48 protein-coding genes and 1 pseudogene (1 of these 49 cut by a window edge) are annotated in these 56,448 nt (G+C 59.8%); 26 read left to right on the top strand and 23 right to left on the bottom strand.

Annotated elements, in window-relative coordinates; translation table 11 throughout:
* The first annotated feature begins 322 nt into the window (after window positions 1-322).
* The 3 genes from MT962_RS07465 to MT962_RS07455 all read left to right on the top strand — a co-directional run bounded on the left by MT962_RS07465 (window position 323) and on the right by MT962_RS07455 (window position 2,546).
* On the top strand, window positions 323-661 hold the full coding sequence (locus MT962_RS07465; RefSeq protein ID WP_247365304.1) for an FxLYD domain-containing protein: 339 nt from the start codon (window positions 323-325) through the stop codon (window positions 659-661).
* Window positions 662-784: 123 nt separating this feature from the next.
* The gene (locus MT962_RS07460) at window positions 785-985 is read left to right on the top strand and encodes a hypothetical protein (RefSeq protein WP_029591660.1); all 201 of its coding nucleotides are present in this window, start codon (window positions 785-787) and stop codon (window positions 983-985) included.
* A 205-nt stretch (window positions 986-1,190) separates the two neighbouring features.
* The gene (locus MT962_RS07455) at window positions 1,191-2,546 is read left to right on the top strand and encodes an esterase-like activity of phytase family protein (RefSeq protein ID WP_024557549.1); all 1,356 of its coding nucleotides are present in this window, start codon (window positions 1,191-1,193) and stop codon (window positions 2,544-2,546) included.
* Window positions 2,547-2,632: 86 nt separating this feature from the next.
* Here MT962_RS07455 and MT962_RS07450 read toward each other — a convergent pair whose 3' ends face one another.
* Together MT962_RS07450 and MT962_RS07445 are read right to left on the bottom strand one after the other, a co-directional pair.
* The gene (locus MT962_RS07450) at window positions 2,633-3,454 is read right to left on the bottom strand and encodes a GNAT family N-acetyltransferase (RefSeq protein ID WP_029697717.1); all 822 of its coding nucleotides are present in this window, start codon (window positions 3,452-3,454) and stop codon (window positions 2,633-2,635) included.
* A gap of 121 nt (window positions 3,455-3,575) precedes the next feature.
* A complete protein-coding gene (locus MT962_RS07445; protein ID WP_024557551.1) occupies window positions 3,576-5,111 on the bottom strand; it encodes a methyl-accepting chemotaxis protein in 1,536 nt (511 codons plus the stop codon).
* Window positions 5,112-5,343: 232 nt separating this feature from the next.
* Here MT962_RS07445 and MT962_RS07440 point away from each other — a divergent pair, with 232 nt between their 5' ends.
* The gene (locus MT962_RS07440) at window positions 5,344-6,414 is read left to right on the top strand and encodes a sugar phosphate isomerase/epimerase (RefSeq protein WP_024560032.1); all 1,071 of its coding nucleotides are present in this window, start codon (window positions 5,344-5,346) and stop codon (window positions 6,412-6,414) included.
* Between the two features lie 48 nt (window positions 6,415-6,462).
* Here the strand turns inward: MT962_RS07440 and MT962_RS07435 are convergent, their stop codons facing one another.
* On the bottom strand, window positions 6,463-7,002 hold the full coding sequence (locus MT962_RS07435) for an anti-virulence regulator CigR family protein (RefSeq protein WP_247365302.1): 540 nt from the start codon (window positions 7,000-7,002) through the stop codon (window positions 6,463-6,465).
* Window positions 7,003-7,194: 192 nt separating this feature from the next.
* On the opposite strand from MT962_RS07435, the gene MT962_RS07430 reads away from it, so the two are divergent.
* Both MT962_RS07430 and MT962_RS07425 read left to right on the top strand, forming a co-directional pair.
* On the top strand, window positions 7,195-7,971 hold the full coding sequence (locus MT962_RS07430; RefSeq protein ID WP_024560030.1) for an alpha/beta hydrolase: 777 nt from the start codon (window positions 7,195-7,197) through the stop codon (window positions 7,969-7,971).
* A gap of 265 nt (window positions 7,972-8,236) precedes the next feature.
* Window positions 8,237-8,587 (top strand): DUF305 domain-containing protein, encoded by a 351-nt coding sequence (locus tag MT962_RS07425; protein WP_048887572.1) that lies wholly within the window; start codon window positions 8,237-8,239, stop codon window positions 8,585-8,587.
* A 159-nt stretch (window positions 8,588-8,746) separates the two neighbouring features.
* Here MT962_RS07425 and MT962_RS07420 read toward each other — a convergent pair whose 3' ends face one another.
* From MT962_RS07420 to MT962_RS07405, 4 genes are all read right to left on the bottom strand, one after another.
* Window positions 8,747-10,210 carry an aldehyde dehydrogenase gene (locus tag MT962_RS07420; protein WP_247365300.1) on the bottom strand — a complete coding sequence of 488 codons (1,464 nt, stop codon included), beginning with the start codon at window positions 10,208-10,210 and terminating at the stop codon, window positions 8,747-8,749.
* A gap of 144 nt (window positions 10,211-10,354) precedes the next feature.
* Window positions 10,355-12,502: a virulence factor SrfC family protein gene (locus MT962_RS07415; RefSeq protein WP_247365298.1), complete on the bottom strand. Its 2,148-nt coding sequence runs from the start codon at window positions 12,500-12,502 to the stop codon at window positions 10,355-10,357.
* Entirely contained in the window at window positions 12,499-15,486 is a 2,988-nt protein-coding gene (locus MT962_RS07410; protein ID WP_247365296.1) for a virulence factor SrfB, read from the bottom strand. Before MT962_RS07410 ends, MT962_RS07415 begins: the two co-directional genes overlap by 4 nt.
* Window positions 15,487-15,490: 4 nt before the next feature.
* Window positions 15,491-16,870: an SrfA family protein gene (locus MT962_RS07405; protein WP_247365295.1), complete on the bottom strand. Its 1,380-nt coding sequence runs from the start codon at window positions 16,868-16,870 to the stop codon at window positions 15,491-15,493.
* Window positions 16,871-17,196: 326 nt separating this feature from the next.
* Here MT962_RS07405 and MT962_RS07400 point away from each other — a divergent pair, with 326 nt between their 5' ends.
* The 5 genes from MT962_RS07400 (at window position 17,197) to MT962_RS07380 (ending at window position 20,880) form a co-directional block, all read left to right on the top strand.
* Complete coding sequence (locus MT962_RS07400) at window positions 17,197-18,795, top strand: ABC transporter substrate-binding protein (RefSeq protein ID WP_024557560.1); 1,599 nt, start codon at window positions 17,197-17,199, stop codon at window positions 18,793-18,795.
* 45 nt (window positions 18,796-18,840) lie between these two features.
* Window positions 18,841-19,086, top strand: coding sequence for a DUF2526 family protein (locus MT962_RS07395; RefSeq protein WP_024557561.1), 246 nt, complete (start codon window positions 18,841-18,843; stop codon window positions 19,084-19,086).
* A 10-nt stretch (window positions 19,087-19,096) separates the two neighbouring features.
* Window positions 19,097-19,972 carry an NAD(P)-dependent oxidoreductase gene (locus MT962_RS07390; protein WP_247365294.1) on the top strand — a complete coding sequence of 292 codons (876 nt, stop codon included), beginning with the start codon at window positions 19,097-19,099 and terminating at the stop codon, window positions 19,970-19,972.
* A 184-nt stretch (window positions 19,973-20,156) separates the two neighbouring features.
* Window positions 20,157-20,699, top strand: coding sequence for a hypothetical protein (locus MT962_RS07385; RefSeq protein ID WP_247365293.1), 543 nt, complete (start codon window positions 20,157-20,159; stop codon window positions 20,697-20,699).
* Window positions 20,665-20,880 carry a hypothetical protein gene (locus MT962_RS07380; RefSeq protein WP_024557563.1) on the top strand — a complete coding sequence of 72 codons (216 nt, stop codon included), beginning with the start codon at window positions 20,665-20,667 and terminating at the stop codon, window positions 20,878-20,880. Before MT962_RS07385 ends, MT962_RS07380 begins: the two co-directional genes overlap by 35 nt.
* A gap of 51 nt (window positions 20,881-20,931) precedes the next feature.
* Here MT962_RS07380 and MT962_RS07375 read toward each other — a convergent pair whose 3' ends face one another.
* Window positions 20,932-21,381 (bottom strand): DMT family transporter, encoded by a 450-nt coding sequence (locus MT962_RS07375; RefSeq protein ID WP_024557564.1) that lies wholly within the window; start codon window positions 21,379-21,381, stop codon window positions 20,932-20,934.
* The gene (locus MT962_RS07370) at window positions 21,378-21,896 is read right to left on the bottom strand and encodes a GNAT family N-acetyltransferase (RefSeq protein WP_247365292.1); all 519 of its coding nucleotides are present in this window, start codon (window positions 21,894-21,896) and stop codon (window positions 21,378-21,380) included. Before MT962_RS07370 ends, MT962_RS07375 begins: the two co-directional genes overlap by 4 nt.
* Window positions 21,897-21,934: 38 nt before the next feature.
* Between MT962_RS07370 and MT962_RS07365 the strand changes: the two genes are divergently transcribed.
* Window positions 21,935-22,510, top strand: coding sequence for a helix-turn-helix domain-containing protein (locus MT962_RS07365; protein ID WP_024557566.1), 576 nt, complete (start codon window positions 21,935-21,937; stop codon window positions 22,508-22,510).
* 44 nt (window positions 22,511-22,554) lie between these two features.
* Window positions 22,555-23,589: an NADP-dependent oxidoreductase gene (locus MT962_RS07360; RefSeq protein WP_024557567.1), complete on the top strand. Its 1,035-nt coding sequence runs from the start codon at window positions 22,555-22,557 to the stop codon at window positions 23,587-23,589.
* Window positions 23,590-23,636: 47 nt separating this feature from the next.
* On the opposite strand, the gene MT962_RS07355 is transcribed toward MT962_RS07360, so the two are convergent.
* Window positions 23,637-24,974, bottom strand: a complete 1,338-nt coding sequence (locus tag MT962_RS07355) for a M20/M25/M40 family metallo-hydrolase (RefSeq protein WP_247365291.1) — start codon at window positions 24,972-24,974, stop codon at window positions 23,637-23,639.
* 727 nt (window positions 24,975-25,701) lie between these two features.
* Between MT962_RS07355 and MT962_RS07350 the strand changes: the two genes are divergently transcribed.
* The 4 genes from MT962_RS07350 (at window position 25,702) to MT962_RS07335 (ending at window position 29,953) form a co-directional block, all read left to right on the top strand.
* Entirely contained in the window at window positions 25,702-26,361 is a 660-nt protein-coding gene (locus tag MT962_RS07350; protein ID WP_024557569.1) for a GntR family transcriptional regulator, read from the top strand.
* A gap of 109 nt (window positions 26,362-26,470) precedes the next feature.
* Window positions 26,471-26,656, top strand: coding sequence for a hypothetical protein (locus tag MT962_RS07345; protein WP_024557570.1), 186 nt, complete (start codon window positions 26,471-26,473; stop codon window positions 26,654-26,656).
* A gap of 208 nt (window positions 26,657-26,864) precedes the next feature.
* Window positions 26,865-28,826 (top strand): methyl-accepting chemotaxis protein, encoded by a 1,962-nt coding sequence (locus MT962_RS07340; protein WP_024557571.1) that lies wholly within the window; start codon window positions 26,865-26,867, stop codon window positions 28,824-28,826.
* Window positions 28,827-28,963: 137 nt separating this feature from the next.
* Window positions 28,964-29,953, top strand: a complete 990-nt coding sequence (locus MT962_RS07335; RefSeq protein ID WP_024557572.1) for an SDR family oxidoreductase — start codon at window positions 28,964-28,966, stop codon at window positions 29,951-29,953.
* Window position 29,954: 1 nt separating this feature from the next.
* Here MT962_RS07335 and MT962_RS07330 read toward each other — a convergent pair whose 3' ends face one another.
* Window positions 29,955-31,556, bottom strand: coding sequence for an alpha-amylase family protein (locus tag MT962_RS07330; protein WP_247365290.1), 1,602 nt, complete (start codon window positions 31,554-31,556; stop codon window positions 29,955-29,957).
* Between the two features lie 250 nt (window positions 31,557-31,806).
* On the opposite strand from MT962_RS07330, the gene MT962_RS07325 reads away from it, so the two are divergent.
* The 3 genes from MT962_RS07325 to MT962_RS07315 all read left to right on the top strand — a co-directional run bounded on the left by MT962_RS07325 (window position 31,807) and on the right by MT962_RS07315 (window position 35,942).
* Window positions 31,807-33,663 (top strand): sugar phosphate isomerase/epimerase and 4-hydroxyphenylpyruvate domain-containing protein, encoded by a 1,857-nt coding sequence (locus tag MT962_RS07325; protein WP_247365288.1) that lies wholly within the window; start codon window positions 31,807-31,809, stop codon window positions 33,661-33,663.
* Between the two features lie 93 nt (window positions 33,664-33,756).
* The gene (locus tag MT962_RS07320; protein ID WP_024557575.1) at window positions 33,757-35,067 is read left to right on the top strand and encodes an MFS transporter; all 1,311 of its coding nucleotides are present in this window, start codon (window positions 33,757-33,759) and stop codon (window positions 35,065-35,067) included.
* Window positions 35,068-35,102: 35 nt separating this feature from the next.
* A complete protein-coding gene (locus MT962_RS07315; protein ID WP_247365287.1) occupies window positions 35,103-35,942 on the top strand; it encodes a shikimate dehydrogenase in 840 nt (279 codons plus the stop codon).
* A gap of 26 nt (window positions 35,943-35,968) precedes the next feature.
* Here the strand turns inward: MT962_RS07315 and MT962_RS07310 are convergent, their stop codons facing one another.
* The gene (locus tag MT962_RS07310) at window positions 35,969-36,523 is read right to left on the bottom strand and encodes an SRPBCC domain-containing protein (RefSeq protein WP_247365286.1); all 555 of its coding nucleotides are present in this window, start codon (window positions 36,521-36,523) and stop codon (window positions 35,969-35,971) included.
* Between the two features lie 116 nt (window positions 36,524-36,639).
* Here MT962_RS07310 and MT962_RS07305 point away from each other — a divergent pair, with 116 nt between their 5' ends.
* A complete protein-coding gene (locus MT962_RS07305; RefSeq protein WP_247365285.1) occupies window positions 36,640-37,542 on the top strand; it encodes a LysR family transcriptional regulator in 903 nt (300 codons plus the stop codon).
* Between the two features lie 50 nt (window positions 37,543-37,592).
* On the opposite strand, the gene pqqU is transcribed toward MT962_RS07305, so the two are convergent.
* Entirely contained in the window at window positions 37,593-39,716 is a 2,124-nt protein-coding gene (gene pqqU, locus MT962_RS07300) for a TonB-dependent receptor PqqU (protein ID WP_247365284.1), read from the bottom strand.
* 321 nt (window positions 39,717-40,037) lie between these two features.
* On the opposite strand from pqqU, the gene MT962_RS07295 reads away from it, so the two are divergent.
* The gene (locus tag MT962_RS07295; protein ID WP_247365283.1) at window positions 40,038-41,093 is read left to right on the top strand and encodes a YncE family protein; all 1,056 of its coding nucleotides are present in this window, start codon (window positions 40,038-40,040) and stop codon (window positions 41,091-41,093) included.
* 94 nt (window positions 41,094-41,187) lie between these two features.
* On the opposite strand, the gene MT962_RS07290 is transcribed toward MT962_RS07295, so the two are convergent.
* The 4 genes from MT962_RS07290 to MT962_RS07275 all read right to left on the bottom strand — a co-directional run bounded on the left by MT962_RS07290 (window position 41,188) and on the right by MT962_RS07275 (window position 44,565).
* Window positions 41,188-42,306, bottom strand: a complete 1,119-nt coding sequence (locus MT962_RS07290) for an MFS transporter (protein ID WP_247365282.1) — start codon at window positions 42,304-42,306, stop codon at window positions 41,188-41,190.
* Between the two features lie 89 nt (window positions 42,307-42,395).
* Window positions 42,396-42,824, bottom strand: coding sequence for a glutaredoxin-dependent arsenate reductase (gene arsC / locus MT962_RS07285; RefSeq protein WP_029591696.1), 429 nt, complete (start codon window positions 42,822-42,824; stop codon window positions 42,396-42,398).
* Between the two features lie 35 nt (window positions 42,825-42,859).
* A complete protein-coding gene (locus MT962_RS07280) occupies window positions 42,860-44,140 on the bottom strand; it encodes an arsenic transporter (protein ID WP_024560567.1) in 1,281 nt (426 codons plus the stop codon).
* 71 nt (window positions 44,141-44,211) lie between these two features.
* A complete protein-coding gene (locus MT962_RS07275) occupies window positions 44,212-44,565 on the bottom strand; it encodes a metalloregulator ArsR/SmtB family transcription factor (protein WP_024557584.1) in 354 nt (117 codons plus the stop codon).
* A gap of 179 nt (window positions 44,566-44,744) precedes the next feature.
* Between MT962_RS07275 and MT962_RS07270 the strand changes: the two genes are divergently transcribed.
* Complete coding sequence (locus MT962_RS07270; protein ID WP_247365281.1) at window positions 44,745-46,079, top strand: DUF308 domain-containing protein; 1,335 nt, start codon at window positions 44,745-44,747, stop codon at window positions 46,077-46,079.
* Here MT962_RS07270 and MT962_RS07265 read toward each other — a convergent pair.
* The 6 genes from MT962_RS07265 to nfsB all read right to left on the bottom strand — a co-directional run bounded on the left by MT962_RS07265 (window position 46,076) and on the right by nfsB (window position 52,459).
* The gene (locus MT962_RS07265) at window positions 46,076-46,942 is read right to left on the bottom strand and encodes an ABC transporter permease (protein ID WP_247365280.1); all 867 of its coding nucleotides are present in this window, start codon (window positions 46,940-46,942) and stop codon (window positions 46,076-46,078) included. The two genes, MT962_RS07270 and MT962_RS07265, sit on opposite strands and share 4 nt — an antisense overlap.
* Window positions 46,902-47,756 carry an ABC transporter ATP-binding protein gene (locus tag MT962_RS07260; RefSeq protein WP_048887547.1) on the bottom strand — a complete coding sequence of 285 codons (855 nt, stop codon included), beginning with the start codon at window positions 47,754-47,756 and terminating at the stop codon, window positions 46,902-46,904. Before MT962_RS07260 ends, MT962_RS07265 begins: the two co-directional genes overlap by 41 nt.
* 11 nt (window positions 47,757-47,767) lie before the next feature.
* Window positions 47,768-48,649 carry a TauD/TfdA family dioxygenase gene (locus MT962_RS07255; RefSeq protein WP_024557588.1) on the bottom strand — a complete coding sequence of 294 codons (882 nt, stop codon included), beginning with the start codon at window positions 48,647-48,649 and terminating at the stop codon, window positions 47,768-47,770.
* Between the two features lie 21 nt (window positions 48,650-48,670).
* Complete coding sequence (locus tag MT962_RS07250) at window positions 48,671-49,642, bottom strand: ABC transporter substrate-binding protein (RefSeq protein WP_235146836.1); 972 nt, start codon at window positions 49,640-49,642, stop codon at window positions 48,671-48,673.
* A 410-nt stretch (window positions 49,643-50,052) separates the two neighbouring features.
* Entirely contained in the window at window positions 50,053-51,546 is a 1,494-nt protein-coding gene (gene ansP / locus MT962_RS07245; protein ID WP_024557590.1) for an L-asparagine permease, read from the bottom strand.
* Between the two features lie 268 nt (window positions 51,547-51,814).
* Window positions 51,815-52,459 carry an oxygen-insensitive NAD(P)H nitroreductase gene (nfsB, locus tag MT962_RS07240; RefSeq protein WP_024557591.1) on the bottom strand — a complete coding sequence of 215 codons (645 nt, stop codon included), beginning with the start codon at window positions 52,457-52,459 and terminating at the stop codon, window positions 51,815-51,817.
* A gap of 366 nt (window positions 52,460-52,825) precedes the next feature.
* On the opposite strand from nfsB, the gene MT962_RS07235 reads away from it, so the two are divergent.
* From MT962_RS07235 to MT962_RS07225, 3 genes and pseudogenes are all read left to right on the top strand, one after another.
* A complete protein-coding gene (locus MT962_RS07235) occupies window positions 52,826-53,824 on the top strand; it encodes an LLM class flavin-dependent oxidoreductase (protein WP_024557592.1) in 999 nt (332 codons plus the stop codon).
* On the top strand, window positions 53,821-54,954 hold the full coding sequence (locus MT962_RS07230) for an amidohydrolase (protein ID WP_247365279.1): 1,134 nt from the start codon (window positions 53,821-53,823) through the stop codon (window positions 54,952-54,954). The genes MT962_RS07235 and MT962_RS07230 overlap by 4 nt, the downstream gene beginning before the upstream one ends.
* Before the next feature lie 78 nt (window positions 54,955-55,032).
* Window positions 55,033-56,448 (top strand): annotated as a pseudogene (locus MT962_RS07225) (NtaA/DmoA family FMN-dependent monooxygenase); it runs 856 nt beyond the window's last position.

Here is a 56,448-nt window from a genome sequence, read left to right as displayed (position 1 = left end):
TATTCAAAAGCGTTGAAACAGCCAATTCTATAATGGCTCACTTTTCAGTATGTAATAACGAAACGAAAAAGAAAAAGAGGCGGAATATTATTTTCTCGCGCAGCTCATCGCTTCGATTGTTTTTTAAGCGGCGGTGCAAATTTTATGCTTAGCGCCGCAGACTGTCAGAAGGCGCAACGCGCATCATCTACACATCTGCTTACCTTTTAACGAAATAACAGGTTAAAAGCCATGCGGTTAATCGGTTAGGATGCTAACCCTGTCAGTTACTACGAGCCTGTCAGCCTCGCTGGCTATGGCGCATTATCTTCTTTGAGTTGCGATGAAACCTCTGTTAATCCTTATCCTGCTTGCGCTTACCTTCTCCTGGGGCGTTGCCCGTGCTGGTGATAAGCGGATTTCGATATCCGATCTCCATTTTGTAAAAACAGTCAAAGGGCATATGCGCATTGAGGGACTGGTCAAAAACCTGACCAACCATCCGCTGCGGCAGGTTTATGTCGCGTTCAACCTGCTGAAAAACGGCATGGTGGTGGGGTACAGCACCGATATAGTCTTTAACCTGCAACCGAAGCAGGAGTGGCTTATCAACGCGCGCTGCCATACGCGTATTGTCAAACCAGACCATTTCCGCCTGGCGGAGCTTTCCGCTATTCCTTAACGCCTTCAGGATGTTGAAGGCGATCGCACCGACGCGTTGTTTTATCCTTGAGCGCCGCATGCCGGCATCGTAATGCAAAAAAATACTCTACCCTTTGAGTAAACACGACTTAAAGGAGGATGTATGTCACTGTCGATCGATAAAAAGCAACAGCCGGAAGGGGAATATGTCTATACCGCCACCTGCCGCGAGGAAACTTACCACTTCACCGTCACCGGCAAAGGGGCAACCGCCACCGAGGCGGACCAGAATCTGCTGCGCGCGCTGGAGGAAATGAAACAGCGGCTGGATGAAGTCGCCCAGACCGGCAAACTCTCCGCCTGAATCTCTTCTGCCGCCTGCCGGGGCTCCGGCAGGCCACCTTTAATTAGTTACAACATACCTTTAAATACGCATTCATCCTTAACCTCACCCTTAGCGTATGCGAGGCCATGCAGGGCCGCACAGGCGGCATCGGCAGGCCCGTTGTCATTAATCTGTCACAGCGGCTCTTTATAACAGGGGCATCTTTAAAATGGACGCTATGCTGATGAAAAATAAACCTCTTGCTCTCCTGCTTGCTTCACTTTTTTCGATAACCGCCAGGGCCGCCGAGCCGGACGTGCATCGTTACGTTGTCACTTTCCCACAGGGCGATCGCGTGGCTTACCAGGGCGACTACGCCAGCGCTTTCCCGGATGGGCTGCCTGTTGGCGTCGGCTCTGGCCTGCAGTTTCTGCGTAAAGAGGGCGACACGCTGGTTTTCGCGACCGTCACCGACCGCGGCCCGAACGCCGATTCGCCGAAAGCCGGTAAGCGTGAATCAAAAATTTTCGCAAGCCCCGGTTACGCGCCGCAGTTGATGACTCTGCGCGTGAGCGGCGATAAAGCAGAGGCGGTAGCGGCAAAACCGCTGCACGACGCGCAAGGGAATATCACGGGTCTGCCGCTGCCGGAAGGGCTGATTGGCGCCACTAACGAGCTTGCGCTTAACGACGCGCTGCAACCGCTGCCAGGCGACCGCCGGGGTCTTGATACCGAGGGCATTACCCCGGATGGCAAGGGCGGCTACTGGCTGTGCGACGAATATGGGCCGTTTATCATTCACGTCGACGCTAACGGCAAGATCCTTGAAAAGCATGGGCCGCAGGCGGAACAGGGTGAACAGGCCGTTGCGGGCGGCCTGCCGAACATCGTCAAATGGCGCCAGCCCAACCGCGGTTTCGAGGGGCTGACGCGTATGCCCGATGGCCGCATCATCGCGGCGGTGCAGAGCACGCTGGATATCGACGATAAAACCAAAAACAGCGCGCGTTTTACCCGGCTGGTGAGCTTCGACCCGGCGAGCGGTAAAACGGCGATGTACGGTTATCCGATTGATATCGACCGCTACAAAAAAGCGAAAGATGCCAAAATCGGCGATATCGTGGCGCTGGATAACCACCGTTTGCTGTTGATTGAGCAGGGCGGCGATAAAAACAACGCCATGCGCAATCTGGTTTACGTCGTGGATTTACGCGACGCGACTGACCTCAGCCGCTTCGATAAAGAACAGCCGCCGGAGTTTAACGACGCCAGCAGGCTCAACGCGCGCGGCATTACGCTTGCGAGTAAATCGCTGCTGGTGGATTTGCGCAAGCTCGGCTGGCAGCAGGAAAAGGCGGAAGGGTTGACGATTGTCGATAAGCACACCATCGCGGTGATTAATGACAACGACTTCGGCCTGCAGGCTACGCTTGAAAAACCGCAAGGCGAAAAGCAGGACGCCGATGATTACCAGGTTGACGGTAAAGGCCACCTGACGCTCGACGGCAAAAGCGTGGCCACCCGCATCGGCATCAAACCGCTGGAAAAACCGCAATCAGAAAACGATCTGTGGGTGATTAAGCTCGATAAGCCGTTGTGATCGTATTTTCTCAACCGGCTTAAGCCCGGCGCTAGAGGGCGGGTAGCGCAGCGCCACCCGCCAGTTCCAGCCGATGACAACGCAGGCTACAAGTTCTGGCGCAGCTGATACTGCTGGATATTTTGCTCGCGCCAGCCGTTGCGCTCAAACAGGCCGCTGAGCTCGTCCGGCACCGCGCAGGGGGCGATAATGCCGGGAAAAGCGGCGGCAAGCTGCGCCAGCAGGCGCGAAGCATAGCCCTGACCCCGCGCCTCAGGCGTAACATACAATGCCCGCAGCTGCGGCTCTTTGAAAAGCGTATTCACAATGGCGAACGCGTTATCCTCCAGCGCCACGCCTACGCCGGGTAGCGCCAGCGCGGTCAGCGGATGAATAAGCCAGGGCAGGGCGTGCGGCTCCCCCATTATCATTCCGGCGACCCTTTCCGGGTCGAACGGCTGTAGCGTAAGGCTTGCCGTTTGTTCAGCCGCGCCAACGCTTGTGAAAGACCGCAGACGATATTCCCTGATAAAGCCCACGCTTTCATAAAGCCGCTGCGCCGGGTCGTTGCCCTTGATAACCTCGACAATCATCTCGCTATCGCCGCGCACGCGCGCCTCAGCAAGCAGGCTCTGCATCATCGCCTTGCCGTAGCCGTTGCCGCGCCATTGCGGACGAATAGCGAACACTGCCAGGCGGGAGCGCCAGCCGCGACGCGTAATCAGCGCCAGCGCAATGGGCGTTTCGCCCTCAAACCAGATGCGGCTATCGGCAAGCGAAAGCGATTCAGCGGCGAAGCGCGAGGCGAACATCTCGCCCTCCAGCGTAAACGGGACAAGATAGCCTTCAAAGCAGCGGTTGAGGATCGTCGCAAGCTCATGGCTGTTGAAATGGGTGGCGTCAGAAACGCGCAATTTCTGAAGGGTCATGGTGGCTCCTTTCGCGGCGGGAAAGGGCATCATAGCATGGCAACAACGTGAGGAAAGGCGAGGTAAGCCCCTGAAATCAGGTGGGGAGGTGCGGACAGGCCAAGCCTGTCCGCCTGGGTTGTTAAAGCTTAAACACCGCGACCGACGTGTTCAGCAGTTGCGACTGCTCCTTAAGGGAATGCGCGGCGGCGGAAGCTTCTTCCACCAGCGCGGCGTTTTGCTGCGTGACCGAATCCATCTGCGCTACCGCCAGGTTAATCTGCTCAATACCGCGGCTCTGCTCGCTGGTAGAAAGGGCAATTTCCGACATCAGCTCTGAAACATGCTTAATGGAATTAATGATGCCTTTCATGCTCTCGCCAGCGCGGCTTACCAGCGTGCTGCCCTGGTTTACCTGTTCGCCCGACAGCTCGATAAGCTCTTTAATCTCCTTCGCCGCGACCGACGAGCGCTGGGCAAGGTTGCGCACTTCGCTTGCCACAACGGCGAAACCGCGACCCTGCTCGCCCGCGCGCGCCGCTTCCACCGCGGCGTTAAGCGCCAGAATGTTGGTCTGGAAGGCGATGTCTTCGATAATGCCGATGATGTTTTCAATCTTACCGGCGCTGGATTCGATTTTGCCCATTGAGGAGATAACCTCTTCGACAATGGCGTTACCTTCCTGCGCTGCGTTGCGCATGGTGCCGGCGAGGCTGTTCGCTTCGTGGGCGTTGCTTGAGGTCTGCTTCACGGTTGCGGTTAACTGCTCCATGCTGGCCGCCGTTTCGCCAAGGGAAGCGGCCTGCTCCTCGGTGCGTGCGGAAAGATCGGTGTTGCCCGCCGCAATCTCTTCGGAGGCGAACGCCACGGTCTGGCTCGATTCGCGCACCTGGCCGATTATCTGCGTCAGCGACAGGCGCATGTTTTCCAGTGCGCGCAGCATTTCGCCGATTTCATCTTTGGTCTTCGAGAGCACCGGGGTATGCAGATCGCCTGCCGCCATTTCGAGGCAGTGGGCGCGGGCGGCATCCAGCGGCTTCAGCACGCGGCGCTTCAGCAAGGCAAAAATCACGGCGATCAGCCCGAGGAACAACAGCGAGAAGAAGCCTATCAGCATCAGGCCGGTAACGAAGCTCGCCTGCACGTCTTCATTCTGCTTATGGGCATAATCTTCACGGAACGCCAGAAGCTGGTCGAGGGAAACCTCAAACTGGCGGTCCAGCTGCGGCAACGTGTTGGTCACCAGCTGAACGTAGCTCGTGTTGTCGTTGCGCGCCACCGCGTCCAGCAGCGGACGCAGCCCCTGATCGCGGTAAGTCTGCCAGTTGCGGCGATAACTCTCTACGAGCGTCGCTTCGCCAGCTTGCTTAGGCGCAGAGAGATATTTGTTAAAAGCGCCGTCGGCTTTACCCAAAACCTCCCGTGCACTTTCTAAAGATTGCCGGGCCTGTTGCGACTCGCCCACCGCCTGGCTACGCATTGCTTCCATAGCGCGCACGCGCAGCGTGCGGCTGTGGTTGATTGGGTCGATGACGGAAAGCACTACCCGAATCTCTTTGTTCACGCTGTCGAGCGACTGGTTGCTGCGAATAAGTGAATGAAGGTTGGATAGGGTACTGGCAAGAAAAATAATGATTAACGCGCTAAACACAATAAACGAAAAACGTCTGACTGACATGTAAGGTCCTTACCGGGGAGAGTACACGGAAACGCCGCCAGCGCCGTGCTGGCGTTAAGAGCGTTATCGGCATAAACGGCAATGAATTTAATTTAAAACAACAAATACGTTGTAAAATGCCACAGCGTCAGCAAAACAACAGGTTAACGAAATTTATAGGTTGCCCTTCAGCCTGCCGCGTGACGCCAGGCTATTCTTAAGCCTCACGCATAGCGCAACAGGAGGCAGGAAGATGAAAACGCTGCAGGGACCCTCAATTTTTCTCTCCCAGTTCATTAGCGAACGGCCGCCCTTTAACGCGCTGGAGAGCATGGCCGCCTGGGCGGCGGGGTTGGGCTATAAAGCGGTGCAGTTGCCCACCCATCTGCCGCATATCTTCGATTTGAACAAGGCGGCGGAAAGCGTGGACTATTGCGCGCAGGTTCGCGAAACGTTACGCAATCTGGGCGTGCAGATAAGCGAGCTTTCCACGCATTTGCAGGGACAACTGGTGGCGGTCCACCCGGCCTATGAGCGCGCGTTTACCGGCTTTGCCCCTTCTTCGCTGCGGCTGGACAGCCATGCGCGCCAGCAATGGGCGGTCAGCGTGCTGAAGAAAGCGGCCAAAGCCTCGCAAAACCTTGGGTTAAAAGCGCACGCTACCTTTTCCGGATCGCTCGCCTGGCCCTTCTTTTATCCCTGGCCGCCGCACAATGAAGTAATGTTTGAAGAGGCGTTCGCCGAGCTGGCGGCGCGCTGGCGGCCCATCCTTGATAGCTTTGACGAGGCGGGCGTCGATCTCTGCTTTGAACTGCATCCGGGTGAAGACCTGCACGATGGGGTGACCTTTGGCCGCTTTCTTGAGCTGGTGAACCATCACCCACGCTGCAACATTCTTTACGACCCAAGCCACATGCTGTTGCAGCATATGGATTACCTTGGCTTTATCGATAGCTGGCACTCGCGTATTCGCGCTTTTCACGTTAAAGATGCGGAGTTTAATCCCTCTGCCCAGAGCGGCGTCTATGGCGGTTACCAGAACTGGCCGCAACGGCCGGGACGTTTTCGCTCATTGGGGGATGGACACGTCAATTTCAAAGGGATCTTCAGCAAGCTTGCGCAGTACGACTACCCGGGTTGGGCGACGCTTGAGTGGGAATGCTGCCTGAAAGAGGGCGAAACGGGCGCCCGCGAAGGCGCGAAATTTATCAGCGAACATATTATTCGCGTTTCAAAGCACAATTTTGACGACTTTGCCGTGCAGAAGCATGAGCGCGAAGCGGCGCGGGCATTACTGGGGCTGGACAATAAAAGTGACAAATAAAAAGGGCGGGCGCGGCAGGCGCTTCCCGCCCGGTCCATAAGCAAGAAATTAATCGAATACGCCGTTAATAATGGCCGTCACCACGGCGGTGCTGAGCGCAATCAGCACCAGGTCGTCGCCCACCATTCGCCACTCGTAACCCGGGTAATAAGGCAGATCGCGCAGCATGTCGGCTGGCACCGCTTTTTTCGCAATGCCTGGCGGTAACGGCTTGCCGCGCGCCAGGTTTTTAGCGATGCCCGGCGGTAATGACTCATAGCCCGTCAGCCCATAATTCACCGCCAGCTGGCGCGCGCGGGAAGGGCTGATATCTGCGTCAACGTGATCCGGCTTGCCATAGTTTTTGCCATGGGAAGCGGCTTCTTTTCCGCTTTTGCCGTTGTCGTTGTCGTTGTCATTACCGTGGTTACCGCTATTGCCGTGGTTTCCGCTGTTACCGTGGTTTCCGCTGTTGCCATGGTTGCCGCTGTTGCCGTGCCCACCGCCGTTGCCATTTCCATTACCCGGGTTTGCCAGCGCCGGAGCGGAAGCCATCGCCATGCAGCCTGCCAGCAGTGCTGCTACTGAAACCAGTTTTCTTGCTTTCATAAGGTGATCCTTACTTTTCTGGGGTATTCGAGCCTATTTCAGCACAACGGCAGCATGATGCCATTTCCTTTAATCTGGATTTCTTTACGCCGCTGCGTTTTCTGGAGATACCGCGCAAAAACAAGGCCCGCGCTGGCCTTATGCCAGTAAAAGCTGTATATATAATCAGTATTTAGAGCGAGGAGCGCACAGATGAAAACCTTTTATTCACGTCATGCTGGCTGTTTTGTTCGTTATCACGATTTCCCGGGCGACGGCGAGCCGTTGCTGATGGTGCACGGCCTGGGCTGCGCTTCATCTTATGACTATCCGCGCGTGGTCATTGACCCGGCTTTCGGCGGACGGCGCGCTGTGCTGATTGATTTGCCTGGCAGCGGCTACAGCGAAAAGCCGCGCCATTACGCGTACGGCACCAGCGACCAGGCACAGGTGGTGATGGAGCTGGCGCAGACGCTGAACCTGAGCGCCTTCTGGCTGTATGGTCACAGCATGGGCGGCAGCATCGCCATTGAGGCTGCGCAACAGGCGGGAGAGCGCCTGCTGGGGCTGGCGGTTTCCGAGCCGAATTTCCACACGGGCGGCGGGCAGTTCAGCCGCATTATCGCGGCTTACAGTGAAGAGCAGTTCATGCATGAAGAATACCCGCGCATGATTGAGCAATATCCGCGTCTGCCCGAAGAGGAAGAGGCCGCCTGGGCCGGAAGCCTGCTCAGCAACGCGCCGTGGGCGATGTGGCGAGGCGCAACCGCGTTAGTGAAGGGCAGCAGCGTTGACTGGTATCAGGCCTTTCTGTCGCTCAATAAGCCGAAACAGCTCATCTTTGGCGAACGGTCGCTGCCTGATGATGATTTTTCCTCGCTTGCCGCCGCGGGCGTGTCGACTGCGGTCATTCCAGCAGCCGGGCACTCGATGTCATGGGAAAACCCGTCGGCGCTGGCAAAAGCGCTACAGGGGTTTTGTCAGCCGTAGCGCAGGACGACTATCGCTTGCGAGCGGCACACTATGCGGGCAAGCGAAGTTATCAACTACATTATTAAAATGCCGCTCCCGCAGAGAAAGAGAGCATAACAGGAACGTTGTTTATGGCAGATTCAGGCTAAGCGAGACCTGACAGTAAACCTTTTTGACAGGGTCCCGGTAATGCGCCGACGCTGTTTTTCAGGCAACCGTAATCAGGTTGATAAATCGGCCCAGGAAACGTTAAAGAGCAGCCACTTATCCCGAGGTGATGCACATGAAAAAGCCGCAACTCATTCTGACCTTATTATTACTGGCCATGCCAGCCGCCGTAATGGCTCAGCATCCGAACTCACCCATGACGCATGACATGAATATGTCAGCTGCCGCAAAAGAAAATATGGCGGCAATGCAAAAGATGCATAGCGACATGATGAACGCGATGAAGGAATCCGATGCGGATAAAATGTTTGCCAGGTCGATGTTAGAGCACCATAAAGGCGCGATAGCCATGGCCGAGACGGAACTCAAATACGGTAAAGACCCGGAAATGAAAAAAATGGCGCAGGATATTATCAAAGCGCAGAAAGCGGAGATAGAACATCTCGAAACCTGGCTGACAAAATAACAGTCCCGGCTTTTTTACTTACAGACGGCTACCTGTGCTGGCGCGGCTTTTGTGAACCGCTTCGCTTCCCGGTGGCCGCCGCGCGTCCTTTCAGGAGACGTGTGGCGGCGCACCGGGAACGTGATGAGGTGGGATATAACCGCCAGCTTCGGGAATGCGTCAGAAGGGCAAAGGGCACGGCGCGGTTTGCATCGTTATCCAGCGCAATTCGGTGAACTCACGCACCCCCGCGAGGCCGCCAAAATGTCCATAGCCGGAATCTTTTACGCCGCCAAAAGGCATCTGCGCTTCGTCATGCACCGTTGGCCCGTTAATATGACAAATGCCGCTTTGCAGTCGCTGCGCCACCCGCCAGGCGCGCGCGGTATCCTGGCTAAAGACGGCGCTGGAAAGGCCAAACTCGCTGTCGTTAGCCACGCCTATCGCTTCTTCTTCATCGCGAACGCGAACGATGGCTTTTACCGGTCCGAACGACTCTTCATGGTAAATGCGCATAGCCGACGTGACGTTATCCAGCACCGTCGCGGGCATCAGCGTCGTTTCCGCTTTGCCGCCAGCCAGCAGCACCGCGCCTTTCGCCAGCGCATCGTCTATCAGCGCGTTGCAGCGCGATACCGTCTGCCTGTCCACCACTGAGCCAAGGACGGCTGGCCCGTTGCGCGGGTCGCCGCAGGGCAGTGAGGCCGCTTTTGCCGCAAACTGTGCTGCAAACGCGTCGGCTATGCGGGCATCCACCACAATACGCTCGGTGGACATGCAGATCTGCCCGGAGTTCGCGAACGCGCCAAAAGCGGCGCAGTTAACAGCGAGCGTGATATCGGCGTCGTCCAGCACCAACAACGGCGCTTTGCCGCCGAGTTCCAGCACCACCGGCTTGAGGTGGCGGGCGCAGGTTTCAGCGATGATCCGGCCGACCCGCGTCGAGCCGGTGAAGTTGACGCGCCGCACGGCCGGGTGAGCGATAACGGCCTCCGTTACCGCCGCCGCCTCTTCCGGCGCGCTGGTAATGAAATTGACCACGCCGGGCGGAAAGCCCGCTTCATGCAGCGCCTCGATAATGAGTCCGTGCGTCGCCGGGGAGAGTTCGCTGCCTTTAAGGATAACGGTGTTGCCACAGGCGAGCGGCGTGGCGATGGCGCGCACGCCGAGAATAATCGGCGCGTTCCAGGGCGCCATGCCAAAAACCACGCCCGCCGGCTGGCGCACCGCCATGGCGAGGCTGCCCGGCACGTCGGAAGGGATCACTTCGCCTGTAATTTGCGTAGTGAGCGCCGCCGCTTCGCGCAGCAGGCCTGCGGCAAGATGTACGTTGAACCCCGCCCACTGCGCCGACGCCCCGGTTTCCGCCGCCATAGCGGCGACGAACTGCGACTCCTGCGCTTCAAGCCGCTCAGCCGCCTTCAGCAGCAGCGCCCGGCGAACGCCCGGACCGGTGTCACGCCAGCGCACAAACGCCTGCGCGGCCGCGTCCGCTGCCGCCAGCGCATCCTCCGGCGCGGCGGCTGGCGCCAGGGTCGCCGTTTGTTCATCCAACGGATTCAACCGGGTAAACGTGCGTCCGTCCGCGGCGGCGCGGCGTTCGCCGTTAATAAGCAGGGCGGGAGTTAAAGGAGCAGCAGCCATCAGACACCTCAGTTGTTATGGAAATGTAAAGCAGTGCTGAGAGTGTAAAGGTAGGAAGCGGAAAAACCAGCGGCGGGGCGGATATCGCACGCTATTTTAACGAGGTTGCGGCCGGCTCACGTTTCGCGAACCGGCCCGCGGTTTTTACTTCGCGAAGAGGTCCGCGAGCGCCTGACGATCGCGGTCGTTGACGTCCAGCGGATGGCGATAGCCGACGTTGTCGCAGGCAAGCGTATAGAGCGCCACCAGCCAGTCGTAAACGTAGCGCGTGGCGGCGTGCACCGGCTGGTCCGCGAGGCGTGTCAGGCGCTGTCGGCTGCTGGCGACCGGGGCGAAAATCGGCGCGCCTTTATTGATGCGGCTTGCGGGGCGCTGCGCCAGCGGCGTTTCAGCGTAGCCAAGCCAGCTTATGAAATTCGCCAGCGCGGCGTGGCGCTGCGCTTCATCATTTGCCAGCGCATCGAGCTGCTCGTCAAGCTTCAGCCGGTAGCTGGCAACAGCCAGCGTTTCGCCAAGCCAGCGCAAGGTTGTCGGCTCCAGACCCAGCGCCGCCGCGTTATCCGGCTGCTGCGCCCAGTGGCGCACATGATTAACCCAGCGGCGGTGCGGGTTTTGCTCGCTTTTACTCATCTGGCGCTCAGGCGCCGGGGCGCTCGCGGTTTCATCACCAAAAAGATCGATGCTCTCGCTAAAAATCGCCTGCGTGGTTTCGATAATACCGGGCGGCGTATCGTCATCAGCGCTTTGCACACGCCCGGCAGGCAGCAGCGCTTCCAGCACATCGCCGTGGCGCGAAGCCTGGCGCTGCAGCGCGCGCACTTCCTGCTCCGCGCGGCTGCGGGCTTCCTCGCCGCTTTCTGTCCCGAGATAACGCTGAAACAGCGCCTGCGCAGAGGCCGTTAGCGCCGTTTCCAGCGCCGCATGGCGTGCCTGGCGGTTCTCATCGTCAAGCGCTGCGCCAAGCCACTCGACGAGGCGCTGCACGTTGCGGGCATCCAGCGCCTGTAACGCGCCCCAGCGAGCACCGGGTTTGCCGAGCAGCCGCTGCACGCCTTCATCCAGATGCTGACCGCCCTGGAAACGGGCGTCGAAAGGCGTTATCGCCCAGACCAGATTCGGCTGCGTCTGCGTTTGCGGCTGCGTGTCGTCCACCCAGCGACGAAGCGCGCGGGCGGCGGGAATAATCGCGGCGCGCTCAGGGGCGGCGTTGCACACCAGCAGCACGTCCGGCTGCTGGCGCTGACGGTAGCAGGTAAGCAGCCACCGCGTTTTGCAGGACGCAAGGCTGTGGTCAGGCTGGGCGCCAGGAATATCAAGCAGGTCGGTATCGTGCGGCTGCGTGGCGTCCACCAGCGGCAAGACCAGTTCGCGGGTCAGCAGGGCGAGCGTGGCGACCGGTACGCTTAGCGCAGGCTGTTGGCCGTTTGTCTCAAGCGGGCAGACCTGTACGCGCTCATCTGCGGCGCCGCCAGGCAGTAAAAATCCTTCCGCAGGCAGGGAGAACGCATCCACCAGCAGACTCAGCGGCGCGGCGACCTCTGGCGCGTTGCCAAGCAGCTCCAGCGCTTGCGCCAGGGCCAGCCACTGCTGGGTCAGCTCCTGATTTTCCCCCCACAGCAGGGCGTAAACGCGCACGCGTTCGTTAAGCGTGAGCGCCGGGAGCAGCGTCGCCAGCTGATGCCAGCTCGCTTCTGTCAGGCTCTGCTGGCGCTTCGGCGTTGTCTCGCGCCAGAAGTCAGCCAGGGCGGCGACATCATCAGCGTGCACGACCGGGTGCGCCTGCGGCTGGCAAAGCGCCCGCAGCGGGGCCAGACGCTGTTGAATCTGGGCGTCCGTCAGCGTGCGCACCGCGCCGTTGGCGTAGTAGTGAGCAATAAAAATCTGCACCAGTTCGCTTTCGCTTAACAGGCGCAACCGCAGCGCAAAACGATCCGGCAAGTCGCCCTCATCGCGGGTAAAGCGGACCGCCATCGCCGTGGCGCTGTTGCCCGGGTTGATATGCGTAAGGTAATCAAGATGTTTGCCGCCGGGCGCGACGTTCAGCCGCTCCGGCTGGCTGCTGGCAAGCGTTGAGAGTAAAAACGCTTTGCCCGCGCCGCAATAGCCGTAAAGCCCCAGCGTGCGCGGCGCATCGCTGAGGTTCGAAATGGCGCTGGCCTTGCTCTCAAGCTGCTGCAGCCGTGCCAGCAGAGCATCGGCTTCGTCATCCAGCAGCGGCGCGTGCTCGCGGGTGCGCTCAACCCAGTCGGTCAGGGCGCTCAGGGTGCGTGAAGTGAGGTTCTGGCGACTCATTTTAAATAAACGCTCCCGCTGTCTATCCAGTAGTGGCTGCCGCTGCTGCGGCGGTCAGCCAGCGTATTGAGTTTGAAAGTAAGCTGTTCGGTAGGTACCCGCGTGCCGTCGGAAAGCCAGGCTTCCGCCAGGCTGAAGGCTTCCGGCGCGCGGTTTTTACCGCCGCCCGCAAGCTGCAGGCGAACGTTAAGCACGCCGTCGCCAGCTATCGCTTTCGCCAGCTCCGGCGCGTTCACCGACAGGGTATAGAGAGGCGTAGCGGGCCAGCGCACATTGTCGAGCTGGCGGAAGCCGAGCGTGACGTTGCCGCGCAGCGGGAAGTGCAGGCGGGCGTCGAGCTTCTCGCCGGGGTTATCCAGGTCTATCTCGCGGTACCAGACATTTTCGTCGCTAAGCAGGTTCGCCACGCTGTCGAGCACGCCCAGGTAGCGCACGGTGGAATAGGCGCCGATATCCGCCGCCTTGAAGTTAAAGCGCGGCAGGCGTAAATCGAGCGCCAGCGCACAGAGCATCGCGCCGACGGCGGCGGTGGCTTTCGGGTTGCCCACGCGGCCATGCTGGCTGAACGGATACCATTCGTGCACTTCGTAATTATCCAGCCAGACAATACGGTTGACCGGCACCGGCTGAAGGTGGCGGACAAGCGCCTGCACGCCCGGCAGGCAGCCCGGGCGGCCAGTGACCAGTAAGACGTCGCAGGCATAGTGGGTGATAGCTTCGCAAAGCGCATGCAGCGGCGCGCAGAGGCTGAATTTGCCGCCCAGCATCGCCTCCTGCAGCTCGCTGAAGCGGATCTGCAGGGGCACGTCCAGCACCGTGAACGCCGCGGCGTCGCTAGGCAACGCGTGGCCGATGGCCTGGTGCAGATAGTTCAGCACGTTGGTGGTCGGCTTGCGGGTCAGCAACTCGCCGAGCGTGGCGTGTAGCCCCGCGAGCGGATCGTTAACATCGCTCTCCTGCCAGGCCTGCAAAATGGCGTGGCCCACCGGCATCAGTAGTTGCAACGCGGTTTGCTGGCGCAGAATCGCCTGCGTATCCATACGGCCGGAATCGCCGAACAGGGTGGACATCAGCGTCACCGCATCCGGCGCACCCGCCTTTTGCAGGCTCTCCTGCAGGGCGGGCAGCACGCAGCGCTGAATGATGTCCAGCAGCAGGTCGTCGCCCGCCACTTTAAACCCTTCACGAAACAGCAGCTCGGGCGCGATTTTGACGTTGCTGCCTACGCCGTCGTCAAGCCGGTAGTCGGTAATCGCCATGTCGGTAGTGCCGCCGCCGATGTCTATCGAGGCGACGCGAAGCTGGCGGCCCGGCTGTTCGCCGGGCGGGGTTTCGCGGTCCGGGCGGGCGAAGCTTGCGAAAAAGCGCTCGGTCTGGCCGTTGAAGCGCACCATCGCCTCGTTGTAGAGCCAGACCAGCTGGCCGCAGCTCGCCTCGTCCCAGTCCATCTGCACCAGCGGCGCGGGCACAAGGCTCTTCTGCTGGCCTTTCGGGGAGGTGAAATCGTCATCCTGCGGATGCCAGCCGAGCGCTTTCCAGACCAGCGCAATCGCCTCCTGCATGCGGCGGCGGAATATCTCGCGCTCCTGTTTCGGCATCGCCGAGGGGAGGGTGAGGATAAGCGTGCGCAGCTGGCGCGGCGAATGGGCGTTACCCATGCGCAGGCGGCTCGCCACGCTGTTAATCTGGCACAACGCCTGAGAGAGCAGCTCGCAGAGCATATGGGTCATCAGCGAACTGCGGCTGTACTGCGGCGAGAAGACCGGCAAGCGCTCGTCCGCCGGCAGCTCCCACAGCGGCTGGCCTTCGTCGTTCATCAGGTTCATCAGCGGAAACGCCGTGGCGAGGGGCTCGCGCTGGGTTTTTGGCGTCAGCAGGTTAAAGCGCCAGGCCTGCGAGGCGGGGGTTTCATCCCACAGATAGCGGCGCGGGCTGGAGATGCCGCTGCTGCCGTCGGTGCCGAGGCGCTGCATCGCCAGTTTTCGCGCTTCGTCGCCCACGCGCACGATAGAGGGCCAGGTAAAGGCGTCGTCGCGGCCGCTTTCCACGGAGAAGTGCTGTTTGCCAAAACGCGCTTCGGCAAACGACAGGCGGCTGGTGAACATCGGCTCGTTAAGGAATTGCGGTTCGCTGAGCGAGCGTACCTGCAACTCCATCGTCTGGCGCAGGCCGTCGTTCGCTTCGCCATGATCTTCGATAATGACGCCGCAGGTGTGCGTGTTGCCAACGTCCAGAATTAAATCCACCGGCACGGCGGGGGCATTCAGGGTGGCGGTAACGATTTTCAGCTCCGGCACGCTTATCTGCTCGCCGAGCATGGTCAGCAGGTTCAGCCAGTGGCCCTGATACTCAAAGCCTTTCATGGCGCGGGTCAGCGCCTCTTCGCTGCGCGCTTCGTGCAAGGTGGCGTACTGGGTAAAGGTTTCGCGCAGCCAGCCGTCAACCCACGTCTGGTCAAGAAAGTCGGCCACTTCGTCATCGCGCCAGGCGAGGGCGAAGCGGGTGCCGTTGCGCACGTCGTTTGCCACCGGCGCAAGCTGTCCCTGTTGGCTTTCGTCACTCTGGATTTGCGTATCGAATGCCAGCGTCACGCGGTGCGTATGGCCTGCGCTGTCGGGCGTTTCGAGGCGACGGACCTGCATTCGCGCCCAGTTATCCGGCCCCTGCACGAAGGTGCGCGGCGGGTTGAAGCGCAGCACCGGCAGCGGCAGCCAGACGCCGTCCAGCGCCGCCAGCGACTGGCTAAGCGCCAGGGTGCTTTCCGGGCGCACCACTTCAGGCTGACCGCCGTTTGGCGAGGGCAGCGTAAATTTGCCGCCCGCGCTGTCGTAATCCAGGCGCAGCAGTGGGCCGTTGGCGGTTTTACGTACGAAGCGTCCGCCGTGCGGCGCATCCACAGGCGTTACGCCAAAATCTAAAAACTGCACACCGCTGTTTTCAATCAGGGTGACGCTCTGTTTGTAATCACACAGGTTTGCCAGCATAGGATCAGGCGCTCACTTTCTTAAACGTCAGGGGCAGCACGGTCTTCTCATCGTAACGGCCCGTGCACTGGGCTACATCCCGCTCGCCTGCTTTACAGGCCACTTCCGGCACCGGATAGCGGGTGCCGTCGCTGCAGCGGGCGTTGCCCCGGCTTTTGATCATCAGCGTGCCGGACTGGTGCAGCCCGGCGTAAAGCTCGGCGCGACAGCTTACGCCGCCGCGGGTAATGCGCACCGTGCCTTTATTATCGTTAAGTTCATAGCGCAGGGCGGGCGGTTTGCCAGTCACCGGATCGTTCACGTCGACGGTAACGCGCCATACGCCATTCAGAAAACGGGTTGAACCGGCTTTCACCTGGCCTGGGTCCATTACCATCAGCGCTTTCTGCGGTTCGGCGGGCGCGGCCTCAGGCTTTGCCGCTTCCTCAGGGGGCGTGATTTGCGCTTGCGCAAGCGGCAGCGCCGCGGTGGGCTGCGGCTGAACCGGCGCCGGCGTTTGCGCCGCTTTTACGGGCGCTGGCGCATCTGCGGTTTGCACCGGCGCAGGCGCGATCTCCACGGCTTTGATATCGGCGACGGACACCGCAGGTTTCACGGCGCTATCGGTATGCAGCAGTTTCCAGCCAGCAGGCGCGCCGATGGCCAGCGCCACGGCGGCGGCAAGCGGCAGCAGCCACAACGTGCGGCGTTGACGGGCAGGCGCAGGCGCAGGGGCGGCAGCGGCCACTGGCGCGGGCTCAACGGCGACAGGTTCCGCGATAAAGGGCGCAGCGGGAGCGGGTTGCGGCGCTACGGGCGCAGGGGCGACAGCCAGCAGCGGCGCGTCCGGCTCGCTTAATACAATGCGGGCCGGTTCCGGCTCCTCTTCCGGTTCCTCTGGCAGCATCACGATTTCCGGCTCGCGTTCTTCTTCCGCCAGGCAGTCGAGCACATCGTCGCGCACGCTCTGGTTAAGGTTCACAAAGCCCCAGAAGGTAATGACCGGCTTGCCGTCGACCAGGTAAATGTGGTTCGCGGCTGGAAACTGCAAGGCTTTGGCGAGCAGCGCGCCGAATAACTGCTGCGCGGTCTTTTCCGATTGCAGGCAGCGTTGGCTCAGCGCGCGGGCGCTGGCGACAGCGCTCTCCAGCAAGCGCCGGGCGCGACGGCGCTCCTCTTCGTTTGCCGCCGCCCAGCTCATCACCTCGCCTGTCACCGGCGCATACCAGTCTACCCGGTCGCCGTCATCGTTAAGCTGCGGGATGGCGAGACACGCCTCCAGCGGCTGTTTGCGAAGGCGCAGGGTTTCACGGATTTGCAGCGCGGAGTCAAACACCGCCTGGCCGTTTTCGCCAACGCCCTGGAAGTCATCCAGAAAACCGCTGCGCAATAGAATTTTTGCCACGTCACACTCTCTGCAGAAAAACTTTTTTCACCGCTCCACTTTACCAGGGACAAGCGCAAGCAAACGGAAAAAGAAAAGCGAAAAGGGGCGAATTCTCGGGCTATTGAACCTTAGGAATTTTCTTGACTTGTGGCGCAACCGCCTGGCGGCAAAGAGGATAATGGCGAGTTGCGAAGTTTCAGGCTGGATCTGGCGGCGTATTGAGCGAAAACGGCTAAAAATGCATAACCAGCCAGTTTTTTGTTATTTGCCAGTGGCATAAGCGTGTGTTGTGATTACCATTCATAATATTTACCTTAATAATAATTGGTGTTTTTATGGCAAAGATGACGACCACTAAGACGCTGCTCGGGCTGCTGCTCGGGGCGGCGCTGCTGCCGACCGCCGCGCAGGCGGCCTCCAGCGACACGATTATCTACTGCTCCGAAGCCTCGCCGGAATCCTTCAACCCGCAGATAGCCAGCTCTGGCCCGACTTTCGTGGCGAGTTCGCAGGTGCTCTATAACCGCCTGGTGACATTTGACCCGAAGACCAACACTCCGGTGCCTTCGCTCGCGACCGAATGGAAAGTGAGCGATGACGGCAAAGTCTGGACCTTCACCCTGCGCCAGGGAGTGAAGTTCAACAGCAATAAATACTTTAAGCCAACGCGCGACTTTAATGCGGACGACGTGATTTTCTCCGTGATGCGCCAGAAAGATCCGAAGCATCCGTATCACAACGTGTCGCAGGGCAACTACGAGTATTTCAACGACGTCGGGCTCGATAAACTCATCACCGACGTGAAAAAGCTCGACGATTACCACGTGCAGTTCACCCTGAGCGAGCCGAACGCGGCATTCCTGGCTGACTGGGGCATGGATTTCGCCTCGATTCTTTCAGCCGAATATGCCGACGCGATGATGAAAAAGGGCACGCCGGAGAACGTGGATAACTGGCCCATCGGCACCGGTCCTTACGCGCTTCAGCAGTACAAGGTCGACTCCCTGATCCGCTACATCGCGAACCCTGACTACTGGGATGGGGACGTGCCGACCAAGCATCTGATTTTCTCTATTACCCCGAGCGTGGAGACCCGCCTCGCCAAACTCAAAACCAACGAGTGCCAGATAATCCCGGCGCCGAGCCCGGTGCAGTTTGCGCAGATCAACGCGGATAAAAACCTGACGCTGCACAGCGTGGAAGCGCTGAACGTCGGCTATCTCGCATTCAATACGCAGAAAAAGCCGTTCGATAACGTGCTGGTGCGCCAGGCGCTGAACTATGCGGTAGACAAGAAAGCGATAATCAACGCCGTGTTTATGGGCAGCGGCAGCGTGGCGAAATCGCCCATTCCGCCGAACATGATGGGTTTTAATAAAGATTTGCCAGAGTACGGCTATGACCCGGAAAAAGCGAAGGCGCTGCTCAAGCAGGCGGGGCTGGAGAAGGGATTTGAAACCGATCTCTGGTCGATGCCGGTGCAGCGTCCTTATAACCCTAACTCGCGCCGTATTGCCGAGATGATCCAGAACGACTGGGCGAAGGTCGGCGTGAAGGCGAAAATCGTCAGCTATGAGTGGGGCGAATACCTCTCCGGCCTGCGCAAGGGCGAACACGCCTCCGCGCTGTATGGCTGGATGTCCGACAACGGCGACCCGGATAACTTCGCCGACGTCCTGCTGAGCTGCGACAGCATTCAGAGCGGCTCCAACGCGGCGCGCTGGTGCGACAAAAAATACACCTCGCTGATTGATCAGGCTAAACGCGAGAGCGACCCCGCTGCGCGCGCTAAGCTTTATCAACAATCGCAGGAGATTTTCTGGCAGCAGGCGCCATGGATACCGTTGGCGAACGGGAAAACCTTCTTCGCTACCCGCAACAATGTCAGCGGCTACAGCGTCAGCCTGATGGGTAGCGATTTCTCGAAAGCGAAGCTTAACTGAGGTTCACGCCGCGGCGCGAAGCCGTGGCGTGGTTAAGGAGTTCTCATGTCCCATCTGGATGAAGTAAAAAGCCGCGTCGACGCGGCGATTGGCGAGAGCGTTATCGCCCACATGAATGAATTGCTGGTTGCCCTGAGCGAAGATACGGCGCTCGGGCGCGAAGAACGCTACGAACAGCAGCAGCGGCTGCGTAACGCCATTGCTCACCACGGCCGTCAACATAAAGAGGATCGCGAGCGCGAAGCGGTGGAGCGGGTGGCGGCGTTGACCAAAGGCGGCAGCATAATTTAACGGAGGGAGCATGCATATTGCTTTTTTGGGCCTCGGCGGCATGGGCCAGCCGATGGCGAGCAATCTTTTGAACGCCGGTTATGAGGTGACGGTGTGGAACCGATCGCCTGAACCTGCGCAGAAGCTGGCGGAGCAGGGCGCGACGCTTGCGGCAAGCCCGGCGGATATCGCGTCTGCGACCGTGCTTATTACTATCCTTGCCGATGATGTCGCCACCGAACAGGTTGTTTTAGGGCAGGGCGCGCTGACGGCCCTTGCGCGCGGCGCTATCTGGATCAACATGGCGACCGTGTCGGTCGCGTTCACCGAAGAGATGGAAAGACGCGCCCATGAAAAAGGTGTCTCTTATATCGCCGCGCCTGTGCTGGGCCGTGTTGATGTGGCGGCTGCGGGCAACCTGAATATTTTGACCGCAGGCGATGCAGCCCTGCTCGATAACGTGCAGGAGATCTTCGACGTACTGGGGCAAAAAACCTGGCGCTTCGGCGACAGGCCTGCCCAGGCGGCGACGGTTAAACTGGCGGCGAACTTTATGATAGCGAGCGCCATCGAGGCGATGGGCGAAGCGTCCGCGCTGGTGGAAGCGTATGACGTGGGCAAGGGCGATTTTCTCGGCATGCTTACCAGCACGCTGTTCGCCGCGCCGGCGTACAAAAATTATGGCGCGATGATCGCCGAAGACCGCTACTCGCCGGCGGGCTTTACCATGAAGCTTGGGTTGAAAGATGTGCGTCTCGCCCAGCAGGCGGCGGAAAGCAAAAACGTGCCGATGGGCATCGCCGGCGTGCTGCGCGACAACTACCTTGATGCGCTGGCGCACGGCGACGAAAAGCTCGACTGGGCGGCGCTGGCGACCGTCAGCGCACGGCGCAGCGGACAGCAGTAATCTTGCGCGCCCGGTTTGCGGCCGGGCGCGGTTACTTATCCTTTCGATTTTAAGCCTCCACGTTGTTTCTCTTTTATTATTCTGAATAGTTGCCTCCACTACCGATAAGCGCTTGCTCCATCTATGCCCACCTGTATCCTCGGCCAGAGAATATGAAAAGGCACTGCGGCAGGGAGGCTGTTACGTGGTTAACGCAATAAGCTGGCGGCATCCATTTAATGAAGCATTTGGCGACGGCATTGTTTTTCGACTCTTTGAAACCGCCGGAATAGCCTATGCGGTTGGATTCGAGCACATTAAGACGATGCACGAGCTTTTAACGAAGGGGGTAGATATTTATCATGCCTGCCCGGATTTCCTCTTCCCTGTGAATGGGGTATGGACCGTAATTTTTGACAGGATAGATCCGCTTACACAACAACTATACGGATATCAGCACGTTGAGCATACCGGCGTAATGGATGGGCGAGTTTTGTTTAACGTTGCAAGCATAATTTTTGACCATTACACTGTATCCTGCGCTGCAGCCTATGTTTTTTCGGCAGCGAATGATTGTGAAAATCAACGTAAAACAGATTTAACAGAACTCTATTCCGCCTTGCTCGGTCTGGATGGACATCCTCGTAGCAGGTTATTTCAAAGGTTTGACGGCTGGTGCGCCTGGAGCGATACGGCAATAGGAGGAAGAAGTTATGTCGTCACAACAAAAAGTTATAAGTCCTTATAGCGCTTCGTCTGACTGTCTGAAACTCGAAATGGGAAGACGCCTTCAGGCAGTAGCCGGGCAAGCGTTAAAAAACAAACTCGAATCGGGTGAAGTGAAAGTCGCAAATGGGCGCGTTGACTTAGGCTCTGAACTGAAAGTTAAGCGTTCTGCTAATCTTCGGGCCAATAACGGCAAGTTATAAAGTTAGTGTAAAGCCCATGCTGGATGGGCTTTATTTTTTAGTCACACCGCATCAAAACTGCCGTCTCGCCACCAGCCAGGCACCGATAACCAACAAGACCGCGCCGGCCACTGGGCCTGCGAGCGTGCGAAAAGAGAGGCCGTGGCTGCGTACGATATCTAATACCAGGCCGCCTACCAGCTGGCTTGCGACCAGCACCGCGATAGTGGTGGCCGCCCCCACGTACTGATAGCCGCTGATGCTGGCGAACACAAAAAATGACCCCAGCAGCCCCGGGATCAGCGTCCACCAGCGCACCGTCGCAACCAGCTCGCTAAAGCCGGCCAGCCCGTTTCTGAACAACAAAATGGTGGTAAACAACACGATGCCGACCAGCGAGTTCAGCAACATGGCGATAAGAATGGTCGATGCGGACTGGGTGATGCGCACCATAATCGTGTTTTGCACCACCAGCCCGATACCTGCGGCAGTAAGGAACAGCAGGGTTAAGGAGGCGTTCATGGCAACAGGTCCGGCTCGCTTCGGTTATCGAGCTGCAGTTGCATAAACGTGAGATCCAGCCAGCGGCCAAATTTAGTGCCGACCTGCGGCATCTGCGCGGTAATGGTAAAACCGAGCTTATGGTGCAGGGCGATGGAAGCGGCATTCTGCGATTCAATGCCCGCCACCATCACATGTTTGCCAATTTGTCGCGCCTCGACGATAAGGTGTTCCATCAGCGCTCGGCCAATTCCTTTCCCGTGGTGTTCAGGGTGAACATAGACGGAATGTTCTACGGTATGGCGAAAACCATCAAACGCGCGCCAGTCGCCAAACGAGGCGTAGCCCACCACGAGGTTGTTTTCCTGCGCGACCAGCACCGGATAACCGGCATTGCCGCGCTGATAAAACCAGGCGAGACGGTTTTCCGTGTCGACCGTGGTGTCGTTCCAGATAGCGGCGGTATGCACCACCGCATAGTTAAAAATATCGGCAATAGCGGCGCAGTCTTCTGCAGTGGCGCGGCGGATTATCATCGTTGAACCTCGGCGTTCGTACACTATAATGTTCAGCTATGAATAATATCATCGACACATTAAGTCAACGGATTGGTGAGCGCATTCGCACGGAACGCGAGACGCGCGGCTGGTCGCAAAGCGAGCTTGCCGAGCGGGCAGGGGTTTCCCGCGCCATGATCCATAAAATCGAACGCGGCGACAGCAGCCCGACCGCCACGCTGCTGGGGCGCCTGTCCGGCGCGTTCGGGCTGAGCATGTCAACGCTGATTGCCCGGGCGGAAATGCAGGAAGGCAAGCTGTTGCGCTTTAACGATCAACCCGTCTGGCGGGACCCGCAAAGCCACTACCTGCGCCGGCATGTCTCGCCGCGCTCCGACCTGCCGCTCGATCTGGTGCAGGTGGAATTGCCCGCAGGCAGCGACATTCCGATGCCCGCGTCCGCCTACGCCTTCGCCCGCCAGCTTATCTGGGTGCAGTCAGGCGAACTGGTGTTCGTGGAGGGCGAGGCGCGCCATCAGATGCAGACGGGGGATTGCCTTGAGCTGGGGCCGCCTAACGAATGCCACTTCATCAATGAGAGCGACAGCCCCTGTGTTTACCTTGTTGTGCGGCTTAACAACGCCGCACCCTGAGGATGTTCTACTATTGGGACAGGTCTTGTCATCAGGAGAGCATTATGAGTCAACAACAAAACCGTCGCTGGGTGCTGGCTTCCCGTCCTCACGGCGCGCCGGTCGCGGAAAACTTTCGTCTTGAAGAGGATGTGATTGCCGAGCCAGGCGAAGGACAGGTGCTGCTGCGCAACGTCTATCTTTCACTCGACCCGTATATGCGCGGGCGCATGAGCGACGAACCTTCTTATTCCCCGCCGGTGCAGATTGGCGAAGTCATGGTCGGCGGCACTATCGGGCGGGTAGAAAAATCGCTGCATCCCGACTTTTCCGAAGGCGACTGGGTAGTGGGCTACGGCGGCTGGCAGGATTACTGCATCGCCAGCGGCAAAGAGCTCACGCCGCTTGGCAAGCAGCCGGAAAATCCCTCGTGGTATCTCGGCGTGCTGGGCATGCCGGGCTTTACCGCTTACATGGGGCTGCTGGATATCGGCAACCCGAAGCCGGGTGAAACGCTGGTGGTCGCCGCCGCAACAGGTCCGGTGGGCGCCACGGTAGGACAGATAGGCAAGCTGAAAGGCTGCCGGGTGGTGGGCGTTGCGGGCGGCGAAGAGAAGTGTCGCCATGCGGTGGAAAACCTGGGCTTTGACGAGTGTATCGACCACCGCGCCGAAGATTTTGCCGGGAAGCTGAAACAGGCGTGTCCGAACGGCATCGACGTTTATTTTGAAAACGTGGGCGGCAAAGTCTTCGACGCCGTTCTGCCGCTGCTTAACACCGCAGCCCGCGTCCCGGTTTGTGGTCTGGTGTCGGGCTATAACGCCACGGATTTACCGCCAGGCCCTGACCGGCTGCCGCTGTTGATGGGGACCATCCTGAAAAAACGCATCCGCATGCAGGGCTTTATTATTAATCAGGATTATGGCCATCGCATCGAAGAGTTTCGCCACGCCATGGAGCCATGGGTGAAAGAGGGCAAAGTTCACTACCGCGAGCAGGTGGTGGAGGGGCTTGAAAACGCGCCGCAAGCTTTTATCGGCCTGCTGCAGGGGAAAAACTTCGGCAAGCTGGTTATCCGTATTGACGGTGAAGAGGCGTAACCGGGAGGCGGCGGCTCCCGCCGCCTTTATTTCTCGCCCGGGCGCCGTTAAAAACAGAGCAGCCAGTCGCGCAGCGAACGCTGAAAACGCGCCAGCCCTTTTAGCGTAATAAATTCATTTACGCCGCAGGCGTTGCCGCCGCTGCCGAGACCGCCCATCACAAACGCCGGAGCGACAGGCGCGAAGGCGCTGGCTGGCGCGCATTCCGGCGACCAGGGCCAGATCTGCGCCCGCGCCTGCTGCTGTTGATAGCTCATCAGCAGCTCCATCACTCCCGGTTCCTCCGCGCTAAAGCGCATACCCGGATAGCTCTCGCCGCAATGAAGCTCTGCGCCGACGAGGTCCGGCAGCATCAGCCGTTCGCGCAAACGCGCCAGTAAGGCTTGCGGGTCGCTGCCCGGCGGCGTGCGCAGCGTAAACGCCGCGCAGGCTTCAGGCGCGATAACGTCCTGCCCGCCAGAGGCGGTTTTCAGTTCGCTTATCGTGAGCACCGCGCTGCCAAGCAGGTGCGCCAGCGCTTCATAAGCGCTGGCATTCAGCGCGAGGCGAGCGTTCTGGCCCAGTTGCGCTTCCGGGTTACACTGCTGCGCCAGTTCATCGAGCCATTCAGCCGCTTCCACATCCAGCGGACGCGTTTCCAGCACGCCGTTGGCCTGCGCTGGCACGATGGCGTTCAGCGCCTCGACCAGCCGCCAGGCGGGGCTGGCGACCCAGGCGGCGTGGCTTGCGTCAATCGCCGAGCGCGGGCCGCCCCAGTCGCCACCCTTAACCCGTACGGCACCCTGCGTCATGCCGGTAAAGCCGAGATAAACCCGTGGAACGCCGCCTTCCTGCTCGCAAAAAGCAGGGAAAAGCACCGCTTCGGCGGGCGGGATTGGGCAGGAAGCTTGCGCAAGATAACGGCGCAGCGTAGCGCTGCCGCAGGCCTGCTCGCCTTCCAGCACAATCTCCAGGTTCACATGCAACAACCCGTTTTGCCAGAGTTCGCGCACGGTCATTAACATGCCTGCCAGCGGCCCTTTATGCTTTTGCGCGCCGCGGGCGATAAACACGTCGCCCCATTGCGGAAAGTGACGCACGCCCCCCAGGAAAGGATCCACCTCCCAGCCTTCGGGCGCGGCGGGCGCCACGTCGTAACGGTTATAGAGCACCACGGTTACCGCTGCGCCCACGTCAATACGGGCGTGCACCAGCGGCGGCGCGGTGAGCGGCTGGTCTGCAACCGGCAACACGACGCGCGCCTCCACCTCATCCACCAGCCATTGCTCAAGCCAGGCGGCCAGATCGCGTTGGCGGGCGGGATCGCTCGCGTCGCTGCGCCACGGCGTCAGGCTCTCCAGCAGTTCAAGCGTCAGGTCAAGGGCAGGATGGGGCAGGCCGGTCATAAACGGATCCTCGATTTCAGTACAAAATGGTTCACTTTTAAACGGGCTGATCGCCGCGATCAGCAACGCCTGCGGGCTAACCTACGCCCGCGTAAAACGGCAGTTATGCTGTGCCGGTCAACTCCTGTGGTCTGTTTAATCGCCTCCGTACGCGCGCCGCATAAGGGTGTAAAGGTATTGCCACCGGGACGGAGGGTCAAATTTCATTTCCTCTGAGACCGCCTGTTCGCATCAGACAGCCGCCGTTCGCCGTCGCTAACGCGGCGAAAGTTTCCCGTTTTTCGCTGCGCCTTAAATAAGGTCTTTTCTGATAAACGCCGGAGATTAATGGTTTTCGTGCAAATTCTGTAACAACGACTTTACTTACATAAACTGGCGTAACGACATAAGCCGGACAGCAATTCGTGCGAAATGGCAATAAGGCGACAGAATGAGACGCGCCAGACGCCATATCGCGCGCGAAGCGTAGTACGCGTTATGACGGGCCGACAGCATACATTAGCAGCGGATAAGTAAACCCGGCGGCAACGGTAAAGTCAAAAAAGCGAATATACCGCCCGGCACTTGCGGCTTGCTTCTGTGACAAGTCGTTATTTTTAAAGGTTATGCTATGCAATCTGGCGTCGCTACAGCAGTATGTCTCACCAGGATAGATCGTGCTTGTTATATGGCAAATAAGACGGTTAAGCCTGCTAATACTAAGAAAAATTGAAGATAGGAAATAAACATGCTTGATCTGGAAAAAGCGCAACGCATGAGTCTCACCATGCAGGTTGAAGTTAAACTTAAAAACGCGCTGATCGTCGGCAGCTTGCGTCCCGGAGCGCGTCTGGTGACCAAAGAGATTGCCGACCAGCTCGGCACCAGTATTACGCCTGTGCGCGAAGCGCTGTTGCGTCTGGTCTCTTGCGGCGCGCTTAACGCTACGCCGGCGCAGGCGTTTCTGGTGCCGGAAATGAGCCTTGAGCGTTACGAAGAGATAAGCCAGATCCGCAAGAACCTGGAAAGTATGGCGGTGGAAGCGGCCATTCCGCGTCTTTCGCGCGGCCAGCTCGCATCGCTGCGGGAAATATACCAGCGCTTTCACGCCGCGAAACTGGCGGGCAACGTGGAAGAGGCGCTGCATACTAACCACCTGTTTCGTTTTCAGCTTTACGCCTGCGCGGAGATGCCTACGCTGCTGGACCTGATAGAACAACTCTGGGTGCGCATCGGCCCCTGCTTTAATTTTCTCTACCCCCAGTCGCCTGACTATGTGAAAAAGCATCACGACTACGATGACCTGCTGGCGGCGCTGGAGGAGGGCGATACCGAGCGCAGCGTCCAGGCCATCCATTACGCTATCGACGACGCCACCTATATTCTCAAAAAGCAGTATTTCGCCTGACGCTCCGCGGTTAGCCAATTTTTCGCTAACGACTGTTGAAATGATTGTTTCCCTTTGCGCCTCCCCGACGCTTTACTGATTGTCAATGCATCAGAAACAGGAGGAGGCGATGGCTTTCTTAACCGCACAGACCTCGCGCAGGCTGACCCGGCGCATACGCCGCGCCGCACGGGCGTTGCTGCTGCCACGCAGCAGTAACGACAGCACCCGTATGCTCGAATCTTTTATTCCCACAGGGCATCTCTATGGCATTGATTTCGGCAATATCGATCCGGTCTGGTATCGCAATCGATAGCGCGTTGCGACGCGGGATCCGGCTGCGCTACTGGAACGAACTGTGCGTGGCGGCAAAAGGGCCTTTCTCCGGCGGCGTCTGACGACGCTTTCGGGCGAAAGGCCTTTTTTTCACCGCTTTGCACGAAAGATACTCAATATTCTGGCCACGCAACCGATAACCTTTCCAGGCGCTAAAAAGCGTCCGCACAATAACAAGGAGAGGCAGGATGGCTGGTCTGGTATCCCGATTACGAAATATCCGCATCGCGCGCAAGCTGTCGCTGGGTTTCGGCCTGGTGCTGTTGTTGGTGGCGTTAGCCACGGCGCTGAGCGTGGTTCGCTTCATGGCGATCCGCGACGTCTATCAAAAAACCAACCTGGTTTATGAAATCAACATTGAAATCTTTCAGGCCAAAATCAATCGCCTGAAATACTTCTACAGCGGCGACGACAAAGCCCGCCAGACCATGGCGAACTATGTTCAGCATGCCCGCGAGCTGACCGCAGGCGCGCAGGCGCTCTCCTGGGATGCGGATGAAAAAACAATTATCAGCGATATCGACCGCGCGCTGGCGGCCTTCGACAGCAGCATTGTGGCGATGGCGAAAGCCACGGATGCGCTCAACGGTGTGCGGGCGTCGCTTGATGAGATGACGGCGAAAGAAGAGGCTGAGCGCTTCGGTCAGCTTATCCGCACGCCCGTCGCCGACCCGGCGCAGTCCTATAAAATTTATGATCTGCTGTTTGCTATCAGCAGCGTGCGCGACCACGCTCTGGCGCTGCGACTCGGCGGCAATGAAGCGGCGCTCCAGGGGCTCAGGCAAAGCTACAATGCGGCGCAAACGCAGCTTAATACGCTGATGAGCGAGCTGGACCCGTCGCTGCAGGCGCCGTTCCAGTCCTTATGGAGCGACACCACGCGCTATCGCGATCTCAGCACGCGTTACTATGAAGGCTGGAGCCAGCTGAAAGCGGCGGAAGACACGGTGAAAACCGCAGGCGACCAGAGCAGCGCGGCCATCAAGCAGATTATCGCCCAGGTGAAAGTTCAGAACGACGAACTGGCGTATAACTCATCCACAACCGCCATTATTATCGGCGCGCTGGCTATCCTGTTCGGCCTGCTGGTAGCGGTTTACATTATCCGTCAGATAACCCGTCCGCTGACGCATAACCTGGCGCTGGCGGAACGCATCGCCAGCGGCGATCTGAGCGCAGAGATTCAAACCGATCGCAAAGATGAACTGGGTCAGCTTACCCACGCGATGGGCGGTATGAACGCCCGTCTGCGGGCTATCATCGGCGATGTACGCCAGAGCGTCTCCCGCGTCGCCAGCGCCGCCAGCGATATCGCCACCGGCAACAGCGATCTCTCTTCGCGCACCGAGCAGCAGGCGGCAGCGGTGGTGCAAACCGCCGCCAGCATGGAGCAGCTGACCGCGACGGTGAAAAACAACGCTGACAACGCCCGCCACGCCAGTAAAATCGCCGCAGAGGCGTCGCAAACCGCGAGCCAGGGCGGCGACGTGGTGCGCGATGTGGTGAAAACCATGGGCGACATCTCCGCCAGCTCGCAGAAAATTGCGGATATCACCGCAGTGATTAACAGCATCGCCTTCCAGACCAACATCCTGGCGCTCAACGCCGCGGTGGAAGCGGCGCGTGCGGGCGAGCAGGGGCGCGGCTTTGCGGTGGTGGCAAGCGAAGTCAGAAGCCTTGCGAGCCGCAGCTCGCAGGCGGCGAAAGATATCGCCCTGCTGATTGATGAATCGGTCAATCGCATCAAAACCGGCAGCGAACGCGCCGCCCGCGCAGGCGAAACCATTGAGCAGGTGGTGAGCTCCGTTACCCGGGTGAACGACATTATGGGCGAAATTTCTTCCGCCTCCGAAGAGCAGAGCCGCGGCATTGAGCAGATCTCCCGCGCCGTGAGCGAACTGGACGCCACCACCCAGCAGAACGCGCAACTGGTCATGGCCTCGTCCACTTCCGCCCAGGCCCTGGAAGAGCAGGCGAGCCTGCTGGCGCAACTGGTGGCGACATTCCGTCTGGCGGAAAACGACGCAGCGGCCAGGGCGGCGCGCGCGAAAGCGCCGCTAAGCCCCCCAGCGCCGCAAAGCCGCCCTGCGGCCCCGCAGCCTGCAGCGAAACGCGCCGCTACGCTGGATGAGGGCTGGACGACCTTTTGATCTGAACGCCTCTGAAAACGCCCGGTTCGCCGGGCGTTTTTTTCTGTTTTTTCCGCTCGCGGCGTCGCGGTTGTCCGGGGCGCGACGTCCCCTCCTGTACTAAGCTTTTGTTACCTTCAATAAATCAGGATAACGACATGACAAAAAACGCCTTTGTCGCTGTCGTGACCGGCGGAAGTTCAGGTGTCGGACGCGCGACGGCAGACTATTTTGCGGCTTCAGGCTATGACGTCGCTGTCATTGCCCGGGGAGAACAGGGTATTGCGGATACGGTAAAGGAGCTTGAGCGCCACGGCGGCAGGGCGCTTGGCGTCAGCGCCGACGTGGCCGACCCGCAGCAGATAAGCAACGCGGCCCAGCGCGTGGAAGAGGAGCTTGGCCCCATCGCGGTCTGGATAAACTGCGCGATGACCACGGTGCTGGCGCCGGTGGAAGAGATGAGCGCCGATGAGTATCGCCGCGTAACGGAAGTGACCTATCTTGGCACCGTCAACGGCACGCGCGCGGCGCTGCGCTACATGCAGGAGCGCAACAGCGGCACCATTGTGCAGGTCGGCTCCGCGCTGGCGCTGCGCTCCATCCCGTTGCAGTCTGCCTACTGCGGCGCGAAGGCGGCGGTGCGCGCCTTCACCGATTCGCTGCGCTGCGAGCTGCTGCATCAAAAGAGCGGCGTGCGGCTAACCATGGTGCAGTTACCGGCGGTGAACACCACCCAGTTCAACTGGGCGCGTAATAAATTTCATCACCGGATGCAGCCCGTGGCGCCGGTCTATCAGCCGGAAGTGGCGGCAAAAGCGATTTATAACGCCGCCGTGGCGCGACTAACGCCCCGCGAGGTCTGGCTTGGCAAAAGCACCATCATGTCCATTGTCGGCAATATGTTTTTCCCCGGCCTGCTGGACCGTATGCTGGCGAAAAAGGCCTGGCAGGGGCAGCTTACGGATGAGATAGAACCGGCAATGCGTGACGATTATCTGTTCCGCCCGCTGGAGAATGGGCACCAGGCCCACGGCCGGTTCGACCGCCAGGCCCGCGCAAAAGCGATATCGGTAGATTCAAGGGTCATGGGCGTGGCGGCGGTGGCGGTAGTCGGGCTGGTGCTGCGCGGGCTTTGCCGGCGCCGTTAACTTAGCGCAGGCGCAGCCAGCGGTAACCGTGGCCGTTTAGCGCCAGTTCACGGGAAACTGGCGGATATTCCCCGTCCGCCAGAATTTCCACCGCCTCTTGCAGATTCAACTCCCCCAGCTCGACGACAACCGGCTCAGCGCTCAGGTTGGCGAACATCAGCGTGGCGTAGCCTTCGCCCTGATAGCGGGCGGCGAAAACGCTCTGCTGCGGCACGGTGAAAGGGTGGAAATGGTGGTAACAGACTTCCGGCAGCGTGCGCCAGGTTTCAGCAATGCGGCGGATGCGGTGCAGCAGGGAGTCTTCCCGCGCCAGTTGCTCCTCAACATTAATTTTTTGATAACCGAACGGCCCGTCCGTAATCAGGGGCGAGACAAAACGCGCCGGGCGGGCGGTGGAAAAGCCGGCGCCGGGTGAATCGTTCCACTGCATCGGCGAGCGTACCGATTCGCGCTCCGGCTGGCTCAGGTTATCCCCCATGCCTGTCTCCGCGCCGTAGCGAACAGCAGGCGTGCCGGGCAGCGAAAAGAGCAGGGCGTGGGCCAGCGCCTGGTGGCGCTCGTCGCCATCAAGCATCGGCGCCAGACGGCGGCGGATGCCGCGCCCGTAGATGCGCATATTCTCGTCGGGGGCGTATTTATCCATGACGAAGTTAAAATCTTCTTCGCTCAGGTCTTCCATATCCAGTTCATCATGGTTGCGAAGCCAGAAGCAGTAGCCGCCATGCTCCGGCGGCAGCGGCAGCTCGTTGAGCGCGGCGACCAGCGGCTGCGCGTTTTCCCGCGCCAGCGCCAGAAAAATATTTTTGTTGATCCAGAAATTAAGCAGGGTGGTAAGACGGTCGCCGTCGCCGAAATAGTGGGTGAACTCGTCAACGTTAACGTCCACCTCACCCAGCAGCATCAGCTCCGGACGGTGACGTTCCAGCAGGGCGTGAACGTGGTTGAAAAATCGGTAGCCCTTTTCTTTATCGCCGTTACCCGCCTGTTCCACCATGTGCGACGCGGCATCGATGCGAAAACCCGCCACCCCTTTTTCCACCCAGTGTTCGAGAATGCGGTCAACCTCGTGCAGCACGTGCGGATTGGCGAGGTTAAGGTCCGGCTCGTGGTGATAAAAGAGGTGACGGTAATGGCTTTGCGCTTCGTCGTCCCAGCGCCAGATATGCGGCTCAACGGTGGGAAACATCGGCCTGGGCTCATCCGGCCCGCCGTTTTTCGACCACAGGTAGTAGTCCCGGTAGGGGCCGCTTTCGTTTTTACGCGCCTCCTGAAACCAGTAGTGGGTGTCAGAGGTGTGCTGCGCCACCAGTTCGATAATCACCCGCATATCCCGCTTGCGCGCTTCGGCCAGCAGCCAGTCGATATCCTCCGGCTCGCCAAGACGCGGGTCGATGGAGAGATGGTCTTCTACGTCGTAGCCGTTGTCCCGCCGGGGCGAGACATAAAAAGGCGTGAGCCACAGCGCCGTGACGCCGAGCGAGGCAATGTAATCCAGCTTCTGGATAATGCCGCGAATATCGCCCCAGCCATCGCCGTTGCTGTCGTAAAAGCGGCTGGGATCTATCTGATATATCACTGCGTTCTGGTGCCAGACGCGCCCCATAAGCGGCTCCTTCACAATAAAAGAGGGAAGGTTTCAGTATAGGCGGTGCTGTGAACCAGGCAGGGAAGACGGGTGTCGGCTGAACATTGTTTACCTCCGTTTTCACCGCCATTTCGTGAGCTGTACACCAGATGGACACAGATCTGTACAGAAAAACGGCATATCAAATCACATTTATTTAACTTTTTATTTGCATAATGAACCAGTTGATACAATTCTGAATCTCACCCTTAAGCTGTGAGAGATCAACATGCAACGTTCAATTGCGACCGTTTCTGTCTCCGGAACGCTGCCGGAGAAACTTAACGCCATTGCCGCCGCCGGGTTCGACGGTGTGGAGATTTTTGAAAACGACCTCCTTTATTACCCCGGCTCGCCCGCCGACGTGCGCCAGATGTGCGCTGACCTGGGGCTTACCATCACGCTGTTCCAGCCGTTTCGCGATTTCGAAGGCATGTCGCGCCAGCAGTTCGCCGCCAACCTGGAGCGCGCGCGCCGCAAGTTCGACCTGATGCAGCAGCTGGGCTGCGACAAAATGCTGCTGTGCAGCAACGTGTCGCCGCAAACCTCATCGAGCTTTGATTTGCAGGTTAGCGATCTCGCGGAGATCGCCGCGCTGGCGCAGCAGTTTGCGATAGAAGTGGGCTACGAAGCGCTGGCCTGGGGCACACACGTAAACCGTTTTCGCGACGCCTGGGCGCGGGTGAAGGCGGTCGACAGCCCGGCGCTCGGCATCGTGCTCGACAGCTTTCATATCCTCGCGCGCGGCGACCGGCTTGGCGCAATGGAAGATATTCCGGTGGAGAAAATCACCTTTTTGCAACTTGCCGACGCGCCGCTGATGAAAATGGATGTGCTGGAGTGGAGCCGCCATTTCCGCTGCTTCCCGGGCCAGGGCGAGCTGCCGCTGGCGGAGTTCGCCCGCGACCTCACCGCCAAAGGCTACCGCGGCCCCTGGTCGCTGGAGATCTTCAACGACGGTTTTCGCGCGTTTCCCACCGCGCCCACGGCGAAAGATGGCTACCGCTCGCTGCTCTGGCTTGAGGAGCAGACCCGCAAGCGTCTGCCGGATAGCGACGCGCCGCTCTTTTCCTCGGCGCCGCTCGCCCGCTACGACGGCGTGGAGTTTATCGAATTCGCCGCAAGCGAAGACGACGCTTGCGCCCTTGGCGCGGCGCTGCGCCCGCTCGGTTTTGCCCAGGCGGGCGAACATCGCTCGAAAAAGGTTGAGCTGTGGCGCAACGGCGGAGCCAACGTCATTATCAACCACCAGCCCCACAGCTGGGCGGATAACTTCTACCAGCGCCACGGCGTATCGCTATGCGCGCAGGCCTGGCGGGTGAAGGGCGCGGCGCAACTGCTTAAGCGGGCGCAGGATTATGGCTATCCGCTCTGGCAGGAGGCGCACGGGCCGGACGAGCGTGAGCTGCCCGCCATCTGCGCCCCTGACGGCAGCCTTATCTACCTGATTGAATCGGCAGGCGAAGAGGGCTGGCACGCCGATTTTCATCTGCAACCGACGCCGAATAAAGATTTCACCGGTATCGACCATCTGGCGCTTGGCCTGCCGGAAGGCAGCCGCGACAACTGGGTAATGTTCTTTCGCTCGGTGTTCGGTTTTGAGCTCGACAGCGAGTACAGCCTGCCGGACCCGTATGGGCTGGTGCGCAGCCAGGTGCTGCACAGCCCGTGCCGCACCATCCGGCTGCCGCTCAATATGTCCCAGAGCCGCGACACGCAGATTGCCCGCTCGGTGGCGAGCTATCAGGGCAGCGGGCTTCAGCACGTCGCGTTCGCCGCGAACGATCTGCTGACCACCGTGACACGGCTGGAAGCGCAGGGTATGCAGCCGCTTGCGGTGCCAGCCAACTATTACGACGACCTGCTGGCGCGCTACGGCGAGAGCGGCGGGCTGCTGGCGACGCTGCCTGCGCTGCAGGCGCTTTATGAGCGCGACGATCGCGGCAACGCGTTTTTGCATATCTACACGCCGCCATTTCGCGAGGGGCGCTTTTTCTTTGAAATAGTGGAGCGTAAGGGAGATTACCAGCAATACGGCGCAAGCAATGCCGCCGTTCGGCTTGCCGCCATGCAAACACATCAGTAGCATAACCCGCCGTGGACCAGAAGGTTCAGGGCGGGCGAGAAACAGAACATCGCATAAGAATAACTCTGTAACCTGCATAAAAAGGATAACAACATGACAACCTTGCAACCGGGCGATATCGCCGCCCCGCAGGCGGGGAGCGTGAAGCGCACCCGCACCCGGCTTGGGATCCTCGCCCTGCTGGCGGTGGGGACGATGATTAACTATCTCGACCGCACCGTGCTTGGCATCGCCGCGCCGGAAGTGAGCCGCGACCTCGGCATCAACGCCGCCACCATGGGCATCGTCTTTTCCGCCTTTGCCTGGACTTATGCGGTGATGCAAATTCCGGGCGGCATGTTTCTCGACCGCTTCGGCAACAAAATTACCTATGCGCTTTCGCTGGTCTTCTGGTCTGTGTTCACGCTGCTGCACGGCATGACCCTGGGCCTGAAAACGCTGCTGCTTTGCCGCCTGGGGCTGGGCATCAGCGAAGCGCCCTGTTTTCCGGTCAACAGCCGGGTGGTGGGGAAATGGTTCCCGCAGCATGAACGCGCCCGCGCCACGGCGGTTTACACCGTGGGGGAGTACGTTGGCCTGGCGGCTTTCGCGCCGCTGCTGTTCTGGATAATGGAGAGCTTCGGCTGGCGGGCGCTGTTTATCGTCACCGGCGTGGTGGGCATTCTCTTCGCCGGGGTGTGGTGGGTCAGATACCACGAGCCGGAAAACTCCCGCAGCGCCAACCAGGCGGAGCTTGAGTATATCGGCGGGCGCGGCGAAGCCGGGCCTGAACCGAAAATGCATTTCAACTGGAGCAACGTCGGCAAGCTGTTGAAGTGCCGCCAGATGATAGGCGCGGGCATCGGCCAGTTCGCCGGCAACACCACGCTGGTCTTCTTCCTTACCTGGTTTCCTACCTACCTCGCGACCGAGCGGCAACTGCCATGGCTGAAAGTGGGGTTCTTCGCCATCATGCCGTTTCTTTCCGCCGCGGTGGGCGTACTGGCGGGCGGCTTTATCTCCGACAAGCTGCTGAAGGCAACCGGCTCCGCCAACGTGGCGCGCAAGCTGCCCATCGTTACCGGGCTGCTGCTTGCCAGCACCATCATTCTGGCAAACTGGATGCCGACGGATGCGGGCGTTATTGCCATCATGTCGCTGGCCTTTTTCGGCCAGGGAATGGTAGGGCTGGGCTGGACGCTGGTTTCCGATATGGCGCCGAAAAACCTCGCCGGGCTGACGGGCGGCCTGTTCAACTTCTGCACTAACATGGCGTCGGTCGTCACGCCGCTGGTGATTGGTTTTATTGTCGCCGGCACCGGCAATTTCTTCTATGCGCTGATTTATGTCGGCGGCGCGGCGTTGCTGGGCGTCGTCTCCTACCTCTTTATTCTTGGCGATGTGAAACGCATCGAGCTGGATTAACGCAGTGCGGCGGCGCGCTGCGCTGCCGCGTAAGGATGCTTATGATTAGTGGACACACCCGCCTGATAGCGCACCTCGGTTTTCCCACCGAGAGCTTCAAAGCGCCGATGATTTACAACCCGTGGTTTGCGGCGAACGGTCTGGACATCAACGTGATGCCGATGGGCGTTAAGCCGGAAGCCTATCCGGAACTGCTGCGTTCGCTGTTTCGCACCACCAATGTGATCGGTGCGCTTATCACCATGCCGCACAAAGTCGCCACCACCGCACTGGTGGACAGCCTTAGCCCGACGGCGCAGATAGCGGGCGCCTGCAACGCCGTACGCCTGAATAAAGCGGGCGAGCTGGAAGGCGACATGTTTGACGGCGAAGGCTTTGTGCGCGGCATGCTGCAAAAAGGCCAGCCGGCGCAAGGCAAGCGCGCGCTGGTGGTGGGCAGCGGCGGCGTGGGGAGCGCGATTAGCGCGTCGCTGGCGGCGGCGGGCGTGACGGCGTTGACGCTGTTCGATACCTGCCGGGAGAGCGGCGAGGCGCTGGCGCAGCGCTTGCGACAGCACTATCCGGCGCTTCAGGTGACGGTTGGCGAGCGCGACCCGCAGGGGCATGACATCGTGGTTAACGCCACACCGCTCGGCATGCAGCCAGGCGACCCGCTGCCGCTGGATGTCTCGCGCCTTACCCCCGGCTGTTTTGTCGGCGAAGTGGTGATGAAAAGCGCCGTGACGCCATTTTTACAGGCCGCCCGGGAGCGCGGCTGCGTCACCCAGCAGGGCGTGGACATGCTGTTTGAGATGATCCCCGCTTATCTGGCGTTTTTCGGTTTGCCTGCGGCAACTGCCGAAGAGCTGCGCCAGACGGCGGAGATTCGCTATTAGCGGTTGCGTAAAAAAGGGGCGCTTCGCTACCTATTCTGCGAACCCATGCCGCGCTTTTTTATTGCCGGTAAGCCTTTTTGCGCAAGCGCCGTTTTCGCAAGGCCGTCCAGCCACGCCTGATGGGCATTCAGCATCGGGTTTGGCGTGGTGGCCGCAAGCTGCTGCGCCGGTTTGCCTGTCTGGCTCTCCTGGGTAAGGATGCGCACGCGTGCCCCAGGTAACTCTTCAATCAGCCAGGCGTGCAGCGCATCGAGCGCCTTATCTTCATCGCCTTCCACCCAACCGCGCCAGGCGAGGCGGGCAGGCTGGCCCTCTGCGGGCGGTATAAATTCAACAACCTGCGCCTCTACCGGAAAGCGGAACGTGGTGAAGCGAAAGCGGCTGTTGGCTGCAAGCTGCGGGCCGGTCGCATCGTAAAAATGGATATCTGACACGTTCTCGTAATAACCCGGCCACCAGCGGGTATCGACCAGATATGTCCAGACCTCGCGGGCGCTAAGATTCGCCACAATCACTTCGTTGGAAACAAAATTGTCGGTGGTGCCGGGGGTATATTTTTCCGGCCAGATAATGCTGTTCATGGTCGCTTCCTCATCTTCGTTGGAGGAGGGCATCTTAAAAATGGCTGTGATATAAAACCAATCGTCAATTTTAATATCAGGTATAACCTGAATTTATTTCTGAAAAGGGGCGAGCGATGCGCGACCTTCATCATCTCGATCTTAACCTGCTCATGACGCTGGATGCGCTGCTGGATGAGCGGAACGTCACCCGCGCGGCGGACCGGCTGGCGCTGACGCAGCCTGCGGTAAGCGCCATGCTCACCCGCCTTCGCGAAAGCTTTAACGACCCGCTTTTTGTCCGCGCCCAGCGCGGCGTTATCCCCACCGCCCGGGCGCTGGAGCTGGCGCAGCCGGTGAAGCGCATCCTGCATGACATCCAGGCGCTGCTTCAGCCGGAGGATTTCGACCCGCGCACCTCTACGCTCACCGTCACCCTTGCCGCCACCGACTACGCGCTGCGCGCCATCGTCGAGCCTTTTACCCGCGAACTGCGCAAGCGGGCGCCCGCCATGCGCCTGGCGGTGCGGCAGATAGACGAAATGAACGTGCGTCAGCTGCTGGAAAAAGGGGAAATCGACCTCGCCATTGTTACCACCCAGACCGCGCCGCAAGCGCTGCACGCCCGCAGGCTTTACGATGAAGAGTATGTCTGCGCGATGCGCGCCCAACACCCGGCGGCGGGCGAGCAGCTGAGCCTTGAGCGCTTCTGCGAACTCGACCAGGCGCTGGTCTCTTATTTTGGCGATCCGTTCCACGGCGCGGCCGACCGGGCGCTGGCGGAGAAAGGGTTAACGCGGCGGGTGAGCCTGTCGGTAGACAGCTTCTTGTTTCTGGTTTCGTTACTCAAAGAGACCGACCTGCTGGCGGTGGTGCCGCGTCGGCTGCTGCGTGAAGAGGACAAGCTGCTGACCTTCGCGCCGCCGCTCGCCATTCCCGGCTTCACGAAAGCCGCCGCCTGGCATGAACGCACGCACCATCACCCCGCGCACCGCTGGCTGCGGGAAGTGCTGTTTGAGGTGTGTGGGGAAGGAGAATAAAGCGAGGCGGCAGGCGCAAGCGCCGTACCGCCTCTGAGGGTTTTCGGGGGTTATTCGAAGCTGTAGGTCACTGCCGCGCCTACGCCGTAGTTACGGCCCGGAGCGGGTTCGTAGTAACGGCCGTTGCCTTCGTTCACGATAACGGAGCCGACGTAATCGCGGTCAAACAGGTTGTCCACGCGGCCAAACACGTCCAGCATCCAGTTGCCTTTTTTCACTTTGTAGCCGGTGTTCAGGCCAACCGTGGTGTAGGAAGGCGCTTTAGCGGTGTTTTCGTCATCGGCCATGATGCTGCTCATGTAGCGCACGTCGCCGCCCGCGTACCAGCCGGTTTCCGGCTCGTAACCCATGGAGGCGTAAACCATATTGCGCGCAATGCCCGGCATGCGGTTGCCGTTACAGTTAACGTCGCCGTTGCACACGTCGGTGCGGTAGGTGGCGTTGAGATAGGTCCACGCCGCTTTCAGCTTCCACGCGTCGCCAAACTGCTGATCCAGCCCCAGCTCCACGCCCTGACGACGGGTTTTCCCGGCGTTCTTGTAGGTGGTGCGCCCGCCGCTGCTGGTGTCGGTCACAATCTCATTGTCAGTATCAGTCTGGAACAGCGCGGCGGTCAGCAGGCCGTTGCCGATGCGGGTTTTGCTGCCGATCTCCACGGTGTCGCTGGTGGAAGGCTTCAGATCCAGGTTCAGGCCGTTGATACCGCCTGCCCGGTAGGAGAGCTCGTTGATGGTCGGCGTTTCGAAACCGCGACCGGCGGAAACATAGACGTTCCACGCGTCGGTGAGGGCATATTTCAGCGATCCCGCCGGCAGCCATTTGTGGTAGTTCGCTTCGCCGCTGTCGTCGCCGTTGCGGGCGGTAACGTAATGATCGTTAGAGTCGAACCAGATGTTGCTGTAACGCACGCCCGCGTCCAGGCTCAGCTTGTCGGTGAGCTGCCAGCTGGTTTGCAGGTACGGGTCGACGTTCCACATCAGGTTGCGCTCGTCGCGGCGCAGGCTGCCCTTTTCGCCAAAAACCGGCGCGCCGTTCACCATTGAGAAGTTCTCATAGCCTTTACGCTTCTCGATGAGGTTTTCGTAGTTAAGGCCGGTGGTGAAGCTGAATGGCACGTCGCCCAGGTCGCCGCGGTGCGTCCAGCGGCTGTCGATCCCCTGGTAATGACGGGTGAGGTTGATAACGCCGCCAGGGTGCGTCGGGTTCAGCTGCGGCGCCCGCGGAATAGACTGATACTGCACGGTTTCACGTTCGCCAGCATAAGCCATCACGCTGATGTCATCATTTTCGCTCAGCGCGCGATCGTAGCGCAGGCCCGCCTGGGTCTGTTTGGTGCTCTTACGCGTGTTGTACTGATCGCCGCGCGGCGACTGGCGCGGGTTCTCTTTCCATTCGTCACGGCTCAGACCGCCCGGATCGTTGGCCTTGATATCGACGCTGTTGAAAATCAGCGTCAGCTTGCTGGCGTCATCCAGACGCACGCCAAGCTTCGCGTTAGCGAGGTTTTTACGCGCGCCGCTGTGGTCGCGGTAGCCGTGCGTGGTGAAACGGGTCGTGGAAACCGAGTAATCCACATCCCCCGCCTGGGTGCCGTCGCCCGTCGCTCCCGTGGCTTTCAGGCCGTAGCGCACGCTGCCGTAGCTGCCGTACCAGGTGCCCGCTTCGATTTTCGGCGGCTGGGCGCCGGTTTCGGTTTTCACGTCAATCACGCCGCCGGAGGCGTTGCCATAGAGCGCGGAGAAGGGGCCGCGCAGCACTTCCACGCTGTCGATGCTGTTTAAATCGAAGTTAGAGGTATAACCCTGGCCGTCCGGCATGGTGGCCGGAATACCGTCAACATACATGCGGATGCCGCGCACGCCATACGTGGAGCGGGAGCCAAACCCGCGCATCGACAGCTGTAAATCCTGCGCGTAGTTTTGACGGTTCTGGATTTGCAGGCCCGGCACGCTGCCGAGATTTTCCGACAGGTTGACGCGCGGCGCGGCGTGACGCAGGTCTTCGCCGGAAACCACGCTCACCGCCGCTGGCGTATCCAGCTCGGAAACGGTGCCGGGGGTGGCGGTAACAACCATCGTCTGCTCATCAGCCGCGGAGGCGCTGGCGATAAAGCAGGGTGAGAAAACGGCGGGCAGCAACCACAGAGGCGCTTTCGCGGCACGGGAGATTTTCATTCAACAAACCGGGTTAGGGGTTCAGGGACGAACCAGATGGAACATACGTTGCTATGTTAAACTTTATGTAAATTTTTGAAAAGCCAAACGGCACATATCGTTAACAGCTATGTGCAGTCAGCAAAGTGTAGCCGAAACTTCCGCAACGGCCATTCTCGTCCGGGTTTTGTCCTGTACAAGGCGGTACGGCAGAAAAAGATCCCCTTTTAATAAAATAATGATTATTATTCTCAACAAAATAGCCCGGCGGCAGGCACCCCGGCGACCCGTACGGAAGCAATGTGACATCACTACTACCGCCTATTTTAAAAGGGAGTCTTTATGCAATTATCTCATCTGTCCGCGCCGCGCGCGCTGCTGGGCGCGCTGCTGTTCGCCACCGCCTTTACCACCTTCACCAGCCACGCCGCGGATGCGCTGCTGCGCAAGCCGGTAGGCAAAGGCGCCTATGAGATGGTCTACAGCCCGACAGAGCAGGCGCTTTATCTGGCGACGTCGCAGAGCCGCTCGCTTGATAAAGGTGGCGTGGTCTACCGTCTGGACCCCGCCACGCTTGAAATCACGCAAATTATTCATAACGACATCAAACCGTTCGGCGCGGCTATCAACACCAAAACCAATACGCTTTACTTCGGCAATACGGTGAATGGCGCGGTGACGGCGATTGACGCAAAAACGGCGGAGGTGAAAGGGCGCCTGGTGCTCGACCCCACTCAACGTTCAGAGACGGCGCGCCCTTTGCAGCCGCGAGAGCTGGCCGTGGATGAAGCGACGAATACCGTTTACATCGGCGGTCTCGGCAAAGCGAGCGTGGTGTGGGTGGTGGACGGCGAAACGCTGACGCTTCGCACCACCATTACTGACCTTGGCAAAATGAATACCGGCCTGGCGCTGGATGCGGCGGCGAAACGCCTTTACACCACCAACGCCGACGGCGAGTTCATCACCATCGACACCAGCAACAACCGCGTCGTTTCCCGCAAAAAATTGCAGGAAGAGGGCGAGCACATGTACCTGAACCTGGCGCTTGATACCGCTAACCACCGCGCTTTCGTCACCGATGCGAAGCAGGCGCAACTGCTGGTGGTGGATACGAAAAACGGCAACGTGATACAGAAAATCGCCGCGCCGAAATCGCTCGCCGTGCTGTTCAACCCGGCGCGCAATGAAGTTTACGTAACGCACCGCGAAGCGGGCAGCGTCAGCATCATCGACGCGAAGCATTATAAAGTGATAAAAACCGTCGAAACGCCGACCCATCCAAACAGCCTGGCGCTTTCCGCAGACGGCAAAACGCTGTATGTCAGCGTGAAGCAGGCTTCCAGCCGCCAGAAAGAGGCGACCAGCCCGGATGATGTGGTGCGCATTGCGCTGTAAGATGGCCTGAACGGCTGCCCGGCTTCATTGTTGGGCGCTCGCGGGTGTTCTCTCGCCCCGTTGGGGAAAGCGTGGCGGGGTGAGGAGCGACAGGCTACGCCGCTCGCCTTGTCATCCACCATGCATAAAGCGTAAAGGCGCCGCACAGCGCCGCCGCGAGCCAGGGCAAGCCGTGAGCGCCGGCATTCATGGCGAGCCCGGCAAGCGAAGGGCCGACCAGCGCGCCGGCGCCCCACATTATCGACATGGCCGCATAAACGCCCGTCAGCGCCGTGCCGGAAAAGCGTTCGCCCACCTGCGTGATAACCAGCGTGTAAATGGCGACAAACGCGCCGCCCCAGAGAAACATCAATACCCAGGCGAGCGGCGCCACGCGCAGCGCCCACGGCCAGGCCAGCGCGCCGAGCGTCGAAACGGCGGCGAACATCACCACCAGTCGAGCGCGATCGAACCGATCCGCCAGCCAGCCTACCGGCAGTTGCAGCACAATCGCACCGAGCATCAGCACGCTGAGCAGCGCAGTGGCCAGCTTTTCGCTCCAGCCAAGGTTCATGGCGTAAATCACCAGCAGGTTCATGCCTGCCGCTTCCAGCGCGGCATTTAGCAGCGTGGCGGCCATCGCCAGCGGCGCGAGAGCCAGGTAGCGCCAGAATGCGCCCGCTTTTTCCTGCGCCAGCGGCGCCTCGTTTCTGCGCCGCAGCAGGATAAGCGCCGCCGCCAGCGCCAGCAGCGCGCCATAGAAAAAGGGCAGCGTGCCGCTGCCCGCCAGCAGCAAAAACGGCCCGAGCGCAAAACCCAGCGACAGGCTCGCCATATACCAGGCCAGGGTAGTCGCCCGCGCGCGCTCCACGCTCACGTGATTAAGCCACGTCTCGGTGACCACCAGAATAATTTCGCTGAAAGCGCCCAGCAGCAGGCGCAGCGCGAACCAGCTTGCGAGCGACAGAAAGGGGAACAGGCAGAGCGCGAGAAAAATAGCGAACAGGGAAAAGCGCATCAGCGCCTGCGGCGAGAAGCGGCGGCAAAGCGCGGGCAGCAGGGGGGCTATGGCGAACACCCCCACCGCATGCATCGCCGCGTTCAGGCCAATCCAGCCTTCGCTGTAGCCCGCCGCGCTCAGTCGCAGGGAGACCAGCGGCGCGGTTAAGCCATAGGTCAGCCCAAACACCATCACTGCTGTAATAACGCCAGCTTTTCCCCGCAACGCCTGCATGGTTTTCTCCCGCCGCTTTCCTTTGAGCATAGATGACAACGGCAGAGCAGAGGTGCAGCGAGCGGATTATCCGGGCCGCACGGTAAGCACTACGGGCGCACCCGTTGCCCTTTCTCATCAATTACCACTTCGCCATCCTCTTTGGTAAAAGGGCCGCGCTGCGGATCGGGGAGAATATCCAGCACCGCTTCAGACGGGCGGCAAAGCCGGGTGCCGAGCGGGGTTACCACAATCGGACGGTTGATAAGCACCGGGTGCGCCAGCATGGCGTCCAGCAGCGCCTCGTCGTCCAGTTGCGCGCTGGCAAGTCCCAGCGTTTCATAAGGCTCGGTATTTTTACGCAGCAGGTCGCGCACGCTTATCCCCATCGCGGTGATGAGCTTACGCAGTTCATCACGCGTTGGCGGTGTTTCAAGATACAGAATGATAGTGGGCTCCACGCCGCTGTTGCGGATCAGCGCGAGGGTATTTCGTGATGTGCCGCAGCCGGGGTTGTGATAAATCGTGATGTCAGTCATGAGAACCTCTGAAGGGGGACGTCCCCGTATTGTTACTAAAGCAGACGCAACGCCAGCGCGCTTAGCGTGACGAAAAGAATGGGCAGCGTCATCGTCACGCCCACCTGGAAATAATATCCCCAGCGGATAGTGATATTTTTTTGCGCCAGAACATGGAGCCATAGCAGCGTCGCGAGGCTGCCAACCGGCGTGATTTTCGGCCCTAAATCGCAGCCGATGATGTTGGCGTAAATCATCGCCTCTTTTATCACGCCCTGCGCGCTGCTGCCGTCGATGGAAAGCGCGCCTACCAGCACGGTGGGCATGTTATTCATTACCGATGAGAGAAAGGCGGTGAGAAAGCCGGTGCCAAGCGTCGCGCCCCAGAGGCCATGCTCCGCCATGCGATTAAGGGCGAGGGAGAGCCACTCCGTAAGCCCCGCGTTGCGCAGCCCATAGACTACCAGGTACATGCCCAGCGAGAAAATGACAATTTGCCAGGGCGCGCCCTTCAGCACTTTACGGGTGTCGATGACCTCACCCCGGCGAGCCACCAGCCAGAGGATCAGCGCCGCCGTCGCCGCCACCAGGCTTACGGGCACCCCGAGCGGCTCCAGCGCGAAAAAGCCAACCAGCAGCAGAACCAGCACTATCCACCCCGTTCTGAAGGTGCGGCGGTCGCGAATCGCTTCGCGGGGCGCTTTGAGTTTTGCCATATCATAGACGGCGGGGATTTCTCGTCGAAAGAAGAGATGCAGCATCACCAGCGTCGCCAGCACGGAGGCGGCGTTAACCGGCAGCATCACCGACGCGTAATCGCTGAAGCCAAGCTTAAAGAAATCTGCGGTGACGATATTCACGAGGTTCGACACAATCAGCGGCAGACTGGCGGTGTCGGCAATAAAACCCGCCGCCATGACAAACGCCAGCGTCGCGCCCTGGCTGAAGCCCAGCGCCAGCAGCATCGCAATAACGATAGGCGTCAGGATAAGCGCCGCGCCGTCATTGGCGAAGAGGGCGGCCACAGCGGCGCCGAGTAGGATAATAAACGTGAAAAGCCTTTTGCCACGGCCATTGCCCCAGCGGGCGACATGCAGCGCCGCCCATTCGAAGAAGCCCGACTCATCCAGCAGCAGGCTAATGATAATAACCGCGATAAAAGTCGCCGTGGCGTTCCAGACAATCTGCCAGACGGTGGGTATATCGCCAATGCTGACCACCCCGGTCAGCAGCGCCAGCGCGGCGCCGATAAGCGCGCTCCAGCCGATGCTAAGCCCTTTGGGCTGCCAGATAACCAGCGTCAGCGTGAAAACGAAAATGGCGCCTGCCAGTAGCATAGTTTCTCCTTTACCCGTCAAATGAACAACGCGCGCGCTATTCCATCAAATATGAATAAGTGAATGTGTTTTTACAGACAAACAGCTTTGCCGTTAGTGGTGGCGTTCTCTTTTTCTGCCTGTCGGCTTAAGCGGCGAATATCTTCACGCTGACACTGGTACGCCTGTTCTATTACGGCGGCGGCCCAGGCGGGCATGTGAGGCGAGAGCCGATAGTAGATCCATTTTCCGTCGCGCCGGTCGCAAAGCAGCCCGCATTCCTTCAGCAAAGCCAGATGTCGCGACGTTTTAGGTTGCGGCTCTCTCATCACGCCAGAGAGTTCGCACACGCACAGTTCGCCTTTTTCTCGTAACAGTAAGACCAGCGTCAGGCGCGTGTCGTCCGACAGCGATTTAAACAGTTTAAGGGGGGTAAGTGAATTCATCGCGCCTCCGCATTCAGAGCGCCAAGTCTCGTCTTCAGGCATGATGATGTCAACATCATATTTGGATAAGCGTATATGTTAATGCTGCCGCCTGCGCCAGGGCAGCGAAGGCGCGCAGGCTGAGCTACGCTTGAAAAACTGAAATCGCAGGCGTTGAACGGTCCACAAAAGAGGGCGTAATGGTACGGTTGATTCTGATCCTGCTCGGCGTCGATTTTCTCCGTTCCCACTGGCGCGGCCTGCGCCGGTTCGGCGCGTTTACGCTGCTTGCCGGCACCGTGATATTTATCGATGCGCTGGATGGCGTGCTCTATTTTCCCATTGAGCCTTTTGCGCTTTTGCTGCTGATTGAGGGCGGTGCCACGCTTCTGGTGGCGGGCAGCGGCATCGGCGGTCAGAAGCGGCTGCGCTATGTGAAAGGCGCCGCCTTCGTTATCTCTGCATTGCTTATCCTTGCGGGCAACCATGAAGGCGACCTGGTGCTGTCGTTGCTATTCGGCACGCTGTTTCTCGCCGACGGCGCGCTGCAAATCGCTTCAGCCATCGTGGTGCGCTACCCCAACTGGCGGCTGGCGCTGGTTGGCGGCGTCGTGGAAGTGTTGATTGCCGTGTTCTTTTATCAACCCTGGCCGACGCATTATCAGGGCGTGGTGCCCTATTGCCTGGGACTGGGGCTCGCTTTTACTGGCTGGAACCTGATGCTGCTGGCGCGGCGGGCGAAACGGGCGAAGCGCAACCCGGCGATGGACGACCCGGCGGCGCAGGCGGGCATTCCGGGCGCGCCGCTTATCACCCAGTGGGAGGGGCCGCCCGCGGCGGATGAGCCGGCGCTGACGGTGCATGTCTGGACGCCTGCCGGCACGGCCGCAGGCGGCGCGCGCCAGCGGCCGGTTATCAGCCGCTATATCGCCGCGGTGGATGAACAGGGCGTCATCTCCACGGGCCATGCCGCGCTGGCCTCGCCGGAGGGCGTTTACATTAGTCTTTATCCGGCGCAGGAGATTGACCGCTCGCCGGATGAGTTTGGCCGCCTGCTGCGCGCCACCAAAGAGAACAACGTGGCCGGGCGGTTTCTCAGCGACTACGCCAGCGAAGCGGCGCAGTGGTGCCCCTCAACGCGGCAGGTGCGCATTCGCAATTACAGCCCGGCGCGGCTTGAGCGCTTCTGGCGTCGCTACCGGCAGGACAACACCTACAATCTTACGCATCGCAACTGCTCAAGCAGCGTGGCGAAGGGGCTGGAGGCGGCGCTGGAAGGGTGCGTGGGGCGGCTGTGGCAGCGTAAAGGCTTCTGGATAGCCTTTGGCAAACTGATGACCACGCCGGAACTGTGGGTGGCTTTGCAAATTCGCAAGCGCGGCCAGACGATGGCCTGGACGCCGGGGCTGGTGCTCGATTACGCCCGGGCGCTAAGCATGCTGGCGGACCCGCGCCCGACCGGGTGGATTAATACCGCCCGCCGGGCGCTCACCAGGATATGGCGACGGCGAAAAGGCATGCGCGTCGTGAGCTAGCGCTGCATTCCCCAGCGTTTTACGGTGGCTTTTTCAAGGGTGGCGAAGACCAGCCCTTCCACTAACAGGCCAATCACGATCACCGTGGCAAGACCGGCGAACACGCGGTCGGTGAAAAGCTCGTTGCGGTTCTGGAAAATGTACCAGCCCAGACCGCCGTCGCCGCTGGAAGCGCCAAACACCAGCTCGGCGGCGATAAGCGTACGCCAGGCGAAGGCCCAGCCAATCTTCAGCCCGGAAATAATCGACGGCAGCGACGCCGGGATAAGAATATTAAGCACCAGCCGCGGGCCGCTTAAGCCGTAGTTGCGCCCGGCCATGCGCAGCGTTTCCGGCACGCTGGTAAAGCCAGACCAGGTGTTGAGCGCAATCGGCCACATCACCGAGTGCACCAGCACGAAAATCAGGCTGGCCTTGCCAAGACCGAACCACAGCAGCGCCAGCGGCAGCAGGGCAATGGCGGGCAGCGGGTTGAGCATCGCGGTCAGCGTGCTCAGCAAGTCGCGCCCGAACCGGGTCGAGATAGCCAGCGCGCTGAAGAGCAGCGCCAGTACGCTGCCAATCAGATAGCCCTTTAACAACGTGCCGAGGGAGTTGGCTATCTTGCCAGGCAGTTCGCCGCTTTGCATATCCTCAACCCAGGCGCGCAGCGTCTGCACCACGCCCGGCAGCATCAGGTCGTTGTTTTGCAGCCGGGCGACCACTTCCCACACCAGCAGCAGCAGGGCGACGATAACCGTTTTGCGCAGCCACGTCTGGTTCCACAACCGGGTGGTGAGGGGCAGCGGCACATCCAGCCTCAAGGCGGCCGGGGCGCTCAATTCACGCTGATACTCGGGACGGACGGGCGGCTGCGGCGACATAACCAGGCTCCTTGTGTGACGTGGGCGCGTGCGGGGTGACCGCAGGCGGGAAAAGCAGATCGTGAATATGTTGCGCTGCATGCTGAAACGCCGGGCTGCCGAAATCGTCCATGCCGAACTGGTGGCAGTTCAGCTCAGCGCGCACCTGGCCTGGGTGCGGCGAAAGCACCAGAATACGGCTGCCGACCACCAGCGCTTCTTCAATGGAGTGGGTGACGAACAGCAGCGTAAAGCGCGCTTCGTCCCAGAGCGTGAGCAGCTCTTCCTGCATTTTGCGCCGGGTCAGGGCGTCCAGCGCGGCGAAAGGCTCATCCATTAACAGCACTTTCGGCTTCATCGCCAGCGCGCGGGCTATCGCCACCCGCTGCTTCATGCCGCCGGAAAGCATATGCGGCAGCGCGTCGGCGAATGTCGCCAGCCCGACTTTATCAAGAAAGTGCAGCGCCACCTCCCGCGCTTCGGCCTTGCTGGCCTTGCGGCTGGCGACCAGCGGAAACATGACGTTCTCCACCACCGTTTTCCAGGGCGGCAACTGGTCGAATTCCTGAAAAACCATCATCCGCTCCGGCCCCGGTTGCGTGACAGTGTCACCCTCAAGCTGGATAACGCCGCCTACCGGCGACATAAAGCCGCCGATGGCCTTCAGCAGGCTCGACTTCCCGCACCCGGAGGGGCCAAGCAGAATAAACCTGTCGTTGGGCCAGACGTCGAACGTGACCTCATGGGTGGCGCGCACGCGTCTTTGCCGGGTGCGGTACTCCAGATCGACATTGTTAACGGACAACAGCGGCCCGCTCGGGTGGGTTACGGTCATGCTTGCCTCCTTCAGAACGGCGCGTCGCCTTCGATAGTGGTGCGGTAGAGCTTACGGCGCAGGTGATCCGGGCAGCCGGTGGCGAGGTGGATAAGCGAGCGGTTATCCCAGAAAACCATGTCGCCGTATTGCCAGCGGTGGCGATACAGATGCTCCGGGCGAATGCTGTGGTCGTAGAGCGCCTGCAGAATGTCGCGGCTTTCGTCTTCGGGCAGCCCTTCAATGTGCGTGGTGAAACCTTCGCTAACGAACAGCGCCTTGCGCCCGTTTTCCGGGTGCGTGCGGACCACCGGATGCGACACGGCTTGCACTTCGGCGAGCTGCTGCGGGGTTAACTGCGGGCGCCACTGCGCGCCAAATTTCGGCTTGCTGTAAGTCGCGGTATAGGAGTGTACCGCCCGTTTGCCTTCCACCGCTTTTTTTAGCGCCACGGGCAGTGTCTCCCAGGCTTTATGCATATCCGCAAACAGCGTATCGCCGCCTTCTTCCGGCAGCTCCTGGGCGTACAGCATGGAGCCCAGGCTCGGCAATGCCTTGTAAGAGAGATCGGAGTGCCAGTATTTCCCGGCGTCGCCAAGGCCAATCGGCTGGCCGTTCTCAACGATGTTAGAGACAATCAGGATCTCGGGATGATTCGCCAGTAAGAACTGCTTCAGCACATGGATTTGCAGCGGCCCGAAGCGACGGCTGAAATCAATCTGCTGCTGTGGGGTAATGCGCTGGTTACGGAACACCACCAGATGATGGTCGAGATGCGCCTGCTTTACGCGGGCGAAATCCGCCTCGTTCAGCGGCAGGCTCAAATCAAGCCCGGTAATTTCCGCGCCCAGGTTTTCAAAAGGGCTAATCACAAAATCCTGCGAGCGAAGCGGGGCGTCGAGCGTCGTGGTCATGAGGTTATCCTTACAGGTGAATTAGCTGCCCGGGTTCTGCCAGGCTTCGTTAAAAAAATAGTCTTTCCAGGAGTCCGCTTTATTTTTTAATACGCCAAGCTCGTTAAGCTTTTGCGCATAAATAAAGGTGCGCTCGGGCGAGACGGTAAAGCTAATCTCCGGGTCGTTAACAATCTTTTGCACCAGCGGCAAAGGCAGGCGCGATTTTTCTGCCCGAATATAGGTTTCCGCGGCTTTATTTTTATCGGCGTTAATAATCTGCGCCGCTTCGGCTAAAGCGTCATAAAAGGCGCGATAGGTTTTCGGGTTTTCGTCATGAAATTTCTGCGTGGTATAGAGCACATTGAAGGTGGCCTGGCCGCCCAGCACGTCGTAAGAGCTTAAAATTTTGTGGACGTTTTTATGCTCCAGCGCCTGGTATTGAAACGGCGGGCTGGAGAAATGGGTGGAGATCTCCGAGCCGCCGGCAATCAGCGCCGCGCTGGCGTCCGGGTGCGGCAGGCTGACGCTGATTTTGTCAAACCGCTTGTAATCGGCGTTGCCGAAGAGCTTTGCGGTTTCAATTTGTAGCGTGCGCGACTGGAAGCCGACGCCTGCGGCAGGCACCGCGATGCGGTCTTTGTCGCTTAAGTCTTTTACGCTTTTCACCGCCGGGTTGTTGCTGAGCAGGTAGTTAGGCATGGAGCCGAGCGAGGCGATGGCCTTGACGTTCTGGCGGCCTTTGGTGCGGTCCCAGAGGGTCAGCAGCGGCGGCACGCCCGCCGAGGCGACATCCAGCGCGCCGGAGAGCAGCGCTTCGTTCATGGCCGTGGCGCCAGAGAGGGTGCGCCAGTCTACTTTAATATCCAGCCCCTGTTTCTTGCCCTGTTTTTCAATTAACTGCTGGTCGCGAACCACATCCAGAATTAAATAACCAATGCCAAACTGCTGCGCGATGCTAATTTGCCCTTCCGCCTGCGCTGCGCTCGTGGCGAATAAGAGCGCCAGCGCCATGGCGCTTTTTGTCTTCGTTATTGTCATGGTTATTCCCGCAAGTGATAAGTGAATGGTTTTATATATATCGATGGCTTTATCGTGCAGGCGGAAGAGGAAAAAACAAAAGTGTTTATTGGAATAAGTTAGTCACAATGGATAAATGCTTTTTTTTGCTTTGCTAATGCGCAGAGAGGGAATAAAAGGCGAAAAGGTGTGGCTAAGGGGGGGGTATGGAGAATGTATATTCCTTGCCAGGGCCTTCTGCTTTGCCCCTTTTAAGAAAGGGTAAAAAGCGGCGCAGGCGTTCAGGCTGTTTTGTCGTATTTTAGAGCGGCTACGCGAGGCGTCATCCGCCTTTGTACGCGGCGGCGCGCATAAAAAAACCGCCCAAAGGGCGGTTTTGCGTGGCGCTGAAGCAGCAAGAAAACTTAGCGAGAATGCTCTTCTTTCAGCGTCACCGTCTCCACGTCATCCGGGTTTTGCGGCGCGGCGCTGTGAATTTCGTTCACGCGCTTGCGCACGCCGAACCAGCCCAGCGTCAGCAGGATGGCGATAAGCGGAATGGAGCCGATAGTCCAGGTGCCGTTCGGGTAGTCGAACGCCATCAGCACCAGCACCGCCAGCAGGAACAGCAGCGTCAGCCAGGAGGTGAACGGCGCGCCCGGCAGCTTGAAGTGCACGTCCGCCGCTTTGCCTTCTTTAATCGCTTTGCGCAGGCGCAGCTGGCAAACCACGATAAACGCCCAAGAGGCGATAATGCCTAACGAGGCAAAGTTCAGCACAATCTCAAACACCTGAGACGGCACCAGATAGTTCAGGAAGACGCCCACGACGTAAACGGCCATGGTCACCAGGATACCCGCGAACGGCACCTGCTGTTTGCTCATCTTCGACATAAACTTCGGCGCGGAGCCGCCCATCGACATAGAGCGCAGAATACGGCCGGTCGAGTAAAGGCCCGAGTTGAGGCTGGAGAGCGCCGCCGTCAGCACCACGATATTCATCACGCTGCCAATGTACGGCACGCCGAGTTTCGAGAAGAAGGTCACGAACGGGCTCTGACCCGCCTGATAAGCGTTCCATGGCAGCAGTAGCACCAGCAGGATAACCGAGCCGACATAGAACAGGCCGATACGCCAGATAACACTGTTGATGGCTTTCGGCACCATGGTTTCCGGGTCTTTACATTCGCCCGCCGCCGTACCCACCAGCTCGATAGAGGCGAAGGCGAAAACTACCCCCTGCACCAGCACCAGCGCAGGCAGCAAGCCGTGCGGGAAGAAGCCGCCGTTATCGGGTATTAAGTGGAAGCCGGTCGCGCCGCCGTCCAGCGGTTTGCCGGTGCCGAGGAAAATTGTCCCCACCACAAGAAACAGCACAATAGCCAACACTTTGATCAGCGCGAACCAGAACTCCATCTCTGCGAACCACTTCACGCCGATCATGTTCATGGTGCCGACGATCGCCAGCGCGCCGAGGGCAAAGACCCACTGCGGCACATCGCCAAACGCGCCCCAATAGTGCATATAGAGCGCCACGGCGGTGATATCCACGATGCCGGTCATCGCCCAGTTGACGAAATACATCCAGCCTGCGACATACGCCGCTTTTTCACCGAGGAATTCGCGAGCGTAAGAGACGAAGCTGCCGCTCGACGGACGATGCAGCACCAGTTCGCCCAGCGCGCGCAGAATAAAGAAAGAGAAAATCCCGCACACCAGATAAACAATGGCGAGGGAGGGGCCGGCCGCCTGCAGACGCGCGCCAGCGCCTAAAAACAGACCTGTGCCGATAGCGCCGCCGATGGCTATCATCTGCACCTGACGGTTGCCCATCGCTTTGTGGTATCCCTCTTCGTGGGAGTTCAACCAGCGTCGTTTCGCGGCCTGATGGTCCGCCGCGCTTTGCTTCGTTGTCTTCATTGTGTTCCTGTTATCCTGTCTTCTAACTGGGAAACCCCGTTGCTGACCAATCGTTTGCTTTTGCTGGTCTTCTGTACGGGAAATGTTCGCTTTTCCAGTGAATAGCTATGCGTTAAAAGCGAAACATGGCGCAGCATCCTACCCGCAAATTCGGGTCTAAGCAAAACATACCAGTAAGGGTGTGACGCCGCCCCGGGCACGTTTCAGCGTGCCAGTACAGGAAGGAAAGAGCAGAAGGGAAAAGGCCGCCGCAGGGCGGCCTGAAAACTTACAGCAGGGTGATAACCTGGTCGGCATCGAGGCGGGATTTCGGCAAGGCGGCGTTGAAGTCGGCGTCGCTGTGGTAACCCACCGTCGCGATCACCACGCTTTTCAGTCCTTTTGCTTTCAGACCCAGCGCGTCGTCCATTTTCTCCGGCGAGAAGCCTTCAATAGGGGTGGCGTCCAGCCCAAGGCTCGCGGCGCCAAGCAGGAAGAAACCGAGTGAGATGTAAGCCTGACGCGCCATCCATGCCTGCTGGCTTTCTACGGAGTGGCTATTCAGGTCAACGAAATAGCGGCGGCCTTTGTCCTGGCCCTGGCGCATCTCATCGCTGATAAAACGCCCGTCCTGCTGTTCTTTATCCAGCAGCGCCTGCAGATGCTCTTCAGTTATCTGCTCGCGGATGGTGAAGACCACGACCATCGCCGCTTTCTGGATTTTACCGGCGTTCGCCTCCGCAACGGCGGGCAGCAGTCGCGCTTTGCCTTCGTCAGAGGTCACGGCGAAGAAATGCCACGGCTGAGAGTTCACCGACGATGGGCTGTAGCGCAGCACGTCGAGCAGTTGCTGCTGTTGAACCGCGGTGAGCTTGCGGGTTTCGTCATAGGCTTTGCTGGTAAAGCGCGTGCGGATAATTTCATCAAGCGTCATTGTTATGTTCCTTAGTAAACGGGCGGCAGGAGAAACAGGCTTTTACCGCACCGGGAAAATTGACCGTGTGCAAGCCTACCCGATCTTAATGTCAGGACTCCACAGGGTTTGGCGATGGCGAGGGTAAGCCGCAATAAATGTGAAAGAGGGGCTCACGGCTCAGACGCGGGATAGCATCGTCCGCCGTTATTTCCTGTCTTCTGGCTAATGAACAGATAAATAACGCTCGCTGTTATTCATCCTTATTGAGCTTACGGTCGGGGTTGTATTTCTGTTTTTTAACTTACTTAAGGAAAATTATTTGTTTCCCGGCGTGACGCGACGACTTTAATAATGAAGCCACGTTACTCGTCAAGGGAATAAATAATGACTTACCGACTGAGCCTGCTGGATAAAAGCCCGGTGGCGGAGGGAGAAACCGCTGGACAGGCGCTTGCGCGCACCCTGGAACTGGCGCAGCGCGCGGAGGCGTGGGGTTATCATCGCTTCTGGGTGGCGGAGCACCATAATACCTCGCGCCTGGCCAGCCCCTCGCCGGAAATTATCATCGCCTGGCTTGCCGCGCAGACTCAGCGCATTCGCCTCGGCTCCGGCGGCGTCATGCTGCAACACTACAGCCCTTATAAAGTGGCAGAAAATTTCCATTTACTGGCGTCGCTGGCGCCGGGCCGTATCGACCTTGGCGTCGGCAAAGCGCCGGGCGGGCTGCCGCTTTCCACCCGGGCGCTGCAAAAAGGGATACGCCCGGAAGAAAAGGGCGATTTCGCCGCCCAGCTTGCCGAGCTGACCGGCTGGCTCACCGAACGCGGCGGCGATGAAGATGATTTCCACGCCCTGCGCGCCACGCCGTTGCCGTCCCACAAGCCGCAGCGTTTTCTGCTGGGCGCAAGCCCTGAAAGCGCGGCGCTCGCCGCAAAGCTCGGCTGGCATTTTGTCTTCGCCGGGCACCTGAACGGCGATAAGGCACTGCTGGGTGACGTCGTGCGCCTCTGGCGCCAGCGCGCCCGCGGCGACTTTTTGCTGGCGGTGCAGGCGGTGGTGGCAGAGAGCCGGGAAGAGGCGGAAACGCTCTCGCAGGCGGTTCAGCTATGGCTGGTGGAGCTGCAAAACGGCCAGAAGGTGACGGTCGCGAGCGAAGCGCAGGCGGAGGCCTTTATTCGCCAGGCGGGCAGCCCGGCGGCGCGCATTACGCCGCGTACGCCGTCGCTGCTTAAAGGCACGGCTGCGGACGTGCGCGCAGCGCTGGAAGCGTTGCATCAGCAGTTCGGTATTGAGGAGTTTGTTATTGATACCCCCTTTGCCGACGGCGCGGCGCGTCTGCGCTCGCTGGCGCTGCTGGCGGCACCTGAGAAGGAGCTGGCATGAGCGCATTCGCAGAACAATTAATCGCCTGGCGGCGCGAGCTGCACCAGCATCCGGAGCTTTCCGGCAACGAGGTCGCCACCACTGCGCGGCTGCGCCGCTGGCTTGAGCAGAACGGCCTGCGCCTGCCCGACCTGCCGCTTCACACCGGCGTGGTTGCGGAAGTGGGCCAGGGCGAGCCGCTTATCGCCCTGCGCGCGGATATCGACGCGCTGCCGATTGATGAGCACAGCGGTGTGGCCTTTAGCTCAGACACCCCTGGCGTGATGCATGCCTGCGGCCATGACATTCACACAAGCGTGATGCTCGGCGCGGCGCAGCTTCTAAAAGCGCGTGAAAGGGAATTGTCGGGGCGCGTGCGGATTATCTTCCAGCCGGCCGAAGAGAACTTCACCGGTGCGAAGGCGGTTATCCGCGCCGGCGCGCTGCAGGGCGTCAGCGCGATTTTCGGCATGCATAACGAACCCAGCCTCCCGGTAGGCGTTTTCGCCACCCGTCCCGGCGCCTTCTACGCCAACGTCGACCGCTTCGTGATTCATATCAAAGGTAAGGGCGCGCACGCCGCCCGTCCGCAGGAGGGCAAAGACGCCATCGTACTGGCGACGCAGCTTGTCGGCGCGTTGCAGACCATCGCCAGCCGCGACGTCAGCAGCCTGCATTCCGTGGTGGTGAGCGTTACCCGCATTCAGGGCGGCAATACCTGGAACGTGCTGCCGGAGACGGTGGAGCTTGAAGGCACCGTGCGCACCCACGACCGCGAGGTGCGCAGCAAAGTGGCCCAGCGCCTGCGCCAGCTCGCCGCCGGGTTCGCCGCCGCCTTTGATGCGCAAATCACTATCGACTGGCGCGACGGCCCGCCTGCGTTGATCAACGATCCGCACTGGGCGGCGTTTACGGAGCAGGTCGCCCGTGAAGCCGGGCTGAAAACGGAGCCTGCGGATCTGCACATGGGCGGCGAAGATTTCGCTATCTATCTGCAACAGATCCCCGGCGCGTTCATAAGCCTCGGCAGCGCCAGCGAGTACGGCCTGCACCATCCGGCCTACAACCCGGACGACGCGTTGCTGGAAGGCGCGGCGTGCTACTTCGCACGCCTTGCGGAAAAAGCGCTGCGCCAGCTAAGCCAGCATTAAACCTTTTATCACCTTCGCTCCGCCAACTGGCGGGGTAAGGGTAGCTATGGCCTGAAAACGGGAAGAGAGGGGATAAGCATGACTTCAGCACGACAGCTGCGCCTTGGCACCATACTGCACGGCGCCTCAGGAAACATGTCTGCCTGGCGGCATCCCGCCGCGGTGGCGGACGCCAGCATCAATTTTGATTTTGTGAAGGCGACGGCGGAAAAAGCCGAGCAGGGCAAGCTCGATTTCCTGTTCGTCGCCGACGGCCTGTATATCAACGAAAAGTCTATCCCGCATTTTCTTAACCGCTTTGAGCCGATAACCGTGCTGTCGGCGCTGGCGACCGTCACCCGCCATCTGGGGCTGGTGGGCACGCTCTCCACCTCCTACAGCGAGCCGTTTACCGTGGCGCGCCAGTTCGCAAGTCTCGATCACCTGAGCAACGGCCGGGCGGGCTGGAACGTGGTGACGTCGCCGCTGGAGGGTTCGGCGAAAAATTTCTCGCGCGAGAAGCACCCGGATCACGCGCTGCGCTACCGCATCGCCGATGAATACCTCGACGTGGTGAAGGGGCTGTGGGATTCATGGGAAGAGGATGCCTTTGTGCGCAACAAAGAGACCGGGCAGTTTTTCGACCGGACGAAGCTGCATACACTCGACCACCACGGCGATTTCTTCCAGGTGCAGGGGCCGCTCAACATTGGCCGCACGCCGCAGGGCCGGCCGATTATCTTTCAGGCTGGCGCCTCTGAGGACGGTAAAAAGCTCGCCGCCCGCCACGCCGACGCCATCTTCACCCATCAGGAGAGCATTGAAGAGGCACAGGCGTTTTACCGCGACGTGAAAGGGCAACTGGAAAAATATGGCAGAACGCCGGACGAGCTGCATATCTTCCAGGGCGTCAGCGTGATTGTGGGGCGAGATGCCGATGACGTGGAGCGCCAGTATCAGACTACCGCCGCGCTGGTCTCCATCGACGACGCGCTGAACTATCTCGGCCGCTATTTTGAGCACCACGACTTCAGCCAGTATGAGCTTGATGCACCGTTTCCGGACATCGGCGACCTCGGGCAGAACAGCTTTCGCAGCACCACCGATGAGATAAAGCGTCGCGCCCGCGAGCACCACCAGACGCTGCGCCAGGCGGCGCTCGAAGCCGCCACGCCGCGCCCGCGCTTTCACGGCACGCCAGAGCAGGTGGCGGACGGCCTGCAGCAGTGGTTTGAAGGCTTCGCCGCCGACGGTTTTATCATTCAGGGCGGCACGCCGGACACCTTCCCGCGCTTTGTCGACGAGGTGATTCCGCTGCTGCAACAGCGCGGACTGTTCCGCCGCGACTACCCGGGCGCGACGCTTCGCGAAAGCCTGGGGCTGAAAACGCCTGCTAATTCCTTCACACAACAATAAAAGAGCCGATGCTATGCAGAAAACCATGCTTATTCTGGCGCTGGCCGTCGCGTTTGGCGGCCTGAGCGCGGGCGCGATGGCCCAGGACGTGACCATCAA

The sequence above is a fragment of the Franconibacter sp. IITDAS19 genome, from assembly GCF_023079515.1.
GTDB lineage: Bacteria > Pseudomonadota > Gammaproteobacteria > Enterobacterales > Enterobacteriaceae > Franconibacter > Franconibacter pulveris.
The sequence above is the reverse complement of the archived record's forward strand: the minus strand, read 5'-3'. Positions and strand labels throughout refer to the sequence as shown.

What these genes read in the sequence shown, in the direction of transcription:
- MT962_RS07465 (WP_247365304.1), top strand. Translation starts at nt 323, where the DNA reads ATGAAACCTCTGTTAATCCTTATCCTGCTTGCGCTTACCTTCTCCTGG.
- MT962_RS07460 (WP_029591660.1), top strand. Translation starts at nt 785, where the DNA reads ATGTCACTGTCGATCGATAAAAAGCAACAGCCGGAAGGGGAATATGTC.
- MT962_RS07455 (WP_024557549.1), top strand. Translation starts at nt 1,191, where the DNA reads ATGAAAAATAAACCTCTTGCTCTCCTGCTTGCTTCACTTTTTTCGATA.
- MT962_RS07450 (WP_029697717.1), bottom strand. Translation starts at nt 3,454, where the DNA reads ATGACCCTTCAGAAATTGCGCGTTTCTGACGCCACCCATTTCAACAGC.
- MT962_RS07445 (WP_024557551.1), bottom strand. Translation starts at nt 5,111, where the DNA reads ATGTCAGTCAGACGTTTTTCGTTTATTGTGTTTAGCGCGTTAATCATT.
- MT962_RS07440 (WP_024560032.1), top strand. Translation starts at nt 5,344, where the DNA reads ATGAAAACGCTGCAGGGACCCTCAATTTTTCTCTCCCAGTTCATTAGC.
- MT962_RS07435 (WP_247365302.1), bottom strand. Translation starts at nt 7,002, where the DNA reads ATGAAAGCAAGAAAACTGGTTTCAGTAGCAGCACTGCTGGCAGGCTGC.
- MT962_RS07430 (WP_024560030.1), top strand. Translation starts at nt 7,195, where the DNA reads ATGAAAACCTTTTATTCACGTCATGCTGGCTGTTTTGTTCGTTATCAC.
- MT962_RS07425 (WP_048887572.1), top strand. Translation starts at nt 8,237, where the DNA reads ATGAAAAAGCCGCAACTCATTCTGACCTTATTATTACTGGCCATGCCA.
- MT962_RS07420 (WP_247365300.1), bottom strand. Translation starts at nt 10,210, where the DNA reads ATGGCTGCTGCTCCTTTAACTCCCGCCCTGCTTATTAACGGCGAACGC.
- MT962_RS07415 (WP_247365298.1), bottom strand. Translation starts at nt 12,502, where the DNA reads ATGAGTCGCCAGAACCTCACTTCACGCACCCTGAGCGCCCTGACCGAC.
- MT962_RS07410 (WP_247365296.1), bottom strand. Translation starts at nt 15,486, where the DNA reads ATGCTGGCAAACCTGTGTGATTACAAACAGAGCGTCACCCTGATTGAA.
- MT962_RS07400 (WP_024557560.1), top strand. Translation starts at nt 17,197, where the DNA reads ATGACGACCACTAAGACGCTGCTCGGGCTGCTGCTCGGGGCGGCGCTG.
- MT962_RS07395 (WP_024557561.1), top strand. Translation starts at nt 18,841, where the DNA reads ATGTCCCATCTGGATGAAGTAAAAAGCCGCGTCGACGCGGCGATTGGC.
- MT962_RS07390 (WP_247365294.1), top strand. Translation starts at nt 19,097, where the DNA reads ATGCATATTGCTTTTTTGGGCCTCGGCGGCATGGGCCAGCCGATGGCG.
- MT962_RS07380 (WP_024557563.1), top strand. Translation starts at nt 20,665, where the DNA reads ATGTCGTCACAACAAAAAGTTATAAGTCCTTATAGCGCTTCGTCTGAC.
- MT962_RS07375 (WP_024557564.1), bottom strand. Translation starts at nt 21,381, where the DNA reads ATGAACGCCTCCTTAACCCTGCTGTTCCTTACTGCCGCAGGTATCGGG.
- MT962_RS07370 (WP_247365292.1), bottom strand. Translation starts at nt 21,896, where the DNA reads ATGATAATCCGCCGCGCCACTGCAGAAGACTGCGCCGCTATTGCCGAT.
- MT962_RS07365 (WP_024557566.1), top strand. Translation starts at nt 21,935, where the DNA reads ATGAATAATATCATCGACACATTAAGTCAACGGATTGGTGAGCGCATT.
- MT962_RS07360 (WP_024557567.1), top strand. Translation starts at nt 22,555, where the DNA reads ATGAGTCAACAACAAAACCGTCGCTGGGTGCTGGCTTCCCGTCCTCAC.
- MT962_RS07355 (WP_247365291.1), bottom strand. Translation starts at nt 24,974, where the DNA reads ATGACCGGCCTGCCCCATCCTGCCCTTGACCTGACGCTTGAACTGCTG.
- MT962_RS07350 (WP_024557569.1), top strand. Translation starts at nt 25,702, where the DNA reads ATGCTTGATCTGGAAAAAGCGCAACGCATGAGTCTCACCATGCAGGTT.
- MT962_RS07345 (WP_024557570.1), top strand. Translation starts at nt 26,471, where the DNA reads ATGGCTTTCTTAACCGCACAGACCTCGCGCAGGCTGACCCGGCGCATA.
- MT962_RS07340 (WP_024557571.1), top strand. Translation starts at nt 26,865, where the DNA reads ATGGCTGGTCTGGTATCCCGATTACGAAATATCCGCATCGCGCGCAAG.
- MT962_RS07335 (WP_024557572.1), top strand. Translation starts at nt 28,964, where the DNA reads ATGACAAAAAACGCCTTTGTCGCTGTCGTGACCGGCGGAAGTTCAGGT.
- MT962_RS07330 (WP_247365290.1), bottom strand. Translation starts at nt 31,556, where the DNA reads ATGGGGCGCGTCTGGCACCAGAACGCAGTGATATATCAGATAGATCCC.
- MT962_RS07325 (WP_247365288.1), top strand. Translation starts at nt 31,807, where the DNA reads ATGCAACGTTCAATTGCGACCGTTTCTGTCTCCGGAACGCTGCCGGAG.
- MT962_RS07320 (WP_024557575.1), top strand. Translation starts at nt 33,757, where the DNA reads ATGACAACCTTGCAACCGGGCGATATCGCCGCCCCGCAGGCGGGGAGC.
- MT962_RS07315 (WP_247365287.1), top strand. Translation starts at nt 35,103, where the DNA reads ATGCTTATGATTAGTGGACACACCCGCCTGATAGCGCACCTCGGTTTT.
- MT962_RS07310 (WP_247365286.1), bottom strand. Translation starts at nt 36,523, where the DNA reads ATGAACAGCATTATCTGGCCGGAAAAATATACCCCCGGCACCACCGAC.
- MT962_RS07305 (WP_247365285.1), top strand. Translation starts at nt 36,640, where the DNA reads ATGCGCGACCTTCATCATCTCGATCTTAACCTGCTCATGACGCTGGAT.
- pqqU (WP_247365284.1), bottom strand. Translation starts at nt 39,716, where the DNA reads ATGAAAATCTCCCGTGCCGCGAAAGCGCCTCTGTGGTTGCTGCCCGCC.
- MT962_RS07295 (WP_247365283.1), top strand. Translation starts at nt 40,038, where the DNA reads ATGCAATTATCTCATCTGTCCGCGCCGCGCGCGCTGCTGGGCGCGCTG.
- MT962_RS07290 (WP_247365282.1), bottom strand. Translation starts at nt 42,306, where the DNA reads ATGCAGGCGTTGCGGGGAAAAGCTGGCGTTATTACAGCAGTGATGGTG.
- arsC (WP_029591696.1), bottom strand. Translation starts at nt 42,824, where the DNA reads ATGACTGACATCACGATTTATCACAACCCCGGCTGCGGCACATCACGA.
- MT962_RS07280 (WP_024560567.1), bottom strand. Translation starts at nt 44,140, where the DNA reads ATGCTACTGGCAGGCGCCATTTTCGTTTTCACGCTGACGCTGGTTATC.
- MT962_RS07275 (WP_024557584.1), bottom strand. Translation starts at nt 44,565, where the DNA reads ATGAATTCACTTACCCCCCTTAAACTGTTTAAATCGCTGTCGGACGAC.
- MT962_RS07270 (WP_247365281.1), top strand. Translation starts at nt 44,745, where the DNA reads ATGGTACGGTTGATTCTGATCCTGCTCGGCGTCGATTTTCTCCGTTCC.
- MT962_RS07265 (WP_247365280.1), bottom strand. Translation starts at nt 46,942, where the DNA reads ATGTCGCCGCAGCCGCCCGTCCGTCCCGAGTATCAGCGTGAATTGAGC.
- MT962_RS07260 (WP_048887547.1), bottom strand. Translation starts at nt 47,756, where the DNA reads ATGACCGTAACCCACCCGAGCGGGCCGCTGTTGTCCGTTAACAATGTC.
- MT962_RS07255 (WP_024557588.1), bottom strand. Translation starts at nt 48,649, where the DNA reads ATGACCACGACGCTCGACGCCCCGCTTCGCTCGCAGGATTTTGTGATT.
- MT962_RS07250 (WP_235146836.1), bottom strand. Translation starts at nt 49,642, where the DNA reads ATGGCGCTGGCGCTCTTATTCGCCACGAGCGCAGCGCAGGCGGAAGGG.
- ansP (WP_024557590.1), bottom strand. Translation starts at nt 51,546, where the DNA reads ATGAAGACAACGAAGCAAAGCGCGGCGGACCATCAGGCCGCGAAACGA.
- nfsB (WP_024557591.1), bottom strand. Translation starts at nt 52,459, where the DNA reads ATGACGCTTGATGAAATTATCCGCACGCGCTTTACCAGCAAAGCCTAT.
- MT962_RS07235 (WP_024557592.1), top strand. Translation starts at nt 52,826, where the DNA reads ATGACTTACCGACTGAGCCTGCTGGATAAAAGCCCGGTGGCGGAGGGA.
- MT962_RS07230 (WP_247365279.1), top strand. Translation starts at nt 53,821, where the DNA reads ATGAGCGCATTCGCAGAACAATTAATCGCCTGGCGGCGCGAGCTGCAC.